General features: G+C 53.5%; 58 protein-coding genes and 1 pseudogene (1 of these 59 running past the window's edge). 40 read left to right on the top strand and 19 right to left on the bottom strand.

The annotated features are described in order from the left end of the window. From pckA to igaA, 5 genes are all read right to left on the bottom strand, one after another. On the bottom strand, positions 1 to 829 hold the 5' portion of the coding sequence (gene pckA, locus OGV77_RS07170; protein WP_043018578.1) for a phosphoenolpyruvate carboxykinase (ATP). The gene continues 794 nt to the left of window position 1, outside the view; 829 of the gene's 1623 nt are visible here — the first part of the coding sequence; its start codon is at positions 827 to 829; its stop codon lies off the left edge, out of view. A gap of 577 nt (positions 830 to 1406) precedes the next feature. Beyond that, positions 1407 to 2285 carry an Hsp33 family molecular chaperone HslO gene (gene hslO / locus OGV77_RS07165; RefSeq protein WP_016157640.1) on the bottom strand — a complete coding sequence of 293 codons (879 nt, stop codon included), beginning with the start codon at positions 2283 to 2285 and terminating at the stop codon, positions 1407 to 1409. Between the two features lie 24 nt (positions 2286 to 2309). Then, positions 2310 to 2711 carry a ribosome-associated heat shock protein Hsp15 gene (gene hslR, locus OGV77_RS07160; protein WP_019078146.1) on the bottom strand — a complete coding sequence of 134 codons (402 nt, stop codon included), beginning with the start codon at positions 2709 to 2711 and terminating at the stop codon, positions 2310 to 2312. Between the two features lie 10 nt (positions 2712 to 2721). Beyond that, a complete protein-coding gene (gene yrfG / locus OGV77_RS07155) occupies positions 2722 to 3390 on the bottom strand; it encodes a GMP/IMP nucleotidase (RefSeq protein ID WP_003023533.1) in 669 nt (222 codons plus the stop codon). A 62-nt stretch (positions 3391 to 3452) separates the two neighbouring features. After that, positions 3453 to 5588, bottom strand: a complete 2136-nt coding sequence (igaA, locus tag OGV77_RS07150; RefSeq protein WP_080626010.1) for an intracellular growth attenuator protein IgaA — start codon at positions 5586 to 5588, stop codon at positions 3453 to 3455. Positions 5589 to 5910: 322 nt separating this feature from the next. On the opposite strand from igaA, the gene nudE reads away from it, so the two are divergent. Next, positions 5911 to 6471, top strand: a complete 561-nt coding sequence (gene nudE / locus OGV77_RS07145; protein WP_003827667.1) for an ADP compounds hydrolase NudE — start codon at positions 5911 to 5913, stop codon at positions 6469 to 6471. Between the two features lie 112 nt (positions 6472 to 6583). Here nudE and mrcA read toward each other — a convergent pair whose 3' ends face one another. Further along, positions 6584 to 9136 carry a peptidoglycan glycosyltransferase/peptidoglycan DD-transpeptidase MrcA gene (gene mrcA / locus OGV77_RS07140; RefSeq protein WP_047408184.1) on the bottom strand — a complete coding sequence of 851 codons (2553 nt, stop codon included), beginning with the start codon at positions 9134 to 9136 and terminating at the stop codon, positions 6584 to 6586. Positions 9137 to 9256: 120 nt separating this feature from the next. Here mrcA and OGV77_RS07135 point away from each other — a divergent pair, with 120 nt between their 5' ends. The 20 genes from OGV77_RS07135 (at position 9257) to OGV77_RS07040 (ending at position 27015) form a co-directional block, all read left to right on the top strand. Next, a complete protein-coding gene (locus tag OGV77_RS07135; protein ID WP_087050811.1) occupies positions 9257 to 10036 on the top strand; it encodes a type IV pilus biogenesis protein PilM in 780 nt (259 codons plus the stop codon). Beyond that, positions 10036 to 10575, top strand: coding sequence for a PilN domain-containing protein (locus tag OGV77_RS07130; protein WP_087050812.1), 540 nt, complete (start codon positions 10036 to 10038; stop codon positions 10573 to 10575). Before OGV77_RS07135 ends, OGV77_RS07130 begins: the two co-directional genes overlap by 1 nt. After that, a complete protein-coding gene (locus OGV77_RS07125) occupies positions 10559 to 11014 on the top strand; it encodes a HofO family protein (RefSeq protein WP_080626013.1) in 456 nt (151 codons plus the stop codon). Before OGV77_RS07130 ends, OGV77_RS07125 begins: the two co-directional genes overlap by 17 nt. Next, on the top strand, positions 11004 to 11417 hold the full coding sequence (locus OGV77_RS07120; RefSeq protein WP_087050813.1) for a HofP DNA utilization family protein: 414 nt from the start codon (positions 11004 to 11006) through the stop codon (positions 11415 to 11417). The genes OGV77_RS07125 and OGV77_RS07120 overlap by 11 nt, the downstream gene beginning before the upstream one ends. Continuing rightward, positions 11320 to 12567, top strand: coding sequence for a DNA uptake porin HofQ (gene hofQ / locus OGV77_RS07115; RefSeq protein ID WP_213733446.1), 1248 nt, complete (start codon positions 11320 to 11322; stop codon positions 12565 to 12567). The genes OGV77_RS07120 and hofQ overlap by 98 nt, the downstream gene beginning before the upstream one ends. Positions 12568 to 12971: 404 nt before the next feature. Beyond that, positions 12972 to 13493 carry a shikimate kinase AroK gene (gene aroK / locus OGV77_RS07110; RefSeq protein ID WP_003023552.1) on the top strand — a complete coding sequence of 174 codons (522 nt, stop codon included), beginning with the start codon at positions 12972 to 12974 and terminating at the stop codon, positions 13491 to 13493. Positions 13494 to 13550: 57 nt separating this feature from the next. After that, complete coding sequence (gene aroB, locus OGV77_RS07105) at positions 13551 to 14639, top strand: 3-dehydroquinate synthase (RefSeq protein WP_087050815.1); 1089 nt, start codon at positions 13551 to 13553, stop codon at positions 14637 to 14639. Between the two features lie 96 nt (positions 14640 to 14735). Then, a complete protein-coding gene (gene damX / locus OGV77_RS07100; RefSeq protein ID WP_087050816.1) occupies positions 14736 to 16034 on the top strand; it encodes a cell division protein DamX in 1299 nt (432 codons plus the stop codon). Positions 16035 to 16151: 117 nt separating this feature from the next. Further along, positions 16152 to 16988 carry an adenine-specific DNA-methyltransferase gene (dam, locus tag OGV77_RS07095; protein ID WP_043018568.1) on the top strand — a complete coding sequence of 279 codons (837 nt, stop codon included), beginning with the start codon at positions 16152 to 16154 and terminating at the stop codon, positions 16986 to 16988. Between the two features lie 17 nt (positions 16989 to 17005). Then, positions 17006 to 17683: a ribulose-phosphate 3-epimerase gene (gene rpe, locus OGV77_RS07090; RefSeq protein ID WP_003023561.1), complete on the top strand. Its 678-nt coding sequence runs from the start codon at positions 17006 to 17008 to the stop codon at positions 17681 to 17683. After that, positions 17676 to 18434 carry a phosphoglycolate phosphatase gene (gph, locus tag OGV77_RS07085; protein WP_043018567.1) on the top strand — a complete coding sequence of 253 codons (759 nt, stop codon included), beginning with the start codon at positions 17676 to 17678 and terminating at the stop codon, positions 18432 to 18434. The genes rpe and gph overlap by 8 nt, the downstream gene beginning before the upstream one ends. After that, complete coding sequence (gene trpS / locus OGV77_RS07080; RefSeq protein ID WP_043018566.1) at positions 18427 to 19431, top strand: tryptophan--tRNA ligase; 1005 nt, start codon at positions 18427 to 18429, stop codon at positions 19429 to 19431. Before gph ends, trpS begins: the two co-directional genes overlap by 8 nt. A gap of 165 nt (positions 19432 to 19596) precedes the next feature. Continuing rightward, positions 19597 to 20502, top strand: coding sequence for a GntR family transcriptional regulator YhfZ (gene yhfZ / locus OGV77_RS07075; protein ID WP_043018565.1), 906 nt, complete (start codon positions 19597 to 19599; stop codon positions 20500 to 20502). A 15-nt stretch (positions 20503 to 20517) separates the two neighbouring features. Continuing rightward, complete coding sequence (locus OGV77_RS07070; protein ID WP_003847975.1) at positions 20518 to 20880, top strand: hypothetical protein; 363 nt, start codon at positions 20518 to 20520, stop codon at positions 20878 to 20880. Between the two features lie 82 nt (positions 20881 to 20962). Continuing rightward, the gene (locus OGV77_RS07065) at positions 20963 to 22126 is read left to right on the top strand and encodes a YhfX family PLP-dependent enzyme (protein ID WP_080626016.1); all 1164 of its coding nucleotides are present in this window, start codon (positions 20963 to 20965) and stop codon (positions 22124 to 22126) included. Next, on the top strand, positions 22126 to 23352 hold the full coding sequence (locus tag OGV77_RS07060) for a phosphopentomutase (RefSeq protein ID WP_075145551.1): 1227 nt from the start codon (positions 22126 to 22128) through the stop codon (positions 23350 to 23352). The genes OGV77_RS07065 and OGV77_RS07060 overlap by 1 nt, the downstream gene beginning before the upstream one ends. After that, positions 23349 to 24227, top strand: coding sequence for a phosphotriesterase-related protein (locus OGV77_RS07055; protein ID WP_087050817.1), 879 nt, complete (start codon positions 23349 to 23351; stop codon positions 24225 to 24227). Before OGV77_RS07060 ends, OGV77_RS07055 begins: the two co-directional genes overlap by 4 nt. 10 nt (positions 24228 to 24237) lie before the next feature. Continuing rightward, positions 24238 to 24591, top strand: a complete 354-nt coding sequence (locus OGV77_RS07050) for a DUF2620 domain-containing protein (RefSeq protein WP_003023576.1) — start codon at positions 24238 to 24240, stop codon at positions 24589 to 24591. Between the two features lie 11 nt (positions 24592 to 24602). Beyond that, positions 24603 to 25907 carry a YhfT family protein gene (locus tag OGV77_RS07045; RefSeq protein ID WP_087050818.1) on the top strand — a complete coding sequence of 435 codons (1305 nt, stop codon included), beginning with the start codon at positions 24603 to 24605 and terminating at the stop codon, positions 25905 to 25907. A 13-nt stretch (positions 25908 to 25920) separates the two neighbouring features. Further along, positions 25921 to 27015: an aminotransferase class I/II-fold pyridoxal phosphate-dependent enzyme gene (locus tag OGV77_RS07040; RefSeq protein WP_087050819.1), complete on the top strand. Its 1095-nt coding sequence runs from the start codon at positions 25921 to 25923 to the stop codon at positions 27013 to 27015. 68 nt (positions 27016 to 27083) lie between these two features. Here the strand turns inward: OGV77_RS07040 and OGV77_RS07035 are convergent, their stop codons facing one another. From OGV77_RS07035 to tsgA, 6 genes are all read right to left on the bottom strand, one after another. Continuing rightward, positions 27084 to 27254 carry a YhfL family protein gene (locus OGV77_RS07035; RefSeq protein ID WP_003827690.1) on the bottom strand — a complete coding sequence of 57 codons (171 nt, stop codon included), beginning with the start codon at positions 27252 to 27254 and terminating at the stop codon, positions 27084 to 27086. Positions 27255 to 27523: 269 nt separating this feature from the next. Continuing rightward, positions 27524 to 28897, bottom strand: coding sequence for a siroheme synthase CysG (gene cysG / locus OGV77_RS07030; protein WP_043018559.1), 1374 nt, complete (start codon positions 28895 to 28897; stop codon positions 27524 to 27526). An 11-nt stretch (positions 28898 to 28908) separates the two neighbouring features. Beyond that, positions 28909 to 29718: a nitrite transporter NirC gene (nirC, locus tag OGV77_RS07025; RefSeq protein ID WP_043018835.1), complete on the bottom strand. Its 810-nt coding sequence runs from the start codon at positions 29716 to 29718 to the stop codon at positions 28909 to 28911. 183 nt (positions 29719 to 29901) lie between these two features. Continuing rightward, the gene (gene nirD / locus OGV77_RS07020) at positions 29902 to 30228 is read right to left on the bottom strand and encodes a nitrite reductase small subunit NirD (RefSeq protein WP_043018558.1); all 327 of its coding nucleotides are present in this window, start codon (positions 30226 to 30228) and stop codon (positions 29902 to 29904) included. After that, positions 30225 to 32768, bottom strand: coding sequence for an NADPH-nitrite reductase large subunit (gene nirB / locus OGV77_RS07015; RefSeq protein ID WP_043018557.1), 2544 nt, complete (start codon positions 32766 to 32768; stop codon positions 30225 to 30227). Before nirB ends, nirD begins: the two co-directional genes overlap by 4 nt. Positions 32769 to 33039: 271 nt before the next feature. After that, a complete protein-coding gene (tsgA, locus tag OGV77_RS07010; protein WP_043018556.1) occupies positions 33040 to 34221 on the bottom strand; it encodes an MFS transporter TsgA in 1182 nt (393 codons plus the stop codon). Between the two features lie 264 nt (positions 34222 to 34485). Between tsgA and ppiA the strand changes: the two genes are divergently transcribed. From ppiA to argD, 5 genes are all read left to right on the top strand, one after another. Beyond that, complete coding sequence (ppiA, locus tag OGV77_RS07005; protein WP_003023595.1) at positions 34486 to 35058, top strand: peptidylprolyl isomerase A; 573 nt, start codon at positions 34486 to 34488, stop codon at positions 35056 to 35058. A gap of 106 nt (positions 35059 to 35164) precedes the next feature. After that, positions 35165 to 35332, top strand: a complete 168-nt coding sequence (ficA, locus tag OGV77_RS07000; RefSeq protein WP_003827708.1) for a FicA/YhfG family antitoxin — start codon at positions 35165 to 35167, stop codon at positions 35330 to 35332. Continuing rightward, complete coding sequence (locus OGV77_RS06995; RefSeq protein WP_047408224.1) at positions 35322 to 35924, top strand: putative adenosine monophosphate-protein transferase Fic; 603 nt, start codon at positions 35322 to 35324, stop codon at positions 35922 to 35924. The genes ficA and OGV77_RS06995 overlap by 11 nt, the downstream gene beginning before the upstream one ends. 31 nt (positions 35925 to 35955) lie before the next feature. Then, positions 35956 to 36519, top strand: coding sequence for an aminodeoxychorismate synthase component 2 (gene pabA, locus OGV77_RS06990; protein ID WP_043018554.1), 564 nt, complete (start codon positions 35956 to 35958; stop codon positions 36517 to 36519). An 85-nt stretch (positions 36520 to 36604) separates the two neighbouring features. Then, complete coding sequence (argD, locus tag OGV77_RS06985; RefSeq protein ID WP_043018553.1) at positions 36605 to 37822, top strand: bifunctional acetylornithine/succinyldiaminopimelate transaminase; 1218 nt, start codon at positions 36605 to 36607, stop codon at positions 37820 to 37822. Between the two features lie 98 nt (positions 37823 to 37920). Here argD and OGV77_RS06980 read toward each other — a convergent pair whose 3' ends face one another. Together OGV77_RS06980 and crp are read right to left on the bottom strand one after the other, a co-directional pair. Next, a complete protein-coding gene (locus OGV77_RS06980) occupies positions 37921 to 40008 on the bottom strand; it encodes a YccS/YhfK family putative transporter (protein ID WP_043018834.1) in 2088 nt (695 codons plus the stop codon). A gap of 51 nt (positions 40009 to 40059) precedes the next feature. Then, complete coding sequence (crp, locus tag OGV77_RS06975; protein ID WP_000242758.1) at positions 40060 to 40692, bottom strand: cAMP-activated global transcriptional regulator CRP; 633 nt, start codon at positions 40690 to 40692, stop codon at positions 40060 to 40062. 308 nt (positions 40693 to 41000) lie between these two features. Here crp and OGV77_RS06970 point away from each other — a divergent pair, with 308 nt between their 5' ends. After that, entirely contained in the window at positions 41001 to 41405 is a 405-nt protein-coding gene (locus OGV77_RS06970; RefSeq protein WP_043018552.1) for an OsmC family protein, read from the top strand. A 68-nt stretch (positions 41406 to 41473) separates the two neighbouring features. On the opposite strand, the gene OGV77_RS06965 is transcribed toward OGV77_RS06970, so the two are convergent. The 4 genes and pseudogenes from OGV77_RS06965 to OGV77_RS06950 form a co-directional block, all read right to left on the bottom strand. Continuing rightward, complete coding sequence (locus OGV77_RS06965; RefSeq protein ID WP_043018551.1) at positions 41474 to 42343, bottom strand: phosphoribulokinase; 870 nt, start codon at positions 42341 to 42343, stop codon at positions 41474 to 41476. 53 nt (positions 42344 to 42396) lie between these two features. Further along, positions 42397 to 42615 (bottom strand): YheU family protein, encoded by a 219-nt coding sequence (locus tag OGV77_RS06960; RefSeq protein ID WP_003023615.1) that lies wholly within the window; start codon positions 42613 to 42615, stop codon positions 42397 to 42399. After that, positions 42612 to 43680 (bottom strand): annotated as a pseudogene (locus OGV77_RS06955) (hydrolase). The gene OGV77_RS06960 and the pseudogene OGV77_RS06955 overlap by 4 nt, the downstream one beginning before the upstream one ends. Before the next feature lie 175 nt (positions 43681 to 43855). Further along, a complete protein-coding gene (locus tag OGV77_RS06950) occupies positions 43856 to 45757 on the bottom strand; it encodes an ABC transporter ATP-binding protein (RefSeq protein ID WP_003023627.1) in 1902 nt (633 codons plus the stop codon). A gap of 132 nt (positions 45758 to 45889) precedes the next feature. On the opposite strand from OGV77_RS06950, the gene kefG reads away from it, so the two are divergent. The 4 genes from kefG to slyD all read left to right on the top strand — a co-directional run bounded on the left by kefG (position 45890) and on the right by slyD (position 49161). After that, positions 45890 to 46441 carry a glutathione-regulated potassium-efflux system ancillary protein KefG gene (gene kefG, locus OGV77_RS06945; RefSeq protein WP_003023629.1) on the top strand — a complete coding sequence of 184 codons (552 nt, stop codon included), beginning with the start codon at positions 45890 to 45892 and terminating at the stop codon, positions 46439 to 46441. After that, positions 46441 to 48246, top strand: coding sequence for a glutathione-regulated potassium-efflux system protein KefB (kefB, locus tag OGV77_RS06940; RefSeq protein ID WP_043018546.1), 1806 nt, complete (start codon positions 46441 to 46443; stop codon positions 48244 to 48246). Before kefG ends, kefB begins: the two co-directional genes overlap by 1 nt. 8 nt (positions 48247 to 48254) lie before the next feature. Then, positions 48255 to 48455: a YheV family putative zinc ribbon protein gene (locus tag OGV77_RS06935; RefSeq protein WP_016154768.1), complete on the top strand. Its 201-nt coding sequence runs from the start codon at positions 48255 to 48257 to the stop codon at positions 48453 to 48455. Between the two features lie 94 nt (positions 48456 to 48549). Then, positions 48550 to 49161, top strand: coding sequence for a peptidylprolyl isomerase (gene slyD / locus OGV77_RS06930; RefSeq protein WP_008786294.1), 612 nt, complete (start codon positions 48550 to 48552; stop codon positions 49159 to 49161). Positions 49162 to 49272: 111 nt separating this feature from the next. Here slyD and OGV77_RS06925 read toward each other — a convergent pair whose 3' ends face one another. Beyond that, complete coding sequence (locus tag OGV77_RS06925; RefSeq protein WP_003023639.1) at positions 49273 to 49491, bottom strand: protein SlyX; 219 nt, start codon at positions 49489 to 49491, stop codon at positions 49273 to 49275. A 232-nt stretch (positions 49492 to 49723) separates the two neighbouring features. Here OGV77_RS06925 and fkpA point away from each other — a divergent pair, with 232 nt between their 5' ends. From fkpA to tuf, 9 genes are all read left to right on the top strand, one after another. After that, positions 49724 to 50542 carry an FKBP-type peptidyl-prolyl cis-trans isomerase gene (gene fkpA, locus OGV77_RS06920; RefSeq protein ID WP_003023641.1) on the top strand — a complete coding sequence of 273 codons (819 nt, stop codon included), beginning with the start codon at positions 49724 to 49726 and terminating at the stop codon, positions 50540 to 50542. A 167-nt stretch (positions 50543 to 50709) separates the two neighbouring features. Continuing rightward, complete coding sequence (locus OGV77_RS06915; protein ID WP_003023643.1) at positions 50710 to 51432, top strand: helix-turn-helix transcriptional regulator; 723 nt, start codon at positions 50710 to 50712, stop codon at positions 51430 to 51432. Then, positions 51432 to 51818: a sulfurtransferase complex subunit TusD gene (tusD, locus tag OGV77_RS06910; RefSeq protein ID WP_003023646.1), complete on the top strand. Its 387-nt coding sequence runs from the start codon at positions 51432 to 51434 to the stop codon at positions 51816 to 51818. The genes OGV77_RS06915 and tusD overlap by 1 nt, the downstream gene beginning before the upstream one ends. After that, a complete protein-coding gene (tusC, locus tag OGV77_RS06905) occupies positions 51818 to 52177 on the top strand; it encodes a sulfurtransferase complex subunit TusC (protein ID WP_047408233.1) in 360 nt (119 codons plus the stop codon). Before tusD ends, tusC begins: the two co-directional genes overlap by 1 nt. A gap of 7 nt (positions 52178 to 52184) precedes the next feature. Continuing rightward, positions 52185 to 52472, top strand: a complete 288-nt coding sequence (gene tusB / locus OGV77_RS06900; RefSeq protein ID WP_047408236.1) for a sulfurtransferase complex subunit TusB — start codon at positions 52185 to 52187, stop codon at positions 52470 to 52472. 125 nt (positions 52473 to 52597) lie between these two features. After that, positions 52598 to 52972 (top strand): 30S ribosomal protein S12, encoded by a 375-nt coding sequence (rpsL, locus tag OGV77_RS06895; RefSeq protein WP_003023654.1) that lies wholly within the window; start codon positions 52598 to 52600, stop codon positions 52970 to 52972. A gap of 95 nt (positions 52973 to 53067) precedes the next feature. Then, positions 53068 to 53538 carry a 30S ribosomal protein S7 gene (gene rpsG, locus OGV77_RS06890; RefSeq protein ID WP_016154763.1) on the top strand — a complete coding sequence of 157 codons (471 nt, stop codon included), beginning with the start codon at positions 53068 to 53070 and terminating at the stop codon, positions 53536 to 53538. A gap of 96 nt (positions 53539 to 53634) precedes the next feature. Then, positions 53635 to 55749, top strand: coding sequence for an elongation factor G (gene fusA, locus OGV77_RS06885; protein ID WP_003023659.1), 2115 nt, complete (start codon positions 53635 to 53637; stop codon positions 55747 to 55749). A gap of 69 nt (positions 55750 to 55818) precedes the next feature. Continuing rightward, positions 55819 to 56987 (top strand): elongation factor Tu (tuf, locus tag OGV77_RS06880; RefSeq protein WP_286502589.1); only part of this gene is annotated, 1169 nt, incomplete at its 3' end.

Genomic DNA, 56987 nt, shown 5'->3' with positions numbered 1-56987 from the left:
CATCGTCATCCCAGCCGTGTTCGTCATCGCCAATCAGGCGGCGTTTCGGGTCAGTGGACAGCGTGGTTTTACCGGTGCCGGACAGGCCAAAGAAGACCGCCACATCACCTTTTTCCCCGACGTTTGCCGAGCAGTGCATGGAGGCAATGCCCTTCAGCGGCAGCAGGTAGTTCATTACGGAGAACATACCTTTCTTCATTTCGCCGCCGTACCAGGTTCCGCCAATCAGTTGGATACGCTCAGTCAGGTTGAAAGCTACGAAGTTTTCGGAGTTCAGACCCTGCTCTTTCCACTGTGGGTTGGTACATTTAGCGCCGTTCATCACGATGAAATCAGGTTTGAAATCAACCAGCTCTTCCTCGCTTGGGCGGATGAACATGTTTTTGACAAAATGCGCCTGCCAGGCAACTTCGGTAATGAAGCGTACGGAAAGGCGGGTATCGGCGTTAGCGCCGCAGAAAGCATCAATGATAAACAGACGCTTGCCTGAAAGCTGCTGGGTGACTAATCCTTTCAGATGCTGCCAGGTTTCCTGGGAGAGCGGTTTGTTGTCGTTCTTACCTTTACCTTTGTCTGACCACCAGAGCGTGTCGCGCGTGGTGTCGTCACGGACAATGTACTTATCCTTTGGCGAACGTCCGGTAAAGATACCGGTATCAACTGCAACGGCGCCCAGGTTCGTTAACACGCCACGCTCATAACCTTGCAGGGAAGGATCAAGTTCCTCCTGGAAAAGTGTGTCGTAGTCTGGATTGTAAACGATATCCTGAACGTCATTGATACCATAAGCCTTGAGATCTTGCGGGGTTAAACTGGTGTTCACACGCATTTCACTGCTCCTTAGCCAATATGTATTACCTGGAATAGTAAGGTTTTTTAGGGATTGCTAACCGCGACAAGGCTCATAGATTTACGCATCCGGGAAAATCACGGGTAACCGAATGCGCTGCGACTCCTGTCACAAAGAGGCAGATATTATGGCAGGAAACCCTTTTTTGTTGTGGAAAATGTTCTTAAAACGTTAATAGAGAGTGTTTTTGGCGGGAATCTTGTGAGTGTAATCGCATTCACGTAAGAAAATAACGTAACTCATACATAAACAATATCGATTCACTTCCCGTGGCGGTGGTCTGAATTCGGTCCATCAATGCTCAAAATTGTGAAGTTGATGCGATTATGAGGCTTTCTCGTGATGCTGGATGACGACATGCATAGTGTTGAACGTTCACGAATCACTTACTGGAGCATGAGATCTATTGGTCTGCGGCAGACGGGGGCGAATGAGCAACTGGATTCAGCGTTCAGAGCGTGGCGTATATTGTCATTCACGGCGCACGGATAAAGATGCAGTATTACGCAGAGTAAGCGGAATTTAGCCCGGTAGAGCAAACTACCGGGCTAGTGATTTAATGTACCTGCGGGTCTGCCGGGGATGCATTGCTGCGGATCTCAGCAATGTCCATGGCGTTAAACAGATAGTGGCTACCGCAATAATCGCAGTGCATATCGATCTCGCCTTCTTCCGCCAGAATGCTGTCCACTTCTTCGTCCGGCAGCGTTTTCAGTGCACCAGCGCAGCGTTCGCGTGAACAGGTGCATTTGAACTCAACGTCCTGCGGATCGTAGAGGGTGACCTCTTCTTCGTGGTACAAGCGCCACAACACTTCGTTGGCCGGCAGCGTCAACAGCTCTTCGGTTTTAATGGTTTCGGTCAGGGCGGTCAGGTGATCGAAATCATCGGCCTGCGCGTTTTGCGCCGGCATTACCTGCAGCAGCATTCCGCCAGCAGCAGGTTTGCCATCGACGTCGCCAGTACGGATAAACAGGCGTGTCGGCAGCTGTTCAGAACGCATGAAGTAATCTTCCAGACAGGCGGCCAGCGTGTCACCTTCCAGACCGACCACGCCCTGATAGCGTTCGCCTTCTTCCGGGGTAATGGTGATCACCAGGTAACCGTTGCCTACCAGCGTTTTCAGATCCGCGCCTTCAGGAATATCACCCTGCATGCGGGCCACGCCGCGCATCTGCTGATTGTTGTTGCCGTTAATGACGGCCAGGCTCAGCGGACCATCACCCTGCAGCTGCACGGTGATATCACCGGCAAACTTCAGCGTGGCGGTGAGCAGGCTGGTGGCGACCAGCAGTTCAGCCAGCACGTTTTTGACCGGCTGCGGGTAAGTATGATTTTCGAGGATCTGTTGCAGAGTTTCCGAAACGGTCACCAGCTCGCCGCGCACGGCAAAGTTTTCAAACAGATAACGATGTAATTGGTCATGTTGCGGCATAATCATCTCTCTTGCAGGTGACAGTCACTCACTGTCGCCATGTTTAAATCGTAACAGGTCGCGGCGCTCTTTCTTGTCCGGTCGCCTGTCCGGGTGCGGCATGGTTAACGCGTTAAGTTTACGCGCCAGCGCCACTTTTTCGCGTTTTTCCACGCTTTCCGCGGTTTCTTCATACAGCGTAACGGCTTCCGTGGCCGGGCGACGCTGCTCGGTAATAGCCTTGATAATGACCGTTCGTTCGTCATTTCCCTGGCGCAGGGTGAGGGTGGCGTTCAGCTCAACAATTTTGCTCGGCTTGCTGCGCTGGCCGTTGTAATGCACCTTACCGCCTTCAACCATTTCGCGGGCTAGCGCACGCGTTTTGTAAAAGCGTGCCGCCCACAGCCATTTATCCAGCCTGACTTCAGTAGAGGGCTTTTCTTTCATGGCGTCTCCTTCACATCAGTGAGGGGATCAGTCGGCGGTAGTCATTCAATGACGGATGGCGTGCGTACTGTTTTTCCGCAATGCCAGAGTCGGGATTGGTTACGCCGAGGCAGTAACGAATACCATACAGGGCAGCGGCGTCGAGAATGGGTTCGCTGTCGTCAATAAATAGCGTCTTCTCTGCACTCATTCCCGTTTCTTCAGCCACAGCGTGCCATAACCGCTGATCCTCTTTGGGATAACCAAATGTGTGGGTGGAAAGTAATAAATCAAGGTGTGAGGCCAGACCGGTATGCTCAAGCTTCACCGCCAGATTATGCGGATGCGCGTTGGTGAGCAAAATACGGCGCTTGCCGCTGGCTTTTAAGGCATCAAGAAACGGTACGGTATCTTCACGCAAAACGGCGCGCGGTCCCTGTTCCGTAGTCATGGCGCAAATATCCAGATCCAGGCACTCGCTCCAGTAATCCAGGCAGTACCAGTTTAGCGTATGCTGCACGGCATGATACTGCTGACGAATATAGTCCTGGGCTTCCTGGGGAGAGATACCCTGCTTCGCGCCATAGGTTTCCGGCACCAGCTTTTGCCAGAAATAGTTATCGAATGCCAGGTCGAGCAGCGTGCCGTCCATATCTAACAACACGGTGTCGACATCCTGCCAGGCAATATTGATATGCATGGAAACTCCCCAGAAGAAAACATGATGCGCGACAGAGTAGCATATCCTGTCGCGCGAGCGTGTTATCGAATCAGGCTTTCCGGGTCGTCAATCAGCGTTGGATTCAGGCAGCTTTCGTAGTAGCTCTGAATTTCCGCGATGCGGGTGCGGTTACGCTGGTAGCGTCTGAATGCCTGTATGCTGTTGTAGACAGCGCATCCGAGCATGGAGAACATCAGCAGCGTCGTGCCAAGGTAGCGCCATAATCCTGAACGATCCGGAATACGGTGCAGACCAATGTGCTGGGTGCCATTGGCGTCAGTCGAAATATTGGTGACGATCCCCTCCGCGCGAAACGGCGTCTGCATCAGCATCTGCGCCAGGCGCTGAAAGGCGTTCCACTGTTCCTGGGGAGGATAGTCATATAACGAGGTCGTCGGCCACGGCTGATCGACCAGATCGCTGCCTTCGTCGCTGATAATCAGGAAACCGCCGGGAGCAGGGCTATTCAGCGCCTGGGCCGCTCGCGCAGTCTCGCGTGAAATAAACGGCGCCGTAGAGGTATTCACCAGATTATCCAGCGACTCCGCGCTTACCGGACGCAGCAGCACGTTCACGCCATCCAGTTTTCCTGCGTTTGCTCGTTTCACCAGCGCGGTCCAGTCTTTACTGTTACCAAGGTTTACCAGCGCATTTTTTAAACGTACACATTCATCTTTGGCTGCGCACAGATCGGCCGTTTTCAGGACAATCTCGCCAAAATCGTCAAGTAACACCATGCCGGACTTTTGGATGGCCGAGCGTAACGATGCGCTGACGCGAGAGTCATCATCAGCTTTGGGATGCAGCTGGCGGTTCACGGCTTGCGTGAGCGCGGTAGCTTTATTTACCAGATCGGACTCAGGCAGCGGCAATGCGCGCGCGTCATTCCAGATAATTTGCGTGCAATCGAAAGGCATAAACGGCGTGGCAGGCTGCGCATTCCAGCTCCCCTGGGTATGAATGTTACACATACCCGTACCGCTCAGGTGCAGCGTGTCACCCACGCGAACGCCCGCGTTTTCGAGCTGTTTAACGCTGGTGGCTTCGATAGTCTGCGCGCCCTTCATCCAGGAAAGCGTTAGCTTTATCGGCATATCCAGAGGGATCCAAAACAGCAGCATCAGCAGTACCAGCAATGAGCCGCCCGCGATGACGGCGTTGCGCAGCCAGTGCTGTAACGGGAAGTTTTTCACTTCATCATGCAGGGATAAAAAACGCCCCTGGCGGACAACATGGCGATCGAGATAAATATCGATATCCGTTTGCTGGCCAAGATCCTGTGCGATGTAAGGCTGCCAGTGAGGGGGATAAATAAGATCAATAATGCCTAGCGAGATATTATTGATTTGCTCCTGATCGTTTTCGCCAAACAGTCCCCAGCGACGCGGCGTACCGCGCAGACAATGAATTTCCCGCAGGGCGGTTTTAGACGGCGGGGCGAACAGTCCCCACAGACCTGCCGCCAGCAGCAGCACCGCGCTACCAACGGCCCACGGAGCAAACGTATCCGGAATGATTAAGCAGAAAAAGAACAGCAGGAATGATGCGGCAATCAGCAGCGCTTCGCGCAATCCCGACGGGCGGCTGAGTGCGTATTCTTCATGGGTTTCCTGGCGAATATTCAGCAGTTCGATCTGCTCGCTTTCTTCACCGCGAATGGACGCCTGGGTAGAGGTGGTATGCTGTAGCGCATAGCCACGCGCTTCCTGCATATATTCCTGCAGCGTGTGGCCGTTCAGAGAGATAACCAGCGGTATCGTATTGGTGTGGATTAACTCAACGCTGTTTTCGTCATTGATGTATTGTTCCCAGAAAGGGGGAAGATGCACCTCAACGGAATCGAGATAGTAACGCCATTTGTTAGGATCGTCGGTAGTAATGCCGTAACGTGTAATCGCGTGCGTCAGTACGATGACGCTATTACTTTGGGCATTCAGCGTTAACGATACCGGCGCGGAGCTGGCGCCCGTTGGACTCGGCACCTGCTGAATTTGACTAAGGCTTTCGAGATAGTTTTCAACTGCACTGCGCTCTTCAGGCGTGAGTTTACGCTTTGAGGCGTCTGAGAAGACGTTGCTCAAGGGTAAATTTTTCCGTCTGGATTTCGTTCTGAGTAGCCATCCTGCAAGCAATGAGCAGGCCAGCAAAGCAGCTAAAAAAATCAGAATGGTGCTCATGCTTTCCCCATCTTACTTAGTCTGTCAGGCGTGGCCAGTCGCACCCTGTTCAATATTCGTGATTCTGTGGTTGGCTATCGGCAAGTGTGGAGTCGAACTTGAGCATCTTTAAGTACAGCCCAGTAAATGCGAATCATAGCAAAATCACCAAAAATGGAATATCAGCAAATTCCTGGAGTTATTTCAACCTATTGACTTTTAATTTGAAATAGGGATTAACTTTTAGTACGTTACATAAATGTAAATAAACGGCAATTCACATTGCCGAAACCGTGCGGTATATCGCACAATAACCCCAGATTTCACAGCAAAGATCCTCACAATGAGCAAATCATTACAGAAACCCACGATTTTGAAAGTGGAAACCGTCGCCCAATCCCGGCTGTTTAAAGTCGAAAGCGTGGACCTTGAGTTCAGCAATGGCGTGCGCCGCGTTTATGAACGTATGCGTCCGTCCACGCGTGAAGCGGTAATGATTGTGCCGATTGTGGACGACCACCTGATCCTCATCCGCGAATACGCGGTTGGGACCGAATCTTACGAACTGGGTTTTTCCAAGGGATTAATCGATCCTGGCGAAAGCGTGTTTGAGGCGGCGAATCGGGAGTTAAAAGAAGAAGTGGGGTTTGGCGCAAAGGATCTGACTTTTTTAAAGAAACTCAGCATGGCGCCATCTTATTTCTCCAGCAAGATGAACATCGTGGTGGCAGAGGACTTATATCCTGAATCGCTGGAGGGTGATGAACCTGAGCCATTACCGCAGGTACGCTGGCCGCTGGCGCATCTGATGGACCTGCTGGAAGATCCTGATTTTCACGAAGCGCGTAATGTCAGTGCGCTGTTCCTCGTACGCGAATGGCTGAAAGGGCAGGGACGATTGTAGTTTATGTTGCCGGATGGCGGCTGACGCCTTATCCGGCCTACAACATCCAGCAATATCAAATGATTACGCCGAAAATGTAGGCCGGATAAGCGAAGCGCCATCCGGCAATCGATCAGAACAGTTCGTGCGTCTCACCATTATCGATAATGGTAGTCCCCACCTCATGCACCGCCTGTTGCGTCGGCTGTGTGCCTTCAATGAAGTACTCTGCGCGGCTGTTGCCGCCGTTTGCCAGTTGACCGGTGCTGCGATCGATGTTGACCGTCACGATACCCGGCGGCGGCGTCAGCGGCTGCTCAGGCACGCCTTCCAGCACGGACTTCATGTAGGCATCCCATGCAGGCTGCGCACTCTTCGCGCCGCCTTCGTAGCCGGAGATTTGGTCTTTGATCGCCCCGGAAGCAGTCGTGTGGCCAAGGTTGCGACGATGGTCATCAAAGCCGATCCATACTGACGTCACCACCCCTGGCCCGTAGCCGGAGAACCACGCATCTTTAGAGCTGTTGGTGGTCCCGGTTTTCCCACCGATATCGTGACGTTGTAAATCACGACCTGCGCGCCAACCGGTTCCCATCCAGCCTGGCTCACCAAAGATATTGGTGTTCAGTGCGCTTTTAATCAGGAAGGCCAGCGGCGTGTTGATCACGTGTGGGGCGTACTCCTGCGTTCCACTTTGTGCGACCAGCGCCTGGTTGGCCTGCTCAAGCTGCGGCATTGGCACGGCGGCATTTTGCTGTTCCTGCGAGACGGCGACATCTTCTACGTTACTGTTTTCCAGTACGTTAGATTTCTGGGTATCGCCGTAAATCACCGGAATATCGCATTCCGGACAGGCAATTTTCGGCTTCGCTTCGAAGATAACGCCGCCCATATCGCTTTCGATCTTACTGATGAAATACGGGTCGACCAGGAAACCGCCGTTAGACATCACCGCGTAACCGCGCGCCACCTGCAACGGCGTGAACGAGGCCGAACCCAGCGCCAGCGACTCGGTGTGCACAATGTTCTGTGCCGGGAAACCAAAACGTTGTAGATACTCTGCCGCGTAATCCACGCCCATGGCGCGCATGGCGCGTACCATCACCACGTTTTTCGACTGGCCCAGCCCCTGACGTAAGCGAATAGGACCAGCATACTGCGGCGGTGAGTTCTTCGGCTGCCAGTCGGAACCGGCACCGGCATCCCAGCGGGAGATCGGTACGTCGTTGAGCATACTCGCCAGCGTCAGACCTTTATCCATCGCAGCGGTATACAGGAAGGGTTTGATGTTGGAACCCACCTGGCGTAGCGCCTGGGTTGCACGGTTAAACTTGCTCTGGTTGAAGTCAAAACCACCGACCAGCGCCAGCACCGCGCCGTTTTGCGGATTGATGGACACCAGTGCGGAGTTGACGTCCGGCACTTGCGCCAGCCACCAGGCATCGCCAACCTGGCGTACCCAGATTTGCTGGCCGGTCTGTACTACGTCGGTCACTTTACGCGGCGTTGGGCCTTGCTGGGTATCCGAGCGGTAAGGACGCGCCCAGCGCATACCATCCATTCGTAATGACACGGAGGTACCATCCGCCAGCGTGGCAATGGCTTCCTGCGGATTAGCGCTGGTAACAACCGCCGGAAGCAATGGGCCATAAGTCGGCAGTGCTTTCAGCGTATCGGTGATTTTCTTGCTGTCCCAACTGCTTTCGCCCACTTTCCACAGCACATTCGACGGGCCGCGGTAGCCGTGGCGCATGTCGTAATCCATCACGTTGTTACGTACCGCCTGCTGGGCTGCCTGCTGTACTTTGCGCGTAATGGTGGTGGTGATGCGATACCCGTCTTCATAGGCTTTCTCGCCATAACGGTTATACATCTCCTGGCGCACCATTTCAGACAGATACGGCGCGGAGAAGGCGATTTCCGGCGCATGGTAGTTGGCGTCAATGGCCTCGCCGCGTGCCTGATCGTACTGGGCCTGCGTGATGTAGTTTTCGCTCAGCATACGCGACAGCACGACGTTACGTCGCGCGGTTGCCCGGTCCATCGAATAGAGGGGGTTGAAGGTTGACGGCGCTTTTGGCAGACCGGCAATCACCGCAATTTCACTTAAGCTCAGCTGATCTACGGTCTTACCGAAATAGACCTGAGCGGCAGCACCCACGCCATAGGCGCGATACCCCAGATAGATCTTGTTCAGATACAGTTCGAGGATCTCATCTTTACTTAGCAGTTGTTCAATGCGGATCGCCAGGAACACTTCCTTGATCTTACGCATCAGCGTACGTTCCGGGCTGAGGAAGAAGTTTCTCGCCAACTGTTGGGTAATGGTACTCGCCCCTTGCGATGCGTGGCCGGAAAACAACGCGACGCTGGCTGCACGGAAGATCCCCACCGGGTCTACCCCATGGTGCTCATAAAAGCGACTGTCTTCTGTGGCGATAAAGGCTTTAACCATCACCGGCGGCATTTGATCCAGCGTAACCGGAATTCGACGTTTCTCGCCATATTGCGCGATCAGCTCGCCGTCAGCGCTGTAAACCTGCATCGGGATCTGTAAACGCACATCTTTGAGCGTCGCGACGTCAGGTAATTGCGGCTCAATATAGCGATAGAGGCCATAAATCGAGCCTGCTCCCAGCAGGATGCAACATACTGCAAGGATTAATAAATACTTTACGAACTTCACTGGAGATTTCCCATTTAGTGGCATTTGGGCAGTTTATAAACAAACGCGCGGTAGTATAAAGGCAAGCCAGACGCATTGATATACCCGTTAAAGCAACGGGTGATAAGGAGATCATCAGCAATGGCTTTCAATATCTGGAAAATTGGTTTGCATATTCAGCAACATGAAGCGCTGGCTGTCGCCGCTGTTTACGACGCATCCGGTTGGTTTCTCCAGCGCTGGTGGCGTATACCGCTGACGTCCCAGGTTATCGTCGATGGCCACATTCGCGAGCCTGAACAGCTTGTCGCAGCGCTACTGCCGTGGAGCCGGGAGCTTCCTCGCCGACACCATATTCATCTCTCCTTTCCCGCCAACAGGACGTTACAAAAAAAGTACCCTCGTCCGGAAATGACGTTGCGTGAGCCGGAGCAAACCGCCTGGTTGTCCGGCTCGATGGCGCGAGAGCTGGATATGGCGCCGGATGCGCTGCATTTTGATTATAGCGAAGACACGTTGAGCCCGGCGTTTAACGTCACGGCTGCGCAAAGCAAAGAGATTTCAGCGCTTCTGACGCTTATCCAAACGTTGAAGGTACACGTTACGGCGATTACGCCGGATGCCAGCGCATTACAGCGATTTATGCCCTACCTGCCCGAACATCATCAGTGTCTGGCATGGCGTGATGACGCCCAGTGGCTATGGGCGACCCGTTCGGCATGGGGACGTAAATCAACAGGCGATATTGACAGTATCGACGAGCTTGCCGCGACATTGTCGCTTCCCACGACAGCCATTGCGCTATGCGGTCCCGGCGGCTTCGATCCGTTAAGCGTGGTGTCTGTACGCCAGCCGCCAATTCCAACGCCAGGCCATCGCTTCGCCATTGCTCTGGGACTCGCTATGGGAGGCGCGTGCTAATGATAGCGACTATCAACCTTCTGCCCTGGCGCCAAACGCGACGCCGCGCCTGCCTGCGCTTCTGGTGTGTTTTATTTAGCGCTTCAATCCTGCTCAGTATCGGCGTGTTATTGCGCGGTTACAGCGTGATAAACGTCGAAAACCGGGCTGAATTACTGCTGGCAGATGCCGAAAAGACGCGGGCCGAGGCCTTAATGGCGCTAAAGCCGCGTATGCAGCAGCGCCAGCAACGATGGCTACAGGTTCAGGCGCGGAACAAACAGCGTGAGCAGACCCGAAACTGGCAGCAGGTTTTGCAAGGGCTGGCGGAATTACTGCCGGAGCAGGCGTGGCTAACAAAAATCACCTGGCAGCAGGAGACGCTGGAACTGACGGGAAACACGCTGAACTTTGCCGCGCTGAGAGCGCTGGAAGCGCAATTACGCCAGCAACCGCTGTTTACATTGGGCAGTCCTGGTGAAACGCTGCAGGATGCGCAGGGACGCTGGCAATTCCACTATCGACTGACGCGGAGCGGTGCGCATGATAACGCTCTGTGAAAGCTGGTTAGCGCAGTCGCCACGTTTTCGAGTTTTCTGCTGGTGCGCCTGGATGTTGGGACTGCTCATCGCCGTCTTGCTATGCCTCAACTCCCCCTGGCAGAAACGGATTATGCAGCAAGAGGCGCTAAGCCAGCAACGCGCGGCCATTCAGGCGCAATGGCGAAATTTATATCTGTTGGCGGCATCGCCAGGAGAGCCTGAAGAGACGTTGATTCCGTTTTCCCCGCTGCGGTTTCAGACTCCTCTGGCACGTCTTCTCCACTGGCAGCCCTCTGCACAGGGCGGAGAGATGACGCTGAAGCCCGCCTGGGATGCCATCCCGCCGATGTTTGCCCAACTGGCGGATCAGGGGATGAACGTCAGCCGGTTTTCGCTTAGCGCTGAAGGTTCGGAGCTGCTGCTAACGCTACAACTGGAGCGCCTGAATGACGGTTGAACGTTGGCTGTTGGTATGCGTAAGCGTACTGATGCTCACTGGTATGCGTAATCCCTTTCTGCCGCCGGAGGACCGTTGCCAAATTGCTGAGCTGCCGACATGGCGTTTTCAGGGCATGGTGAGCCAGGGCGCACGACCTATCGGCATTGTTCAGGATAGCCAGAAAAAATGGCGACGGATTGAGCGAAATGACCTCCTGAAAAACGGTTGGACGATTACACAGATAACGGCCCAGAGCGTAACGCTCGACACAGGGAAAAACTGCGAGCCGCCGCGGTGGCAGTGGCAACGACAAGGAGCGGTAAATGAAGCGATGGATAGCGTGGATACTCTTCGCGCTGGCGGTTGGAATAACGAGCGCGCTGGCGGGAAAACCACAAAACGTGACGCTGGTGGTCGATGATGTACCGGTTGTACAGGTATTGCAGGCGCTGGCTGAACAGGAGCAGAAAAACCTGGTCGTTTCGCCAGATGTCAGCGGCGTGCTGTCGCTGCATTTGACGGATGTCCCCTGGAAACAGGCATTGCAAACGGTGGTGAAAAGCGCCGGGCTGGTATTACGACAGGAGGGCAATATTCTGCATGTACATTCTGTCCAATGGCAGAGTGAAAATGCGGCCCGCCAGGACAATGAACAGGCACGGGTTCAGGCCAGTTTGCCACTGGAGCAGCGCAGCATTATTTTGCAATATGCCGATGCCGCCGAGCTGGCCAAAGCCGGAGAAAAGCTGCTTAGCGCCAAAGGAAGCATGACGGTGGATAAACGAACCAACCGCTTACTGCTGCGTGATCATAGTGTTGCGCTTAATGCACTGGAAAAATGGGTGGCGCAAATGGATTTGCCGGTTGCCCAGGTCGAACTGGCGGCGCATATCGTCACGATTAATGAAAAAAGTTTGCGTGAGCTGGGGGTTAAGTGGTCGCTGGCTGACGCACAGCAACCGGGGGCGGTAGGGAACGTCACAACGCTTGCCAGCGATCTCTCTGTATCCGCCGCCACATCACGTGTGGGATTTAACATTGGCCGTATTAACGGCCGTTTACTTGAGCTGGAGCTGTCTGCGCTGGAGCAAAAACAGCAACTGGATATCATTGCCAGTCCTCGCTTACTGGCTTCTCACCTGCAACCTGCCAGTATTAAGCAGGGTAGCGAGATCCCTTATCAGGTCTCCAGCGGTGAAAGCGGCGCGACATCCGTCGAGTTTAAGGAAGCGGTACTGGGGATGGAGGTAACGCCCACCGTATTGCAGAAAGGGCGCATCAGACTGAAACTGCATATCAGCCAGAATGTTCCCGGGCAGGTGCTGCAGCAGGCGGATGGCGAGGTTCTGGCTATTGATAAGCAGGAGATTGAAACCCAGGTCGAGGTAAAAAGCGGCGAGACGATTGCGCTGGGCGGGATTTTTTCACATAAGAATAAATCCGCAGCCGACAGCGTGCCGTTGTTAGGCGACATTCCCTGGCTTGGCACTTTCTTTCGCCATGATGGTAAAGAAGACGAACGGCGCGAATTAGTGGTTTTTATTACGCCCAGACTGGTTTCAGCGCAATAACTTATGCATGAAAAGCCGTTGTTTTTGCACTGAACACGTTTCAGGGATTTGACGTGCGGGTGTATTTAGCATACAAGGAGTACCGATTTGAGCGTCGGTGCTTTTCTTTACTTATGCGGCAGTAAATACGCTTTGCCTTTCTGGTGGTGTGTCATAGGCTTATTTGGTGTCATTTGGCTGCGCGATACGTCGCCAGGTCTGATGTTTGCAGGGTAGCATGCCTGCCACGACCAGAAATGCGTAAGGTTTGGTGATTTATTCAGTTGCCAAACCCGCTTGAGTATTGAGATAATTTTCAGTCTGACTCTCGCAATATCTTATGAGGTTTCAGTTCATGTCCTGCTGCGCTGGGTGTCTGCGAAGCGGGTTTATCATTAACGAATAGTCTTAGTAGTACCGAAAAAATGGCAGAGAAACGCAATATCTTTCTGGTTGGGCCTATGGGTGCCGGAAAAAGCACTATTGGGCGCCAGTTAGCTCAACAACTCAATATGGAATTTTACGATTCTGATCAAGAGATTGAGAAACGAACCGGAGCTGATGTGGGCTGGGTCTTCGATGTAGAAGGTGAAGACGGCTTCCGTGATCGCGAAGAAAAAGTCATCAACGAGTTGACGGAAAAACAGGGTATTGTGCTGGCAACTGGCGGTGGCTCTGTAAAATCACGTGAAACACGTAACCGTCTCTCCGCGCGTGGCGTCGTGGTCTATCTTGAAACGACAATTGAAAAACAACTTGCGCGTACTCAACGCGACAAGAAACGCCCGCTGCTGCAGGTAGAATCACCGCCTCGTGAAGTTCTGGAAGCGTTGGCTGACGAACGCAATCCTCTGTACGAAGAGATTGCTGACGTGACCATTCGCACCGACGATCAGAGCGCAAAAGTCGTAGCAAACCAGATTATTCATATGTTGGAAAGCAACTAATTCTGGCTGAATACACACTCGTCTGCGGGTACAAGTAACTAAGGTGGATGTCGCGTAATGGAGAGGATCACAGTCACTCTCGGGGAACGTAGTTACCCTATCACCATCGCGGCTGGTTTGTTCAATGAGCCAGCTTCATTCTTACCGCTGAAATCGGGCGATCAGGTTATGTTGGTGACCAACGAAACCCTGGCTCCCCTTTATCTCGATAAGGTTCGCGGCATACTTGAACAGGCGGGTGTTAACGTTGATAGCGTTATCCTTCCCGATGGCGAGCAGTATAAAAGCCTGACGGTTCTGGATACGGTTTTCACCGCGTTACTGCAAAAACCGCACGGTCGTGATACCACGTTAGTCGCACTTGGCGGCGGCGTGATTGGCGATCTGACCGGTTTTGCGGCAGCCAGTTATCAGCGTGGTGTGCGTTTTATTCAAGTCCCGACAACCCTGTTGTCACAGGTCGACTCCTCCGTTGGCGGCAAAACCGCCGTAAACCATCCCCTCGGTAAAAACATGATTGGCGCGTTTTACCAACCGGCCTCCGTGGTGGTGGATCTCGATTGTCTGAAAACGCTTCCTGCGCGTGAGCTGGCATCGGGGCTGGCGGAAGTGATCAAATATGGCATCATTCTTGACGGTGAATTTTTCAGCTGGCTGGAAGACAATCTGGATGCGTTACTGCGTCTGGACGGTCCGGCGATGGCGTACTGTATTCGCCGTTGTTGTGAGCTGAAAGCAGAAGTTGTCGCAGCAGACGAGCGCGAAATGGGCTTACGTGCTTTACTGAATCTGGGACACACGTTTGGCCATGCGATCGAAGCTGAAATGGGTTATGGCAATTGGTTACATGGTGAAGCAGTCGCAGCAGGTATGGTAATGGCTGCTCGTACGTCAGAACGCCTTGGGCAGTTTACCTCCGCAGATACGCAGCGCATCATTACGCTACTGCAGCGAGCGGGCTTACCGGTTAATGGGCCGCGTGAGATGTCTGTTGAAGCTTATCTGCCGCATATGCTGCGAGATAAAAAAGTGTTAGCGGGAGAGATTCGTTTAGTGCTTCCGCGGGCCATAGGGAAGAGTGAAGTGCGCGGCGGAGTGTCGCACGAGGTGGTTCTTAACGCTATTGCTGATTGCCAGCAGGCGTAACAACAAGAAAGGTCTGGCTTACGTTGCAAAACGTAGGTCTTTTAGCTTCAGGTTATGTGCAAAGTCGTAAGCATTAACCTTTGAGTGGGGTGTTAAATGGATGAATTCAAACCAGAAGACGAGCTGAAACCCGATCCCAGCGATCGTCGTACTGGTCGTTCTCGTCAATCGTCTGAACGCGATAATGAGCCGCAAATCAATTTTGATGATGTTGATCTGGATGCTGACGATCGCCGTCCTGCGCGCGCGCGTAAAGAGCGTGAAGAAGAGCGGGACATTGAAGAAGACTATGAATCTGATGACGATGGCGTGGATGAAGAGCGTGTAGAACGTCGTCCGCGCAAGCGTAAGAAAGCCGCCAGTAAGCCTGCCTCTCGTCAGTATATGATGATGGGTGTCGGTGTTCTGGTGCTGTTGCTGCTGATCATCGGTATCGGTTCTGCGCTGAAAGCCCCCTCATCCTCTTCCAGTGAGCCTACTGCATCTGGCGAGAAGAGCATCGATCTTTCTGGCAGCAACGCGACGGATCAGGCGGGTACGACTACGCCTGCAACGGGCGCTGAGCAGACCGCTGGCAATACCCAGCAGGATGTTTCCCTGCCGCCGATTTCCTCAACCCCAACTCAAGGTCAGACGCCTGTGGCAACTGAAGGCCAGCAGCGTGTTGAAGTGCAGGGCGATCTGAACAACGCTCTGACGCAGCCGCAAGGTCAGGAGCAGGTTAACAACGTCGTGGTTAACTCTACGCTGCCGACCGAGCCTGCGACCGTTGCGCCGATGCGTAATGGTAATGCTGCGCGCCAGACTGCGAAAACGGAAACGACTGAACGTCCTGTGGCTACGCATCAGGAACGTAAACAGGCCGTCATTGAACCGAAGAGCAAACCGCAAACTACGGTGAAAGCGACGCCGACAGAGCCGAAACCTGTTGCTCAGGCAAAACCAACCGCAACTGCGCCGACGACCACAACCAAAGCACCTGTGGTTACCGCTACGCCGAAGGCGACGGCTGAGCCGAAAGCAACCGCGACTACCACGCCTGCTCAGACCGCAACGCCTGCGCCAACCGCAACAGCGTCAACGCCTGTTGCTGGCGGAGCGAAAAGTACAGGAAATGTTGGAGCGTTAAAATCTGCGCCGTCCAGTCATTACACGCTGCAGCTCAGCAGTTCTTCTAACTACGACAACTTGAACGGTTGGGCGAAGAAAGAAAACCTGAAGAACTACGTGGTGTATCAGACGACGCGTAACGGTCAACCGTGGTATGTTCTGGTGACGGGCGTGTATGCGTCTAAAGAAGATGCTAAACGTGCAGTGTCTACGTTACCCGCCGATATTCAGGCGAAAAACCCGTGGGCAAAACCGCTGCACCAGGTTCAGGCCGATTTGAAGTAAGATAGGATATGTTCTGCAATGGTTTGCTGTTTCGCCCAATTGCGGGACAAAGACTAAAGCGCAGGATGCTGTCGGAGCTTTCTCCACAGCCGGAGAAGGTGTAATTAGTTAGTCAGCATGAAAAAAAATCGCGCTTTTTTGAAATGGGCAGGGGGAAAATACCCCCTGCTTGATGATATCAAACGGCATTTACCTAAGGGTGAATGCCTGATTGAACCTTTCGTGGGTGCCGGGTCGGTGTTTCTTAACACCGACTTTTCTCGTTATATTCTTGCCGATATCAACAGCGACCTCATCAGTCTCTATAACATCGTGAAGACGCGTACCGATGAGTATGTGCAGGCTTCACGTGAGCTGTTTATGCCTGAAACCAATCAGGCTGAGGTGTACTATCGGTTCAGAGAAGAATTTAATGCCAGCCAGGACCCCTTCCGCCGTGCAGTGCTGTTCTTGTATCTGAACCGCTTCGGTTACAACGGATTGTGTCGCTATAACCTGCGCGGCGAGTTTAACGTGCCGTTTGGTCGTTATAAAAAACCGTATTTCCCGGAAGCCGAGTTGTACCATTTTGCTGAAAAAGCGCAGAATGCGGAGTTTCATTGCCTCTCCTATGAAGAGTGCATGGATCGTGCGGATAGCAACTCTGTGGTCTATTGTGACCCGCCTTATGCACCGCTTTCGGCGACGGCAAATTTCACCGCGTATCATACCAACAGCTTCAGCCCAAAAGAGCAGGCGCATCTGGCCGAAATGGCAGAAAAGCTGGTCAGTAAGCAGATCCCGGTGTTAATTTCGAATCATGACACGCCCGATACCCGTGAGTGGTACCGATCGGCGAAACATTTTCAGGTCAAAGTGCGGCGCAGCATTAGCAGCAATGGCGGCACGCGTAAAAAGGTGAACGAACTGCTGGCACTGTATAAACCAGGAGTTGTAACGCCTGCGAAGAAATAATTCTCAAGGAGAAGCGGATGAAACAGTATTTGATCGCCCCCTCAATTCTGTCGGCTGATTTTGCCCGCCTGGGTGAGGACACCGCGAGAGCGCTGACTGCCGGTGCCGACGTTGTGCACTTCGACGTCATGGACAATCACTACGTACCGAATCTGACCATCGGACCGATGGTCCTGAAATCGCTGCGTAAATATGGCATCACCGCCCCGATTGATGTTCACCTGATGGTGAAACCGGTCGATCGTATTGTCCCGGACTTCGCCGCCGCTGGCGCCAGCATCATTACTTTTCATCCGGAAGCCTCCGAGCATGTCGATCGCACTTTACAGCTGATCAAAGAGCATGGTTGTAAAGCGGGCCTGGTGTTCAACCCGGCAACGCCGCTGAGCTATCTGGACTACGTCATGGACAAGCTCGACGTGATCCTGCTGATGTCCGTTAACCCAGGCTTTGGCGGGCAGTCCTTCATTCCGCAAACATTGGATAAGCTGCGCGAAGTGCGTCGCCGCATTGATGAATCTGGCTATGACATTCGTCTGGAAGTGGACGGCGGCGTCAAAGTGAACAACATTGGTGAAATCGCCGCGGCAGGCGCAGATATGTTTGTCGCAGGCTCTGCTATTTTCGACCAACCAGATTACAAAAAAGTCATTGATGAAATGCGCAATGAACTGGCGAAGGTAAGTCATGGATAAGTTTCAGGATATTCGGGGCGCTGCATTTGACCTCGACGGCACGCTGGTCGACAGCGCGCCGGGATTAGCCGCTGCGGTTGATATGGCGCTGTATGCGCTGGAACTGCCGGTTGCCGGTGAAGAACGTGTTATCACCTGGATTGGTAACGGTGCAGATGTACTGATGGAGCGCGCGCTGGCGTGGTCTCGTCAGGAGCGCGCAACTTTACGCAAAACGATGGGTAAACCCCCCGTTGATGATGATATTCCCGCCGAGGAACAGGTACGTATTTTGCGTAAGCTGTTCGACAGATACTACGGCGATGTCGCAGAAGAGGGAACATTCCTGTTCCCTGATGTTGCCGATACGCTGGGCGCGCTGCATGCGAAAGGATTGCCGCTGGGTCTGGTGACCAATAAACCGACCCCGTTTGTCGCGCCATTGCTCGAGGCGTTGGATATCGCCAAATACTTTAGCGTGGTCATCGGTGGTGACGACGTGCAGAATAAAAAACCGCATCCGGATCCGCTGCTGTTGGTGGCAAGCAAGCTTGGCATCAAGCCTGAGCACATGCTCTTCGTAGGGGATTCACGCAATGATATTCAGGCGGCAAAAGCTGCTGGCTGTCCGTCCGTTGGCCTGACCTATGGCTACAACTACGGCGAGTCGATTGCGCTGAGCCAGCCCGACGTTATTTACGACCGTATTAATGAACTACTGCCCGCTCTCGGGCTTCCGCATAGCGAAAATCAGGAATTAAAAAATGACTAAGCCCATCGTTTTTAGTGGCGCACAGCCCTCAGGTGAATTGACCATTGGCAACTATATGGGTGCGCTGCGTCAGTGGGTGAGCATGCAGGATGACTACCATTGCATCTACTGCATCGTTGACCAACATGCCATCACCGTTCGTCAGGATGCTCAGCAACTGCGTAAAGCAACGCTGGATACGCTGGCGTTGTATCTGGCATGCGGAATCGATCCTGAAAAAAGCACCATTTTCGTGCAGTCTCACGTACCGGAACATGCCCAGCTAGGTTGGGCGCTGAACTGCTACACCTACTTCGGCGAACTGAGCCGTATGACCCAGTTCAAAGACAAATCCGCGCGCTATGCGGAGAACATCAACGCCGGTCTGTTTGATTATCCGGTGCTGATGGCGGCAGACATCCTGCTGTATCAGACCAACCAGGTACCGGTTGGCGAAGATCAGAAACAGCATCTGGAACTGAGCCGCGATATTGCCCAGCGCTTCAACGCCCTGTATGGCGACATCTTCAAAGTGCCTGAGCCGTTCATTCCTAAATCCGGCGCGCGCGTGATGTCGCTGCTGGAGCCGACGAAGAAAATGTCCAAGTCGGATGACAACCGCAACAACGTGATCGGCCTGCTGGAAGATCCGAAATCCGTGGTTAAGAAAATCAAACGAGCGATGACCGACTCCGAAGAGCCGCCGGTTGTTCGCTACGACGTGCAGAACAAAGCAGGTGTTTCCAACCTGCTGGATATCCTCTCTGCCGTCACTGGCCAGAGCATTCCGGAGCTGGAACAGCACTTCGAAGGCAAAATGTATGGTCATCTGAAAGGTGAAGTCGCAGAAGCCGTTTCCGGCATGCTGACCGAGCTTCAGGCGCGGTATCACCGTTTCCGTAACGATGAAGCTTTCCTGCAGAAAGTGATGAAAGACGGTGCGGAGAAAGCCAGCGCCCGCGCGTCTGTTACGCTGAAAGCCGTTTACGAAGCGATTGGTTTTGTGGCCAAGCCGTAATGCGCTCTGCGTTGTTGAAGAAACCGGGTTACGCCCGGTTTTTTTTCGCCTGTTCGTTGGTAAATCTCAAAAAATGTGAGGCGCCTCGCCGTTTGCACATTTCCTCATTGCGTTATATCTTCACTTTAATGAAGATATAAATATTCACTTTACTGAAAATATAAAATGCGTCGGACATTTATCAAGAAAGAGGGGGTTGTGCTGACAACCCTGGCCCGTTACCTGCTCGGTGAGAAGTGTGGTAACAGACTGAAAACTATCGATGAACTGGCTGCCGAGTGTCACTCATCGGTAGGGTTAACCCAGGCCGCGTTGAAAACGCTGGAATCCTCCGGGGCGATCCGTATTGAGCGCCGCGGGCGTAACGGTAGCTATCTGGTGGAGATGGATAACCGTACGCTGCTAAAGCATGTGGATATTAATAACGTGGTCTGTGCGATGCCGCTGCCCTACACCCGTTTATATGAAGGACTGGCGAGTGGGCTTAAGGCTCAATTCGATGGGATCCCGTTTTATTACGCACACATGCGTGGGGCTGATATTCGCGTGGAATGCCTGCTGAACGGCGTCTATGACATGGCGGTAGTTTCCCGCCTGGCGGCGGAAAGTTACCTTGCCCAGGATGGATTGCGCATTACGTTAGCGCTGGGACCGCATACCTACGTCGGCGAGCATCAGCTGATTTGTCGCAAGGGCGAATCCGCAGATGTAAAACGTGTCGGGCTCGATAACCGTTCGGCGGATCAGAAAATCATGACCGAGGCCTGTTTTGGCGACCGTGACGTTGAATTGATCGATATGCCTTATCACGAAAGCTTGCAGCGTATCGCGAGAGGGGATGTGGATGCGGTTATCTGGAACGTGGTTGCAGAGGCCGAGTTGGCGGTACTGGGATTAGAAGCCACGCCGCTCACCAACGATCCGCGATTTCTGCAGGCCACGGAGGCGGTAGTGCTGACCCGGGCTGAGGATTATCCGATGCAACAGCTACTACGAGCGGTCGTCAATAAAGAGGCGCTGCTTGCCCACCAACAGCGTGTGGCGAACGGTGAACAGGAACCCAGTTATTAAGTGAAGGCGAACGATATGGAAAACAGGCTTAACCTGCTGTGTGAAGCGGGCGTTATCGACAAGGATATTTGTAGCGGCATGCTGCAGGTGGTCAGGCGGCTGGATGAAGAGTGGTGTTTGCCGGTTTATAGCGAGCAAGGGACCATGGCGATGACCCATATGGCGAGCGCGTTAATGCGCAGTCGCCAGGGGGAAGTGATTGAAGCACTGGATGGTGAGCTGTTGGAGGAGTTGGCGCAATCTCATCTGTGGCCAACTATTTTATTGGTACATCAGGCGCTGCTGAAAGAGTTCACGGTGACGCCGCACGCGAATGAAGAAGGCTATATGTTGGCTAACCTGTACGGATTGTGGATGGCGGCGAACGAAGGCGTCTGAAATCAATGGGCAATGAGCTTATTGCACCCTAAATATTCAAAAAAATGAATATTTAACTGAAGGATTTGAACGAGGCAGAGAAATGTTTATAGATGCATTGAAACGCCAGAACCCCGCACTTATCTCGGCCGCTATCGCGTTGTGGCAGCAAGGGAAGATCGCGCCTGACAGTTGGGTCATTGATGTTGATCAGGTCATTGAGAATGGCAAACGCCTGCTGGATGTCGCCAGGCAACATGGCATCTCGCTATATCTGATGACCAAACAGGTAGGACGTAACCCGTGGCTGGCAGAGAAACTGTTGCAGCTTGGCTATGAAGGCATCGTGGTTGTCGATTACAAGGAGAGCCGCGTCATGCGCCGCGCCGGGTTACCGGTTGCGCATCAGGGACATCTGGTGCAGATCCCGTCGCGGCTGGTCAATGAGGCAGTGGCGCAAGGCACTGAGGTCATCACATTGTTCTCGCTGGAGAAAGCGCGCGAAGTTTCGGCTGCGGCGGTGAAGGCCGGCTGTGAACAGAACGTGATGCTGAAGGTGTATGACAAGGATGATTTTCTCTATCCGGGGCAGGAAAGCGGATTTCCGCTGAAGTATCTGACGGATGTGGTCAATGAAATCCGCAGGCTGCCGGGCCTGCGTCTGTGCGGGTTAACCCATTTCCCCTGCCTGTTATGGGATGAAAAATCAGCGCAGACGATGCCGACGCCTAATCTGCACACGCTGGTGAGCGCCCGACGTCAGTTGGCGGAAGCCGGGATTGCCATTGAGCAGCTGAATGCGCCGTCAGCCAGTAGCTGCGCGTCACTCCCCCTGTTGGCGGAATATGGCGTCACCCATGCTGAGCCGGGTCATGCGCTGACCGGCACCATTCCTTGTAACCAAAAAGGCGACCAGCCGGAACGCATTGCGATGCTGTGGTTAAGCGAGGTTTCACACACGTTTCGTGGGGACAGTTATTGCTATGGCGGGGGCTATTACCGTCGTGGTCACGCGCAAAACGCGCTGGTCTTTACGCCGGAAAATGACGCCCCAATAACCGCAAAGCTTAAACCCGTCGACGACAGCAGCATTGACTACTACCTGCCTGTAGCCGGCGAATTTCCGGTGAGTAGCGCGGTGATCTTCTGTTTTCGCACCCAGATCTTCGTGACGCGTAGCGACGTGGTGCTGGTGTCGGGCATTCAGCGCGGCGCGGCTGAAATCGTCGCGCGTTACGACAGTCTCGGCAATATTCTGGAGGACTAATGGCTCGATTCGTCGTGTTGGTGATCGACAGTTTTGGTGTTGGCGCAATGAAAGACGTCACGCTGGTCAGGCCGCAGGATGCGGGAGCGAATACCTGCGGCCATATCCTGGGCGAACTCCCGCAGTTACGGTTGCCAACCCTGGAAAAGTTGGGGCTGATTAACGCTCTGGGCTTTACGCCTGGCGTGATGAAACCTTCAGCATCGGCGGTTTGGGGCGTTGCAGAGCTGCAGCATGAAGGGGGAGATACCTTTATGGGCCATCAGGAGATTTTAGGCACACGACCTCAGGCTCCGCTGCGGATGCCATTTAGCGACGTCATCAATGGCGTTGAGCAAGCGCTGAAAGCCGCGGGCTGGCAGGTGGAACGCCGCGGCGGCGATCTGGCGTTTCTTTGGGTCAACAATGCGGTCGCAGTGGGCGATAACCTCGAAGCGGATTTAGGTCAGGTCTACAACATTACCGCCAATCTTGCCGTTATCCCATTTGATGAGGTGCTAAAAATAGGCCGTGTGGTGCGTGAGCAGGTTCAGGTCGGGCGCGTGATCGCGTTTGGCGGTCAGCTTAAAGACAGCCAGCGCATTCTGGATGCAGCCGAGACCAAAGAAGGACGCTTTATCGGCATTAACGCTCCACGTTCCGGCGCCTATGAAAATGGCTTCCAGGTCAGGCATATGGGTTTTGGCGTAGATGAGCAAGTACAGGTGCCGCAAAAACTGCATGACGCCGGAATCCCTACCGTGCTGGTCGGTAAAGTGGCGGACATCGTTGCCAATCCGCATGGGCGCAGCTGGCAAAACCTGGTGGATAGCCAGCAGATCATGGATATCACGCTTAACGAATTTAACGCTGAGCCGACGGTATTTATCTGTACCAACATTCAGGAAACCGATCTTGCCGGGCACGCTGAAGACGTAGCGCGGTATGCCGAACGGTTGCAGCTTGTCGATCTTAATCTTTCGCGCCTTTTGGCCGCTATGGATCCAAGTGACTGTCTGGTGGTCATGGCCGATCACGGCAACGATCCGACCATCGGTCACAGCCATCATACCCGGGAAGTTGTGCCGGTACTGGTGTATCAACAGGGGCTGGAGCCTGCGCAATTAGGCATCCGGGCGACGTTATCCGATGTTGGCGCGACGGTGTGTGAATTTTTCGGCGCGGCGGCGCCACAAAATGGCTGCTCTTTTCTCTCGGCATTGCGCCTTACAGGAGACACCTTATGAACTTTGATCCGACGGGCTATACCTGGGTCCACGAACATCTGCATATCGATCTCTCTGGGTTCAAAAATAACCTCGACTGCCGGTTAGATCAGTACGATCTGATTTGTCAGGAGATGAAGGATCTCCGGGCGTCAGGCGTCAGCAATATTATTGAGATGACCAACCGCTATATGGGGCGTAATCCACAATTCATGCTCGACCTGATGCGCGATACCGGTATCAACGTCATGGCCTGCACTGGCTATTACCAGGATGCGTTTTTCCCTGAACATGTCGCGGCTCGCAGCGTGGAACAGCTCGCGCAGGAGATGGTCGATGAGATAGTCATCGGTATTGATGGTACTGAATTGAAGGCCGGAATTATTGCGGAAATTGGCTCCAGCGAAGGGGTGATTACGCCGCTTGAAGAGAAGGTGTTTATCGCCGCGGCGCGGGCGCACATCGAAACCGGACGTCCCATCTCCACCCACACCTCGTTTAGCACCATGGGCCTGGAACAGCTGGTGTTGCTGCAGGCGCACGGCGTTGACCTTTCTCGCGTAACCGTTGGTCACTGCGACCTGAAAGATAATCTCGACAATATCTTACGCATGATCGATCTCGGCGCGTATGTGCAGTTCGATACCATCGGTAAAAACAACTATTACCCGGACGAGAAACGCATTGGCATGCTGCATGCGCTGCGCAATCGCGGGCTGCTTAATCGCGTGATGCTTTCCATGGACATTACCCGCCGCTCGCATTTAAAGGCCAATGGCGGCAATGGCTACGACTATCTGTTAACCACTTTTATCCCACAGTTGCGCCAGTCAGGATTCAGCCAGGCCGATGTGGACACGATGTTACGTGATAACCCCTCAAAATTTTTCCAATAAGGACAGAATCATGAAAAAGATTGGCGTTGCTGGCTTACAGCGTGAGCAGATTAAAAAGACCATCGAAACCGCAGCTCCGGGTTGCTTTGAAGTATCCATTCATAACGACATGGAAGCGGCGATGAAAGTGAAATCCGGACAGCTGGATTACTACATCGGCGCTTGTAACACCGGCGCGGGCGCGGCGCTGTCGATTGCCATCGCGGTGATTGGCTACAACAAAAGCTGCACTATCGCCAAACCGGGTATTAAGGCGAAAGACGAACATATCGCAAAAATGGTTGCGGAAGGGAAAGTGGCTTTTGGTCTCTCCGTCGAACATGTTGAACATGCGATTCCGATGCTGGTTAACCATTTGAAATAAAAGGCATGACTATGGATCTGTATATTCAGATTGTGGTGGTGGCCTGCCTGACCGGCATGACGTCACTTCTGGCACATCGCTCGGCGGCCGTCTTTCATGACGGTATCCGCCCGATTCTGCCGCAGCTGATCGAGGGGTACATGAATCGCCGTGAGGCGGGGAGTATCGCGTTTGGTCTGAGTATCGGCTTTGTGGCGTCGGTGGGGATCTCATTTACCCTGAAAACCGGCTTGCTCAACGCCTGGCTGCTGTTCCTGCCGACGGATATTCTCGGCGTGCTGGCGATGAACAGCCTGCTGGCGTTCGGTCTGGGCGCTATCTGGGGCGTATTGATTCTGACCTGCCTGCTGCCGGTGAACCATCTGCTCACGGCGCTGCCGGTTGATGTACTGGGTAGCCTCGGTGAACTGAGTTCTCCGGTGGTTTCCGCATTCGCACTCTTCCCACTGGTGGCGATTTTCTATCAGTTTGGCTGGAAGCACAGCATTATCGCGGCGGTGGTGGTACTGATGACCCGCGTGGTGGTGGTGCGTTACTTCCCACACCTGAACCCGGAATCAATTGAGATTTTTGTGGGGATGATGATGCTGCTGGCGATCGCCATTACGCATGATATTCGCCACCGCGGCGATGACGAGATGGATGCCAGCGGGCTATCGGTCTTTGAAGAACGAACCTCGCGGATTATTAAAAACCTGCCGTATATCGCCATTGTCGGCGCGTTGATTGCCGCCGTCGCCAGTATGAAGATTTTCGCTGGCAGCGAGGTTTCAATTTTTACGCTGGAAAAAGCGTACTCGGCTGGGATTTCGCCGGATCAGTCGCAGACGCTGGTGAATCAGGCGGCCCTGGCGGAGTTTATGCGCGGGCTGGGTTTTGTACCGATGATTGCGACAACCGCGCTGGCGACGGGCGTGTATGCGGTAGCGGGTTTTACCTTCGTGTTCTCCGTAGGTTACCTGGCGCCGAACCCGTGGATAGCGGCAATCCTTGGCGCTATCGTGATTTCAGCGGAAGTGTTGCTGCTGCGCTCTATTGGCAAATGGCTGGGGCGTTATCCGTCAGTGCGTAACGCATCGGACAATATTCGTAATGCGATGAATATGCTGATGGAAATGGCGCTGCTGGTAGGCTCGATTTTTGCCGCCATCAAGATGGCAGGCTACACCGGTTTCTCAATTGCGGTAGCGATTTACTTCCTCAACGAATCGATAGGGCGTCCAGTTCAGAAGATGGCGGCTCCGGTCGTAGCGGTAATGATCACCGGTATTGTGCTGAATATTCTCTACTGGTTTGGTCTGTTTGTTCCGGCTTGAGGAGGCGTAAAACATGAAGACGTTCCCTCTGCAAAGCCTGACGCTTGCGCAGGCACAGCAAAAGCAGTTTGCGCTGGTGGATACGCTTTGCCGTCACTTTCCTGGCGCTGATTTTCTGGCCGGTGGTGATATAGGGCTGGCCCCGGGGCTGAATCAGCCTCGGGTGACGCAACGCGTGGAAAAGGTGCTGGCCGAGGCGTTTCACGCTGAGGCCGCAGCGTTGGTTCAGGGCGCAGGCACCGGGGCTATTCGCGCCGGGCTGGCTGCGCTGCTCAAACCCGGCCAGCGGCTGTTAGTTCACGATGCGCCTGTGTATCCTACAACCCAGGTGCTCGTCGAGCAGATGGGCATTACCCTGGTGAGGGCGGATTTTAACTGCCTCCCGGCAATCACCCAGGCGATTACGCAGCATCGTCCTGACGCCGCGCTGGTGCAGCATACGCGTCAGCAACCGCAGGATTGTTACGTGTTAGCCGAGGTGCTGGCGGAAATCGCGCGGTGCGGCGTACCGACGTTAACCGATGACAACTACGCGGTGATGAAAGTTGACGGTATTGGCTGTGAATTTGGGGCGACGCTGTCTACTTTTTCGTGCTTTAAACTCTTCGGCCCGGAGGGCGTCGGGGCGGTGGTCGGCAAGGCGGAGGCTATCGCGAAAATCCGCGCGACGCTTTATTCCGGCGGCAGCCAGATTCAGGGGGCGCAGGCGCTGGAGGTGCTTCGTGGTCTGGTTTTCGCGCCGGTGATGCATGCGGTACAGGCTGGCGTTGCTGAACGGTTGCTGACGATGCTTAATAGCGGAGCGCTACCCGAGGTGAAAAAGGCCGTCATCGCCAATGCCCAGTCGAAGGTGCTGATCGTGGAGTTTCATCAGCCGATTGCCGCCCGCGTGCTGAAAGCGGCGCAAGAGAGAGGCGCGCTGCCATACCCGGTGGGAGCTGAGTCGAAGTATGAGATCCCTCCGCTGTTCTATCGCCTTTCGGGGACGTTTCGCGAAGCGAATCCGTTGCTGGGTGATTATGCGATTCGTATTAATCCAAACCGAAGTGGAGAACAGACCGTGCTACGTATTCTGCGCGAGAGCGTGAGTGCGATAACATGTGAATGAGCATCTAATCTATAAATGCAAAAAACCGGGAAATTCCCGGTTTTTTTGTATCTGCGCAATCGCTTTTATTACTGGTTTGCAGCCGGACCACAGCCACCAATAATTTTAGAAATTGAAATCGCTGGATGCAGGAAGTAATCGTAGCTGCAGTTATTTTTTGTATTTTCGATATGGCCAGTACACGCAGTCAGCGTAGCCAGAACACCAGCGACGAGGGTGATTTTTGCAAATTTCAGCATGTTAAAATCCTTGTAAGATATCTATTTTTAAATGGATGAAATCCATTTCTCGGCGGTTAAGATATCAACTAAAATAAACTTTAAGTAGTCCGGATAAGGACATGATAAGCTTTATATAATTAATGAATTAGATTGCTGGATGCTTATATTTTAATTAATGATTAATAGTCGGATTATTGAGGGGAGTATATAGCGCGGTTCGTTTTTTATTTATTTCTGCTGGGGGATAAATAGATGCCCTGAATATCAGGGCATCTTCAGAAACTATATTAATGGTTCGAGAACCAGTTCAGCTTATCGCGAAGGCCTACCACACGACCGACGATAATCAGCGCCGGGCTTTCAACCTGCTGCGCCAGTTCGCCGAGCTGCGTCAGTACCCCGTTGACGACGCGTTGCTTCACAGAAGTACCGTTTTCTACCAACGCGACAGTCATATCGGGCTGCATACCAAATTCGATCAGTTTTTCCTGAATGGTGGCCGCCTGGTTCAGACCCATGTAGAACACCAGCGTCTGTTTCTCTGCCGCCAGGTTTTCCCAGTCCAGCTCTCCGCCGGTTTTCAGGTGTCCGGTAACCAGACGTACGCTCTGGGCGTAATCACGATGGGTCAGCGGAATGCCGGAATAGGCGGAACACCCGGAAGCAGCTGTAATACCCGGCACAACGGAGAATGGAATACCGGCGTGGCACAGGGTTTCCAGCTCTTCGCCGCCGCGGCCAAAGATGAACGGATCGCCACCTTTCAGTCTCACGACGCGTTTACCCTGTTGCGCTTCACGCAGCAGGATCTGGTTAATCTCTTCCTGCGGTACGCAGTGGTAGCCCGCGCGTTTACCGACGAATACCCGGTCCGCATCGCGGCGTACAAGGTTCATGATGTCGTCGGACACCAGACGGTCATAGACCACGACATCTGCTTGCTGGATCTGCTGTAGTCCTTTCAACGTCAGCAGTCCGGCATCGCCAGGACCGGCGCCAACCAGCACCACTTCCCCGCGATGATCCAACGGTTCGCTGAGCAACTGCTCGGTGGTTTCCTCGACGGCTTTCTGGTCACTGTTCGCCAGCGACTGCGCCAGGCGGTCATTCACGAACAATTTTTCCCAGAAGCGACGACGCTCTCCCATGCTGGCAAACTGTTGCTTCACTCGGGAACGCAACTTGCCGGCATACTGCGCGACCTGGCCCAGATGCTGAGGCAATACGGATTCAAGTCTTTCACGCAGCAGACGGGCAAGCACCGGCGATGTCCCGCCGGAGGAGACCGCCACCATCAGCGGCGAGCGGTCGATAATGGAGGGCATGATAAAACTGGCTGCTTTTGGCGCATCGACCACGTTGCAGAAAATACGGCGTGATTCTGCGGCGGTACTGACGCTTTGGTTGACGGTATCGTCATCGGTGGCGGCGATAGCCAGCCAGCAGGCGTCGAGCAGAGACTCATCGAATGGCCCTTCAACCAGCGTCAGCATGCCTTCATCTGCCCATACTTTGAACTGCGGAATAAACGCCAGCGCATTAACCGTTAAACGTGCGCCCGCTTCCAGCAGTAACCGCGCTTTGCGTTCTGCGACATCACCACCGCCGACGATCAAGCAGTCGCGGTCACGTAGTTGACAAAATATAGGCAAATGATCCACGACATTACCCCTTAATTATTGGCAGCAGCCTCTGGCTGGTTGATTTTTGCCGGAACAGGACGCTCCGATTTTGGCGTAGCATACCAATAACCCAATCCCATGAATACGACACCGGACAAAGTATTACCGAGTGTCACCCACAGCAGGTTATGACCAATTCCTGACAGGGTATACGCTTCGCTGTGGTGACCGAACCAGGAGAGGGCAAACAGCGTCATGTTGGCAACCGAGTGCTCGTAGCCGGAAGCAATAAACGCCAGCAGACACCACCAGATAGCGAGGAATTTTGCCGCGCCTTCGGTACGGATTGCCATCCAGATTGCCAGACAAACCAACCAGTTACACAGCGCGCCTTTAAAGAACAGCACCGTTGCAGGCGCGGTCGTTTTCGCCAGCGCAACCGAATGGACGATGCTGGTATCAACCGGCAGCAGGCTGCCGCCGCCCCAGCTGTAAAGCAGGGCGACAAACACGGAGCCGACCAGGTTACCCAGCCAGGTTTGCGGCAGGATAGCCCACATCTGGCCGTGGCTGATGGTACCCGCTTTGACGCCGAGCGTCAGGAACATGGTGTGACCGGTAAACAGTTCCGAACCGGCAATAATGACCAGCGTTAAAGCGATGCCAAAGGTTGCCCCCATCACCAGAGGACGTACGGACGGGTCGAGCAGATTGCCGAGGGTGAAAATAAGGATGATGCCGAGACCGACATAAGCCCCTGCCATTGCCGAACTGACCCAGAATCCGAGCGGATTATTAGCCGACAGGCGTGCGATGCGCGCAGCATTAGCCGCACACTTATTAATAGTGTCAGTAAACATTTGATTATCCTTGAAGTAAAAAAAATAAAAAAAATCGTAACCGTAGGCCGGATAAGGCATTTATGCCGCCATCCGGCAATGTGCTTTTGCAATTGCCTGATGGCGCTACGCTTATCAGGCCTACCAATAAAAGACCTGCAAATACGTCAAAAAAGGGGAGGCGTTGCGCCTCCCAAAAATTTATTAACCGCGCAGTTGTACCGTGCCGTCTTTCACTCGCGCTTCGTAATGTTTCACGGAGAACTGTTCGTCTTCCATGCACAGGCCGTCGCTTAAACGAAAGCGCTGTTTTTTCAGCGGGCTGGCGACCCACAGTTCGCCCTGATGTTCAGCAATCAGCCCACGAGAAAGTACGCTGGACTCAAAGAACGGGTCGATGTTGCTGATCGCAAACACCTGGTCGCTGTGATACGGGCGGAAAATCGCAACTTGCTCACTACCTAACAGGGCGCAGACGCCTGTTGCAGGCAGAATGTCATCGATTTTGCAGATGTTTTGCCACTGGCTCATGCGTTTTCCTCCACCAGAGTCACCGGAATACGCTCATAAGGCGTGGCCGGACGATGTTGTTCACGTTCAGGCACAACCTGGACATTTGGATCGCGTTTTTCGCTGTTGATAAAGTGTTTGAAGCGAACCTGCGCGGATGGGGTGTTAACCGTTTCTGTCCATTCGCAGACCACCGCTTCACGCAGACGGGTCATCTCTTCTTCCAGGTGCTGGTTCAGACCCAGCTTGTCGTCGATGATGACAGATTTCAGATACTCGATACCGCCTTCCAGATTGTCTAACCACGGTGCGGTACGGGTCAGTTTGTCGGCGGTACGGATGTAGAACATCATGAAACGGTCAAGGTACTTGAGCAGCGTGTCGCGATCGATATCCGCCGCCAGCAGATCCGCATGACGAGGTTTCATCCCGCCGTTACCGCAAACGTACAGGTTCCAGCCTTTCTCTGTGGCGATGATACCCACGTCTTTACCCTGTGCTTCGGCACATTCACGGGTACAGCCGGAGACGCCGAATTTCATTTTGTGCGGGGTACGAATGCCTTTGTAGCGATTTTCCAGTTCTACGCCGAAGCCGACGCTATCGCCGACGCCGTAACGGCACCAGGTGCTGCCCACGCAGGTTTTTGCCATACGCAACGCTTTGGCGTACGCGTGGCCGGTTTCGAAGCCCGCTTCAATCAGCTGACGCCAGATTTCCGGCAGGTCGTCTTTTTGCGCGCCAAACAGGCCGATACGCTGAGAACCGGTGATTTTGGTGTACAGGTTAAATTCACGCGCGATACGGCCCACGGCCACCAGCCCTTCAGGGGTAATCTCACCACCCGCAGAGCGCGGGATCACGGAGTAGGTACCGTCTTTCTGGATGTTCGCCAGGAAGTTGTCGTTGGTGTCCTGCAGAGGCGTGTGCTGCGGTTTGAGGATGTACTCATTCCAGCAGGAAGCCAGCAGAGAACCGACGGTCGGCTTACACACTTCACAGCCGTAGCCTTTCCCGTGTTTTGCCAGCAACTCTTCGAAGGTTTTGATGCCTTCTACGCGGATGAGATGGAACAGTTCCTGACGTGAGTACGGGAAGTGTTCGCACAGGTTGTTGTTAACTTCGATACCCTGTTTCGCCAGTTCGGCGTTCAGGACCTGCGTTACCAGCGGGATACACCCGCCACAGCCGGTACCGGCTTTGGTTTCAGCTTTCAGCGCTGCAACGGTGTGGCAGCCTTTGTTGATAGCGGCAATCAGCATGCCTTTGGTGACATCGAAGCAGGAGCAAATCTGCGCGCTGTCCGGCAGTTTATCGACACCGATAGACGGCTTACCGCTACCCGCGTGTGCTGGCAGAATCAGTGAATCCGGGTTTTCCGGCAGTTCGATGGCGTTCAGCACCAGCTGCAGCAGGTTGCCGTAATCGCTGGTGTCGCCGACTAAAACTGCGCCGAGCAGGGTTTTGTTATCTTCGCTAACGATCAGGCGTTTGTAGACTTCTTTGCTTTCGTCGAGATAGACGTAGCTACGGGCACCCGGCGTGCGCGCATGTGCGTCGCCAATCCCGCCGACGTCAACGCCGAGCAGCTTCAGCTTGGCGCTCAGATCCGCGCCTTCAAAGGCGTTTTCGGTTTCGAGAATATGGTCAACGGCAACCTGCGCCATTTTGTAGCCTGGAGCGACCAGACCATACACGCGGTTGTTCCAGCTGGCGCATTCGCCGATGGCATAGATATCCGGGTCAGAAGTCTGGCAGGTGTCGTTAATCACGATACCACCGCGCGGAGCGACGTCCAGGCCGCATTGGGTGGCCAGTTTGTCGCGTGGACGAATACCGGTAGAGAAGACGATGAAATCGACTTCCAGTTCGCTACCGTCGGCAAAACGCATGGTTTTGCGCGCTTCGGTGCCTTCCTGGACGATCTCTTTGGTGTTTTTGCTGGTGTGCACGCGCACGCCCATGCTTTCAATTTTGCGACGTAACTGCTCGCCACCCATATGATCCAGCTGTTCAGCCATCAGCATTGGGGCGAATTCAATCACGTGGGTTTCAACGCCGAGGCTTTTCAGCGCACCGGCGGCTTCCAGGCCCAGCAGGCCACCCCCGACGACGGCGCCGCGTTTGCTCCGGCGTGCGCAAGATTCAATGGCGTTGAGGTCTTCGATGGTACGGTAAACGAAGCAGTCCTGGGTTTCCGAACCTTTAATCGGTGGGATCCACGGGTAAGAGCCCGTCGCCATGATCAACTTATCGTAATAGACCGTGCGACCCGCGCTGGAGTGGATCACCTTCTCCTGGCGGTTGATGGTAATTGCGCGCTCGCCCACTAACACCTTAACGCCGTGCTTCTCGTAGAATCCTTCACGTACCAGAGAAAGCTCTTCGGCGGTGTGGTGGGAGAAGTAGGAGGACAGGTGTACACGGTCGTACGCTTTGCGGGGTTCTTCACAGAAGACGGTAATATCAAAATTGGCAGCGTCGGATTTATCAAGAAGATCCTCAATAAAGCGATGGCCGACCATACCATTACCGATAATAGCGAGTCTGACTTTGCTCATTTTTGCCTCGATTTCTTTTCTATTACTGCCTACCTTAACGATTCAGCAACCCCGCTTATTGATGCAAATCAAATTCGCCTTTATATACTCCTTAAGAGGTATATAACTGATTTGTCAGCATTTTTATAAGTAACGGAATTAACTGACTTTTCGTGTTTGTATAAAAAGCATACAATTTAAGGGGCTTTTGTAAGAATTGGCCTACATGACCAGTGAAAGGCAGATGGAGTGAGAATGTGCCGGATAGCGCAGATACCATCCGGCAGTGAGATTAATGCGTTGCTGGCACGTTATGCTGGCGATGGCGCGTGACGAACCCAAGGATGAAGCACATCACGAATACCACGGCATACAAGCCGTTGGCCGTCTGTAATGCTGCCAGCGGTCCGCTGTGCGCCACGATAGGGCCGGTTACCACGAAAGTGAGCATAGTACCAATGGTGCCGCAGGTCAGAACGAAGTTAACCAGTTTAGGTGATGCGACCTTCGTCTGCTGGGAGCCGAGAGTAATAATGGTGGTATAAATCGCGCTGGAGAAGAAGCCCAGTGTCAGAATAAACCACGGCATATGCTCCGGCGTACCGGTGATGAACAGATACATCAGGACGGTGGCCAGACCCGCCAGTACGGTCAGGATGCGCTGCAAATCGAAGAAACGCAGGATAAAGCTAAACGCCCACATGCCAACCATGTAAGACATCCAGAAGTCGCTGACCAGTTTACCTGCGTCGTTCAGGCTCATGCCAAGGCTTTTGGCGTATTCCGGCACCCAGGAGATAAAGCCCAACTGACCGAGGATGTAGCACAGTGCGGCGATCGCCAGGAACAGCACGCCAATACCCCATTTTTCTTTCACTACCGGCGCGTCCGGTTGCTGCGCGTGTTTGCCCAGCGCCGGGAATTCGCAGCCGAAGGTCAGCAGGAAAATGGCGACGTATACCAGGCCGATACAGGCATAGACCCAATACCATTCGATGCTGCGCGCTAACAGGAACGCGGCCACCATCGGGAAAATCATGCCAGCCATGCTGAAGAAGGAGTCAGTAAACAGCAGACGAGAACCGCGCTGGCGGCCTTCGTACATCTGAGTCACCAGAAACGTACCAATCGACATGGTGATACCGCTCACCAGACCCAGTACAAACATGGCGGCTGAGAACAAGGCCAGGCTATGGCTGAGCATCAGTCCGGCGACCGCCAGAACCATCAGGATAAAGCCAAAGCGCAATTGGGTTTTCAGGGGCACAATTTCCATCAGCCAGGCATTCAGGAAGATAGAGATCAGAATGCCGGCATTCAGAAAGGTGAAGGTGTTACTCATACTGGAAACGGGCAAATGGAAGTACTCTGCGATGTTTCCCATCACCATCCCGGTGACAATTACCAACGCGCCTGTCAGGGCGTAGGAGAGAAAGCTAATCCATGTGAGCTTGATGCGATTGCTGTTAGTCATGACTGGCCTGTATAGAAGTGGGAGGCGCATTGACTGCGCCGTGAGCGGGCAGATTTTAGGCGTTTTAGTGATGCATTTAAATGTTTATTGGCAATTACCAGCTCCGTTACATTTTTTTATGTGATCTAGATCGCATTGAGGCTTGGGGCTATAAGGTTACATTTGTTTCAAGTACGTAAAATTAAGTAAAGGGATGGCCTTGTTCTTGAAGGCTCTTTAGAATCAATTCACTTGCTTCATTTCTGCTCTTGTTAAGGAATTCTCATGCTCAAATCGACTCTGGCGGCTGTTGCAGCTGTTCTCGCTCTTTCTGCTCTTTCTCCCGCAGCACTGGCAGCAAAAGGTGACCCGCATGTCCTGCTGACAACCTCTGCCGGTAACATTGAGCTGGAGCTGAACAGTCAGAAAGCCCCGGTTTCAGTGCAAAACTTTGTCGATTATGTCAACAGCGGTTTCTATAACAACACTACGTTCCACCGCGTGATCCCTGGCTTCATGGTGCAGGGCGGCGGTTTTACCGAGCAGATGCAGCAGAAGAAACCTAACCCGCCAATCAAGAATGAAGCCGATAACGGACTGCGTAACACCCGCGGCACGATTGCTATGGCGCGTACAGCGGATAAAGACAGCGCGACCAGCCAGTTCTTTATCAACATTGCGGACAATGCGTTCCTCGATCACGGCCAGCGCGACTTTGGCTATGCTGTCTTCGGTAAAGTTGTGAAAGGTATGGATGTCGCGGATAAGATCTCTCAGGTACAGACCCATGATGTCGGTCCTTACCAGAATGTTCCGTCAAAACCGATTGTTATCCTGTCTGCTAAAGTCCTGCCATAACCGTATTTTGCGCGGGCAGTTCTCGCCCGCGTTCTCTCCCTTCTCTGCGTAACCCGAAATTGCTGCTTATACTTGTGGCAAGTGTCGGCTCATTCAGGGAGGTCATGTGAAAAAACTCACCGATAAACAAAAGTCCCGGCTCTGGGAACAACGACGAAATGCCAATTTCCAGGCCAGTCGGCGGCTGGAAGGTGTGGATATTCCACGGGTTACTCTGAGTGCTGAAGACGCCCTGGCGCGTCTTGAAGAGTTGAGGAGGCACTATGAGCGATAAATTCGGTGATGGACGCGACCCCTATTTGTATCCGGGCCTGAATGTCATGCGTAACCGTCTGGGGATCCATCAGGCGCAACGACTGACGCAGGCGGCCTATGAACTGACGGCGCTGCGTGCGGCCACTATCGAGCTGGGCCCGCTTAAACGGGGATTGCCGCATCTGTGCGCCATTCATCGCCAGCTGTATCGGGATATTTTTGACTGGGCGGGACATCTGCGGGAAGTCGATATCTACCAGGGCGATACCCGTTTTTGCCATTTCGCTTATATCGAGAAAGAGGGCAATGCGCTGATGCAGGACCTGGAAGATGAGTCCTGGCTGGTGGGGTTGCCGGAAGACAAGTTTGTCGATCGTCTTGCACACTATTATTGCGAAATTAACGTGCTGCATCCGTTTCGTATTGGCAGCGGCCTGGCGCAGCGTATTTTCTTCGAACAATTAGCGATTCATGCCGGGTATATGCTGAGCTGGGATGACATCCCGGTTGATGAGTGGAATCTGGCTAATCAGAGCGGGGCGATGGGTGACTTGTCTGCCCTGCAGGCGATATTTCGTAAAGTGGTAAGCGAAGCCCCGGAAACTGAGTAGAATAGCGCGGTTCTTATGTACCGGAGCCGCCATGATCCTGCTTATTGATAACTATGATTCTTTTACCTGGAACCTGTACCAATACTTCTGCGAACTGGGCGCTGATGTCCTTGTCAGGCGTAACGACGAGCTGACGCTGGCGCAAATCGATGCGTTGAGCCCGCAAAAAATCGTGATTTCCCCAGGACCCTGCACGCCGGATGACGCCGGTATCTCGCTGGATGTAATTCGCCATTTCGCGGGCAACATCCCTCTACTGGGCGTGTGTCTCGGTCACCAGGCGATGGCGCAGGCCTTTGGCGCGAGCGTGGTTCGGGCGGCAAAAGTGATGCACGGTAAAACCTCGCCGATTACGCATAACGGGCAGGGCGTTTTTCAGGGACTCGCCAACCCATTAACGGTGACGCGCTACCATTCTCTGGTGGTTGCCCCCGAAACGCTTCCTGACTGCTTTGAAGTGACGGCCTGGAGTGAAACGCAGGAGATTATGGGCATTCGTCACCGTGAGTGGGATATGGAAGGGGTGCAGTTTCACCCGGAGAGTATTCTCAGCGAACAGGGGCATCAGCTGCTGGCTAATTTCCTCAATCGCTGATTTGTGGTTGCTATTCAGTGATTTTTTATTCATATTTTGTGATTATAATTTCACTAGCATTTCTGCTTAACAGGGTGGTAATGACATGGCAACTGAACAAACTGCTATTACGCGCGCGACATTCGATGAAGTGATTCTGCCGATTTATGCACCGGCTGAGTTTATCCCGGTAAAAGGAAAAGGGAGTCGAGTCTGGGATCAACAGGGCAAAGAGTATGTTGATTTCGCGGGCGGCATTGCAGTTACCGCGCTAGGGCATTGCCATCCGGCACTGGTTGAGGCGTTAAAAACCCAGGGGGAAACCCTGTGGCATACCAGCAACGTTTTCACCAATGAACCCGCGCTGCGTTTAGGCCGTAAAATCATTGATGCGTCCTTCGCCGAGCGCGTGCTGTTCATGAATTCTGGTACGGAAGCCAACGAAACCGCCTTTAAGCTGGCGCGCCACTATGCCTGTGTGCGTCATAGCCCGTTCAAAACCAAAATCATTGCCTTCCATAATGCGTTTCACGGCCGTTCGCTGTTTACCGTTTCTGTTGGCGGGCAGCCGAAATACTCCGACGGCTTTGGACCAAAGCCGGCAGATATCATCCATGTCCCGTTTAACGATCTGCATGCGGTAAAAGCGGTGATGGACGATCACACCTGCGCGGTGGTGGTTGAGCCAATTCAGGGAGAAGGCGGCGTCACTGCGGCTACGCCGGAATTCCTGCAAGGTTTGCGCGAACTCTGTGACCAGCACCAGGCGCTGTTGGTATTTGATGAAGTGCAGAGCGGGATGGGGCGTACCGGCGATTTGTTTGCCTATATGCACTACGGCGTGACGCCGGATATCCTCACCAGCGCGAAGGCGCTCGGCGGCGGTTTCCCGGTGAGCGCGGTGCTGACCACTCAGGAGATTGCCTCTGCGTTCCACGTGGGTTCGCACGGTTCCACTTACGGCGGTAACCCGCTGGCCTGCGCGGTAGCGGGTGCAGCGTTTGATATCATTAACACGCCGGAAGTGCTGGGAGGCATTCAGGCTAAACGTCAGACGTTTGTCCAGCATTTGCACAAGATTGATCAACAGTTCGACATTTTCAGCGATATTCGCGGGATGGGGCTGCTGATTGGCGCCGAGTTGAAGCCGCAGTTTAAAGGTCGGGCGCGCGATTTCCTCTATGCCGCCGCGCACGAAGGGGTGATGGTGCTGAACGCCGGGCCGGACGTAATGCGTTTCGCGCCGTCGCTGGTGGTAGAGCAGGCGGATATCGATGAAGGGATGCAGCGTTTCGCGCAGGCTGTCGCGAAGGTGGTGGGCTGATTGCCTGATTGCCGGATGGCGGCGCGAGCGCCTTATCCGGCCTACAGGGTAAGGTGTGATTCGTAGGCCGGATAAGCGTAGCGCATCCGGCAAATCTTTTAACCCTTCATGTCCCGTAGTCGGCGGCTCAGCCAGATCCCGTGGTGCGGTCGCTGACGCCATGCTACCGACGAAATGGTGTGCATGGTGTTCAGATGCCCCAGAACCCGTTGCAGATGCTGCTCAAGAGTGCTTAATGGACCGTGGGACAGCATCTCCGGCGCTTCGAGAATATTCACATCGCCCGAGCTTCCCGGTCCGTCATACTCCAGCCGCTGCTGACAGCGCTGAAGCGCAATTTCACAGGATTCCAGATACCGCTGCGCCAAATCCGGCGTCAGCATCGTATGTTCCCTTGCCAGCGTGGTCATCGCGTTAATGTGTTCGACGATGAACTGGCTGTGCGTGACCCACAGTTTCATGTCCGCAAGGTAGTGCGAGTTGAATCCTGGCTCCTGCATCGCCTGGTTCAGTGAGTTGAACAGCGTGTTCTGCGCCTGGTTAACCCGCATGCGTTGATACGCCAGCGGCGTGGCCTGCGGATCGTTGCTGAGGATCAGGCGAATGGCCTCCTGGTCGGCTTCTAACGCGTCGTGGGCGTTCTTACGCAACAGACCGCTCTGCCACTGTGGCCACAGCCAGAGCGTGCCGCCAAAGGCGATTAGGCAGCCAATGATCGTATCGACAAACCGCGGCACGATAAACTGTTCCCCGTTCAGCGTCAGCAGTTGCAGGGTGTAAACTGCCGTGACCGTAAAGCCGACGGTAGCCCAGCCGTAATTTTTACGGATGATCAGATAGCTCACCAGGGTTATCAGCAGCATGGCTGCCAGCGTGAAACCTTCCGGAATATGAAAGTGCAGCGTGACGCCGGCAATCACCAGCCCAACGAGCGTACCGACCGACCGATGTAAGATGCGTACCCGGGTCGCCCCGTAGCCATTTTGCGTGACGAACAGAATAGTCATTAAAATCCAGTAGGGCTTTGGCAGGTGTAAGGCGCTGCCCATCAGGCTGGCGATACTCAACATAACGCAGATGCGTCCGGCATTGCGCAGCGCTGGAGATTTCAACGACAGATAGTTTTTCAGGGCTGGGATCAACGGCAACCGACGCTGCTTGTCAGCCATCAAGTCACGGGCATACAACGGGCGCTGGGTGCGTAGCACGCGGGCAATACGGCTAAAGTGCCAGTAGCAAAATTGTCCCACCGGGTTGTCCGGATGCTGCCTGGCGATTTTCTCCAGTGTGCCAATCTGTTTTTCCATCGAGAAACGGGTCGGCAAACGGTGATACAAAATATCATCGGCCAGTACCCGAAGGCGTTCGGCTACGGTACGCGCATTCCAGCGAATCACCTGCTCCGCATGGCTACGCTCGACCAGCTTTTGCACCTCTTCCGGCTGGTGGAGGCTAACGGAAATATGCTCTTGTAAATCGAGCGCCTCCTGAAAGGCACGTAGCAGGCGCTTATAATCGTTGTTGCGATGCGCCGACAGCATATGCATTTGCTGATAACACTGGGTAATCAGATCCACTGCCTTTTGTTGGCGAACCAGCAGGGGAGGCAGCGCTTTTTCTGGGTCGGCATGCTGGGTCAGCATGCTGTACTTAGCTTCACAGTAATCGGCTAATTCACGATACAACAGGCTGAGCGATTCACGGAGCGGCTGCTCGCGCCACATCCAAAACCAGAACCAGTTGAACAGGCCATACCATAACGTGCCCAGCGCGTAGATCAGCAGCGGCTCCCAGACGGGCATGTTGCCGGCCAGGCTTAGCGTGAAAATCGCGGCGATAAGTGAGGCTGGCAATAGTCGCGCATGCAAAGGGCTCAACTCGGCGGTTACACCAAGAATTAGCGTCAGGCCGGTGAGGATAAGCGGCAGTGGTATATCTTTTGCCAGCAGTAATTGCATGATCAAACTGCATCCGGCAAACAAAGACGCGCCAATAGCTAAACGTTTGAAAAAGCGCTTATGCGGGGTATCAAGACCGGCAATGTTGCAGCAGGCAGGGACCAGGGAGAAGAGGAGGCCCAGATGAAGCTGACCGATGATCAGACCAACAGCCACAGGTAAACATAGCACCAGCGTCTGCCGTAGTGCGTAGTTGATCTCTGGGTGGTATATCAGTCTTCGCCACATCGGTGCAAACAAAAGTGGCGCATTACTGGGTAACGCGCCACTTCGATGGGGTTAACGGGTGCCGTAGACGACGATAGTCTTACCGTGTGCGGAGATCAGGTTCTGATCTTCCAGCATCTTCAGAATACGGCCGACGGTCTCACGGGAGCAGCCAACGATCTGGCCGATTTCCTGACGGGTGATTTTAATCTGCATGCCGTCCGGGTGGGTCATCGCATCAGGCTGTTTCGCCAGATTCAGCAGAGTCTGCGCGATACGACCAGTTACGTCGAGGAAGGCGAGGTTGCCGACTTTTTCAGACGTGACCTGCAGACGACGAGCCATCTGAGAAGACAGGCGCATCAGAATATCCGGGTTGACCTGGATTAATTGGCGAAATTTTTTGTAGGAAATTTCAGCGACTTCACATGCGGTTTTGGCACGTACCCAGGCGCTACGTTCCTGACCTTCTTCGAAGAGGCCTAATTCACCAATAAAATCGCCCTGATTCAGATAAGAAAGGATCATTTCTTTCCCTTCTTCATCTTTGATCAGCACTGCCACTGAGCCTTTAACGATGTAATACAACGTTTCCGCTTTTTCACCCTGGTGAATCAGCGTGCTCTTCGATGGGTACTTATGAATATGGCAATGAGACAAGAACCATTCGAGAGTCGGGTCTGTTTGCGGTTTGCCAAGCACCATGCGCGGTTATCCTCTGTTATAAGCTGTCTCCAGAGCCAGAAAACGACGCTGCCTCTGGGTTTGCAAAAATGTGCTTCCCGCTACCTGGGAAGGGGGCTACTAAAAATATACTGCAGCCTGTAATGTGATGTCCTCTGCATACATGCAGTACGTCAATGTATTACTGTAGCATCCCGACTGTTTTAGCATAGCTTTCGCCGTGTGTCTCCTGGTGTCTCGCTTCAGCATGACGCAGGTCGCCTTCCATTGCGAGAATTGTTATGTGCGCGTAATCTGTCAGGAAAATTGAAACATTGGAGTTACGAAATATGCAAGCGCGTGTAAAGTGGGTTGAAGGGTTAACCTTCCTCGGTGAGTCCGCCTCTGGCCACCAAATTCTGATGGACGGTAACTCCGGTGATAAAGCGCCGAGCCCGATGGAAATGGTATTAATGGCGGCGGGCGGTTGTAGCGCAATTGATGTGGTATCGATCCTGCAAAAGGGTCGTCAGGATGTGACCAACTGCGAAGTGAAACTGACCTCAGAGCGTCGTGATGAAGCGCCGCGCCTGTTTACCCACATCAACCTGCATTTCATCGTAACGGGTAACGATCTGAAAGATGCATCAGTCTCACGCGCAGTCGACCTCTCAGCGGAAAAATATTGCTCCGTGGCACTGATGCTGGAAAAGGCGGTGAACATTACCCACTCCTATGAAGTGGTTGCCGCGTAATCCCTGACGCCGGATAATGTTGATTCGTAGGCCCGATAAGCGAAGCGCCATCGGGCACTTTCCACGCCTCACCCTATCTTTTTGCCTTCCATCAGTCGCTGGACCAGCGGCAGCATAATCAATTCCATCGCCAGGCCCATCTTGCCGCCCGGCACGACCAATGTATTGATATGGGAAATGAATGAGCCCTGCAGCATGGCCAGTAGCCACGGGAAGTCGATCCCTTCCAGGTTACGAAAATGAATCACGACAAAGCTTTCATCCAGAGACGGGATACTCTTGGCGGCAAAGGGGTTAGAGGTATCGACGGTCGGTACGCGCTGGAAGTTAATATGCGTCCGGGAAAACTGCGGCGTGATGTAATTGATGTAATCGTCCATTGATCGCACCACCGAGTCCATCACCGCTTCACGCGAGTGTCCACGCTCGCTGGTATCGCGAGTCAGTTTCTGGATCCATTCCAGGTTTACGATCGGCACCACGCCAACCAGCAGATCGACATGCCGGGCCACGTTTTGCTGTGGGGTGACGACGCCGCCGTGCAGCCCTTCATAAAACAGGACATCCGTCGGTTCAGGCAGCGGCTGCCAGGGCGTGAAAGTCCCTGGCACCTGGTTCCACGGTACGGCCTCATCGTAAGTGTGCAGATATTTTCGCGACTGGCCTTTGCCCGTCTGACCGTATTCGATGAAAGTTTGTTCCAGCAGACCGAAGTCATTCGCTTCGGGGCCGAAATAGCTGATATGCCGCCCGGCATCGCGCGCTTTGCGAATCGCCATGTCCATTTCCGGACGGGTATAGCGATGAAAACTGTCACCTTCCACCTCGGCGGCACGCAGATTTAACTGCGCGAAAATTTTACGAAACGCGAGGCTGGTGGTGGTGGTCCCCGCGCCGCTGGATCCTGTTACCGCAATCACCGGATGTTTGGCAGACATAACAACTCCATGAAATGGTTATAATTATAGTAAAGTCGGCCGGCGGCTACGGATTACTCGTGAATCTGCTTCCTCGGCATAATATTGACCGTTTCATGCAGTTCAGACCACACCAGCACGGCTTCACCTGATTGTAGTTGGCGTTTGACGTCGGCGACTTTTTGTTCGAGCGAACGTTCATGTTCACCATAATCGGTGCCTTCACGCAAGACAAAGCTTTCAATCAGATTGTCCAGCGCGTCCGGGGAGATATCTTGCCAGGGGATGATCATGATGAGACCTCCAGATACGTTGTGAGCCAGTCGGGGATTCTGGATTCCAGCCACATCTCAGGATGGCGTACCGTGCCGCCAATGAATCCGACGTGGCCACCGTGTTCAGTCAACTGATACTCCACCTGCGAAGGCAGGTTTTCCGGTTTCGGGATCACGTGATGATCCATAAACGGATCGTCCTTGGCATGGATAATCAGCGTGGGTTTGGCGATCTGGTTGAGCAACGGCATGGCGCTACACTGACGATAATAGTCTATAGCATCGGCGAAACCGTGGATTTTGGCGGTGATCAGATCGTCAAAATCGCGAATGCGACGCAGAGATTTCAATTGGGACAGACTCACCGGCAGCGAGCCTGGATAGGCCTCAAGCTTACGCGAGGCATTGGCTTTCAACAGATTGAGCAGGTAGCGCTGATAGACCCGGGAGAATCCCTTGTCCATATGGTAACTACAGGCTTCCAGCACGAAAGGCGCGGAGACGATAACAGCGGCATCAATTGGAATCCCGGTGCCTTCTTTGGCCAGCAGGCAGGCCAGCATGTTCCCACCGAGCGAATAGCCCACCGCTGCGGTCGGCACGCGACCGAACTCACGCTCCAGCCAGTGTAAAAACCAGGTGCCATCTTCTGTTTCGCCCGAATGATAAATGCGGTTCAGACGATTGGGTTCACCGCTGCAGCCGCGAAAATGCATTACCACGCCCAGCCAGCCGCGCTTTTGCGCCGCTTCAATCAGGCCATGTGCGTACGGGCTGTTCAGACTACCTTCCAGACCGTGAAAAACCACCAGGCGCGGTTTGTGTTTCGCCTGTTGCGGATCTTCACTCCACGCCAGATCGACAAAATCACCATCGGGCAATTCCAGACGCTGCCAGTGGGCGTCAAACTTCACCTTGCGGCGAATTAAGCGCGGCAGCATCGTCTGCAGATGGCGGTTACTGATACCGCGCATCGGGCGGAATTCTCGCGAATCGTCGGTAGGTGGGGTCATTTCTGTGGACGTGATTTCAACCATAACACCAGAGCAATTAATAATCGGAAAGAATAACTATACCGCGCACAGCGCGTGCGGGTTAGCCAATATGTGATTTTGTCGCTAGTCAGCCAGCAGGTTACGCGAGCCTGGGCCACAACTACATAAACGAAACGTAGGCCTGATAAGACGCGCGAGCGTCGTCATCAGGCATTTTCGGCTCAGGAGCCGGATGGCGGCTTCGCCTTATCAGGCACTCATGACTATTCGGCCAGCATCTGCTCAAGCTGTTCCTGCGCTTCCAGCCAGGCCATCTCGCACTCTTCCAGTCCGGATTTTGCACTGGCCTGCTGCTGCAGGCATGCGGTGAGCTCGGCTTTGCGGCTTTGGTCGTACAGTTCGCTGTCGCCGAGTTTTTCTTCCGCCTGCGCCAGCTGTGCGTGCAGTTTCTCCATCTCTTTTTCCAGACGGGTAATCTCTTTACGCAGCGGCTGCGTCAGGGTGCGCAATTCAGCTTCGCGACGCTTCTGGTCTTTACGCGCCTGGGCGCTGTTAACGCTCTCTTTTGCCGGTTCGTCGCTCTGGTTTTCTTGTTTTTGCACATCGCTCAGCCACTGCTGATAATCCTCCAGATCGCCGTCAAACGGCTCGACTTTTTTGTCGTGCACCAGATAGAGATCATCGGTGGTGGAGCGAATCAGGTGACGGTCGTGCGAGACCACGACCAGCGCGCCTTCGAAATCGATCAACGCTTCGGTCAGCGCCTGGCGCATATCAAGGTCCAGGTGGTTGGTCGGTTCATCAAGCAGGAGCAGGTTCGGGCGCTGCCAGACGATCAACGCCAGCACCAGACGCGCTTTTTCACCACCGGAGAAGCGGCGAGTCTCTTCGCTGACTTTATCGCCCTGGAAGCCGAATCCGCCGAGGTAGTCCCGCAGTTTCTGCTCCAGCTCCTGCGGCGCCATGCGCGCCAGGTGCTGAATAGGCGATTCATCGGCGCGTAAAAACTCCAACTGGTGCTGCGCGAAGTAGCCCAGCTTGATACCTTTCGCCAGGCCAATCTCGCCGCTAATGGGGGCCAGTTCGCCGGCCAGCAGCTTGATCAGCGTCGATTTACCCGCGCCGTTGCGACCGAGCAGGCCGATGCGGGAACCCGGCACCAGATTCAGTTTGATCGAATCGAGAATGACGCGATCGCCGTAGCCAGCGCTGACCTTTTCCATCTTCAGCAGTGGATTCGGCAGGCTTTCTGGTTCGCGAAAGCTGAAGTGGAACGGGTTGTCCACGTGTGCCGGGGCAATCAGCTCCATGCGTTCCAGCATTTTGATACGGCTTTGCGCCTGCTTTGCTTTGGTTGCTTTAGCGCGGAAACGATCGATATAGCTTTGCAGATGCGCCACGCGCTCCTGCTGGCTTTCGTACATTGCCTGTTGCTGCGCAAGGCGGGTCGCACGCTGGATTTCAAACGCGCTGTAGTTGCCGGTGTACTCGAACATGGTTTGCTGTTCGATATGAATAATTTTGTCCACCACCGGGTCGAGGAAGTCGCGGTCGTGGGAGATCAATATCAGCGTGCCCTGGTAGCTTTTCAGCCATCTTTCCAGCCAGATTACCGCGTCGAGATCGAGGTGGTTGGTGGGTTCATCGAGCAGCAGCAGGTCTGAACGGCAAATCAGCGCCTGGGCCAGGTTGAGACGCATACGCCAGCCACCGGAAAAGTCGCTGACCGGGCGCTCAAGCTGTTCGTTGGAGAAACCGAGACCATGCAGCAGGCTGGCGGCGCGTGAGCGCACGGTCCAGGCGTCGATGGCATCCAGTTTGCCATGGACGGTGGCAATAGCGTGTCCATCGTTACGTTCGTTGGCATCGTTCAACTGCGCTTCCAGTTGACGATACTCGCGGTCGCCGTCAATCACGTACTCCAGCGCGGGCTGCGGCAATGCTGGCGTTTCCTGATTCACCCACGCAAGCTGCCAGTTTCCCGGATAGGTAAATCCTCCGGCGTCGGCGCTGAGTTCATTTTTCAGCAATGCCAGCAGGGTAGATTTACCACAGCCATTTTTACCTACCAGACCAACTTTCTGCCCTGGATTAATGGTGGCCGTGGCATTGTCCAGCAAGACGCGCACGCCGCGACGAATTTGTAACGATGAGAAAACAATCATAAGGCGCCGTATGTTCAGACCATGTTAATTTATCATTATGATAATGTAATGTGTGGGCCATTTGCCGCACCGAGGCGCAATGGTAGCCCAAAACGTCGAAAATAGACAAAAGACAAAACCGGGAGGGGGATGATGTTCCAGCCAGCGAAAGTCTTGCTGCTGTATGCCCATCCGGAATCTCAGGACTCGGTCGCGAACCGGGTTCTGCTTAAACCGGCCATGCAGCTCAGCAATGTTACCGTGCACGACCTGTACGCGCACTATCCTGATTTTTTTATCGACATTCCGCATGAGCAGGCGCTGCTGCGTGAGCATGATGTGATTGTTTTTCAGCATCCGCTTTACACCTATAGCTGTCCGGCGCTGTTAAAGGAGTGGCTTGACCGTGTACTGAGCCGCGGATTTGCCAGCGGCCCCGGAGGGAATCAACTGGCGGGAAAGTACTGGCGGAGCGTTATCACGACCGGAGAACCGGAAAGCGCCTATCGCTATGACGCGCTAAACCGTTATCCAATGAGCGATGTACTGCGTCCTTTTGAGCTAACGGCCGGTATGTGCCGCATGCACTGGATGAGCCCTATTATCGTCTACTGGGCCAGGCGGCAAACGAAGCAGGAGCTGGACAGCCATGCGAAAGCGTATGGTGACTGGCTGGCGAATCCGATCCCTGTGGGAGGCCGCTGATGGAAGGTTCTGATTTATTGACGGCGGGAGTGTTGTTCCTCTTCGCGGCGGTGGCGGCAGTTCCCCTGGCCTCAAAGCTGGGTATCGGTCCGGTGCTGGGTTACTTGCTGGCGGGTATTGCTATCGGCCCGTGGGGATTAGGATTCATCAGCGATGTGGATGAAATTCTGCACTTTTCCGAGCTGGGTGTGGTTTTTCTTATGTTCATCATTGGGCTGGAGCTTAATCCAGCCAAGCTGTGGCAGTTGCGGCGTTCAATTTTTGGCGTCGGCGCCGCGCAGGTAATGCTGAGTGCAGTAGTGCTGGCAGGATTATTGATGCTCACTGCGTTCTCCTGGCAGGCGGCAGTGGTTGGCGGCATTGGTCTGGCGATGTCATCGACCGCCATGGCGCTACAGTTGATGCGCGAAAAAGGCATGAACCGCAGTGAATCCGGACAACTGGGTTTTTCGGTGCTGCTGTTTCAGGATTTGGCGGTGATCCCTGCGTTGGCGCTGGTTCCGCTGCTGGCGGGTTCTGCTGACGAACATTTTGACTGGATCAAGGTGGGAATGAAGGTGCTGGCCTTTGCCGGCATGCTGATTGGCGGGCGCTATTTGCTGCGTCCGGTTTTCCGCTTTATTGCGGACTCTGGCGTACGGGAAGTATTTACCGCCGCGACGCTGTTGCTGGTGCTGGGTTCGGCTTTATTTATGGATGCGCTGGGGCTGTCGATGGCGCTGGGAACGTTTATCGCGGGCGTGCTGCTGGCGGAAAGCGAATACCGACATGAGCTGGAAACGGCAATCGATCCGTTTAAAGGCCTGCTGCTCGGCCTGTTTTTTATCTCCGTAGGCATGTCACTCAATCTTGGCGTGCTCTATACCCATATTCTGTGGGTGGCGGCGAGCGTGATAGTACTGGTGGTTGTAAAAATGCTGGTGCTGTATGTGCTGGCGCGTCTTAACGGCATGAGAAGCTCAGAACGGATGCAGTTTGCCGGGGTTTTGAGTCAGGGCGGTGAATTCGCTTTCGTGCTGTTTTCAACGGCATCCTCGCAACGGCTGTTTCAGGGCGACCAAATGGCGTTGCTGCTGGTGACCGTCACGCTGTCGATGATGACCACGCCGTTGGTGATGAAGCTGATTGACAAATGGCTCTCCCGTCAGTTTAACGGCACGGATGAAGAAGATGAAAAACCCTGGGTAGAAGATGATAAACCGCAGGTGATTGTGGTGGGGTTTGGGCGCTTTGGTCAGGTTATTGGTCGCCTGTTGATGGCCAATAAAATGCGGATTACCGTTCTGGAGCGGGATATCAGCGCGGTGAATTTGATGCGTAAATATGGCTATAAGGTTTACTACGGTGATGCCACGCAGGTGGATCTGTTGCGTTCTGCGGGTGCGGAGGCGGCACAGTCTATCGTTATTACCTGTAATGAGCCTGAAGACACCATGAAACTGGTGGAACTGTGCCAACAGTATTTTCCGCATTTGCATATTCTTGCGCGTGCGCGCGGACGTGTAGAGGCGCATGAGTTATTACAAGCTGGTGTGACGCAGTTTTCCCGCGAAACGTTCTCCAGTGCGCTGGAGTTGGGGCGTAAAACGCTGGTTACACTGGGGATGCATCCGCACCAGGCTCAGCGCGCTCAGCTGCATTTTCGTCGGCTGGATATGCGCATGCTGCGGGAGCTGATCCCCATGCATACGGATACCGTACAAATCTCTCGAGCCAGGGAAGCCCGGCGCGAGCTGGAGGAAATTTTCCAACGAGAGATGCAGCAAGAGCGGCGTCAGTTGGATGGCTGGGATGAATTTGAGTAGAGGTAATCATGGCAATTCGTAAACGTTTTATTGCAGGCGCAAAATGTCCGTCCTGCCAGGCGCAGGATACGCTGGCAATGTGGCGCGAAAATAATATCGATATTGTTGAGTGTGTTAAGTGCGGCCATCAGATGCGGGAAGCGGATAAAGAGGCGCGCGAGCACGTTCGCAAAGAAGAGCAAGTGATCGGGATTTTTCATCCGGACTAGCGATATGGCGCAGCTTTTTTTAAGCTAGAGGGTACACGGGTGCAGAATTCCGCTACAATCTGCGCCACTATTCTTTCCATGCTCAGGAGATATCATGAAAGTAGCAAAGGACCTGGTGGTCAGCCTGGCCTATCAGGTACGTACAGAAGACGGTGTGTTGGTTGATGAGTCTCCGGTGAGTGCACCGCTGGACTACCTGCATGGTCACGGTTCCCTGATTTCTGGCCTGGAAACAGCGCTGGACGGTCATGAAGTTGGCGACAAATTCGATGTTGCTGTTGGCGCAAACGACGCATACGGTCAGTACGACGAAAACCTGGTGCAGCGCGTTCCTAAAGACGTCTTCATGGGCGTTGACGAACTGCAGGTTGGCATGCGTTTCCTGGCTGAAACTGACCAGGGTCCAGTACCGGTAGAAATTACCGAAGTGGAAGACGATCACGTTGTAGTTGATGGTAACCACATGCTGGCTGGCCAGAACCTGAAATTCAACGTAGAAGTTGTTGCTATCCGCGAAGCGACCGAAGAAGAACTGGCTCACGGCCACGTTCACGGCGCGCACGGTCACGACCACGATCATGACCACGGTCATGACGGTTGCTGCGGTGGTCATGGCCACGGTCACGACCATGGTCACGAGCACGGCGGCGAAGGCTGCTGCGGCGGTGGCGGTAAAGGTAACGGCGGCGGCTGCGGTTGCCACTGATCGGTATGATTGCCTGATGGCGCTACGCTTATCAGGCCTACCGTAGGCCGGATAAGACGTTTACGTCGTCATCCGGCACAAAAAGCGGGATATTCCCGCTTTTTTTACGTCTCAATAATGTGGCGGCGGGGTCTCTTCAGACTGCGACGCAATGTGGGACGGCTGCGTTGCTTTGAGCTTTTCTGTCAGTAAACGCAGATGGTCGCGGAGTTTGGCCATTTCCAGTTCATGCGCGGTCACCGTCACGTTGAGCTCTTCAATGGTTATCTCCTGAAATGCCAGGCGACTTTCCAGTTCAGCCAGGCGAGTTTCCATTGTTGTATCCTGCATGATTCACCTCTTTCTTTTTTCTCCGGCAGATCGCGGACTGCGGCGAATTCTACTTAACTTTGCCTGTTTGCACAGCACTCAATCTTCGGTCACGAAACTAATTTAAACAAAAAGAGTCTGAAATGTGGTGATAATAGGGCGTGCCCGTATGTTGATTTGTTCTACAACGCTTTATAGTACATTTTTGTTTTAGCTAACCCTGGGGTGAGATGCCCCGGCCCTGGAGATATGGATGAAATCACTGTTTAAAGTAACGCTGCTGGCGACCACAATGGCTGTTGCTCTGCATGCCCCGATCACCTTCGCTGCTGATGCTGCGAAACCAGCCGCTACTGCTGACAGCAAAGCAGCATTCAAGAATGACGACCAAAAAGCCGCTTACGCGCTGGGCGCGTCCCTGGGTCGTTATATGGAAAACTCTCTGAAAGAGCAGGAAAAACTGGGCATCAAACTGGATAAAGATCAGCTGATCGCTGGCGTTCAGGATGCGTTTGCAGACAAGAGCAAGCTGTCTGACCAGGAAATCGAACAAACTCTGCAGGCGTTTGAAGCGCGCGTGAAGAGCTCCGCTCAGGCGAAAATGGAAAAAGACGCGGCTGATAACGAAGCCAAAGGTAAAGTTTACCGCGAGAAATTTGCTAAAGAGAAAGGCGTTAAAACCTCTGCTACTGGCCTGGTCTACAAAGTAGAGAAAGAAGGTACTGGCGCTGCGCCGAAAGACAGCGATACCGTGGTAGTCAACTACAAAGGTACGCTGATTGATGGTAAAGAGTTTGATAACTCTTATACCCGCGGTGAGCCGCTCTCTTTCCGTCTTGACGGGGTAATCCCGGGCTGGACTGAAGGCCTGAAAAACATCAAGAAAGGCGGCAAAATCCAGCTGGTTATCCCACCGGATCTGGCTTACGGCAAAACTGGCGTACCGGGCATTCCGGCCAACTCTACGCTGGTCTTTGATGTTGAACTGTTAGACATCAAACCGGCACCGAAGGCCGATGCGCAGCCAGATGCTGCACCGGCAGATAAAGCTGCAGACAGCAGCAAAAAATAAGTGACCAGAAACCGCCGCCCACAGGGCGGCGGTTTTTTATTATCGACAGGATATAATTAATACTGGAAAGCGCCTTGTGCGCTGTATTACTTTAGATGCCCCTATAATAGTGATGAGCCTGCCCTGACAACATAACGACAGGCTCCTGAAAAGGAGTGCTTTTTTTCATGTCCAGGTCGCTTTTAACCAACGAAACCAGTGAGCTAGATTTACTGGATCAACGTCCTTTCGATCAAACTGACTTCGATATCCTCAAATCCTACGAAGCGGTTGTGGACGGGTTGGCGATGCTCATTGGTTCCCATTGTGAAATCGTATTGCACTCTTTGCAGGATTTGAAATGCTCGGCTATCCGCATTGCTAACGGTGAACACACGGGCCGCAAAATTGGCTCGCCGATTACCGACCTTGCATTGCGTATGCTGCATGATATGACGGGTGCGGATAGCAGCGTGTCGAAGTGTTACTTCACACGTGCGAAAAGCGGTGTCTTGATGAAGTCGGTGACGATTGCTATTCGCAACCGTGAGCATCGCGTGATTGGTCTGCTGTGCATCAATATGAACCTTGATGTCCCATTCTCGCAGATAATGAATACCTTTATCCCACCGGAAACCCCGGAAGTGGGTTCTGCCGTCAACTTCGCTTCTTCGGTGGAAGACCTGGTTACCCAAACGCTGGAATTCACGATCGAAGAAGTGAACGCCGATCGCAATGTTTCCAACAACGCCAAGAATCGTCAGATTGTCCTGAATCTGTATGAGAAAGGTATCTTCGATATTAAAGATGCCATCAACCAGGTTGCCGATCGGCTGAACATCTCCAAGCACACGGTCTACCTCTATATTCGTCAGTTCAAAAGCGGCGATTTCCAGGGGCAAGACAAGTAATGCGTTTTGCCATCATGGTGACGGGGCCGGCTTATGGTACGCAGCAGGCGAGCAGCGCGTTGCAATTTGCTCATGCGCTACTCAAAGAAGGGCATGAGCTAAGTAGCGTCTTTTTCTATCGTGAAGGTGTGTATAACGCCAACTTACTGACTTCGCCTGCCAGTGATGAATACGATCTGGTACGGGCCTGGCAACAGCTGAACCAGCAGCATGGCGTGACGCTGAATATTTGCGTGGCGGCGGCGTTGCGTCGCGGCGTAGTTGATGAAACTGAAGCGAAACGTCTGGGCCTGGCAGGCGCTAATTTACAATCAGGTTTTAACCTCAGCGGGCTGGGTTCGCTGGCTGAGGCGTCCCTGACCTGCGATCGCGTGGTGCAGTTTTAATGAAACGTGTTGCTTTTGTCTTTTCTACCGTGCCGCACGGCAGCGCGTCTGGCCGTGAAGGATTAGATGCCTTGCTGGCGACATCGGCATTAACGGAAGACCTCGGCGTATTTTTTATCGGCGATGGCGTTTTTCAAATCCTTCAGGGACAACAGCCGGATGTTGTGTTGGCGCGAGACTACATCGCAACCTTCAAACTGTTGGAATTGTACGATATTGAGCAATGTTGGCTTTGTGCCGCCTCTTTACGCGAGCGGGGTCTTCAGCAGGGTGTTAATTTTGTGGTCGATGCGACAGCGTTAGAACCGGAAGATTTACGCCGTGAGCTAGGCAACTATGACGTCATTTTAAGGTTTTGAGATACTCATGCTGCACACATTACATCGCTCTGCGTGGCTTACCGATTTCTCCTCTCTTCTCCGCCTGATTGATAAAGACGATGAACTTTTATTGCTCCAGGATGGTGTGACCGCGGCAGTAGAAGGAAGCCGTTTCCTTGAAAGTCTGCAAAATGCCTCCATTAAGGTCTATGTACTGGAAGAAGACATTCAAGCTCGCGGCTTATGTGGTCAAATTTCAGACAGTGTCGTCAGGGTTAGCTATACTGACTTCGTCAGACTTACGGTGAAGCATCCCAGCCAGATGTCCTGGTAATTGTGGGATCGTTGTATATTTCTTGACACCTTTTCGACACCGACCTAAAATTCTGCGTCCTCATATTGTATGAGGTCGTTTTATTACGTGTTTACGAAGCGAAAGCTACAACCAGGAGCTATTTAATGGCAACAGTTAACCAGCTGGTACGCAAACCACGCGCACGCAAAGTTGCAAAGAGCAACGTGCCTGCACTGGAAGCATGCCCGCAGAAACGTGGTGTATGTACTCGTGTATATACTACCACTCCTAAAAAACCAAACTCCGCACTGCGTAAAGTATGCCGTGTGCGTTTGACTAACGGTTTTGAAGTGACTTCCTACATCGGTGGTGAAGGTCACAACCTGCAGGAGCACTCCGTGATCCTGATCCGTGGCGGTCGTGTAAAAGACCTCCCGGGTGTTCGTTACCACACCGTTCGCGGTGCGCTTGACTGCTCCGGCGTTAAAGACCGTAAGCAATCACGCTCCAAGTATGGCGTGAAACGTCCTAAGGCTTAATGGTTCTCCGTTAAGTAAGGCCAAACGTTTTATATTAATGTCAAACTAAACTCGTAGAGTTTTGGACAATCCTGAATTAACAACGGAGTATTCCCATGCCACGTCGTCGCGTCATTGGTCAGCGTAAAATTCTGCCGGATCCTAAGTTCGGATCAGAGCTGCTGGCTAAATTTGTAAATATCCTGATGGTAGATGGTAAAAAATCTACTGCAGAAACCATCGTATACAGCGCGCTGGAGACCCTGGCTCAGCGTTCTGGTAAAGATGGCCTGGAAGCTTTTGAAGTAGCCCTTGAAAACGTGCGTCCGACTGTCGAAGTTAAGTCTCGCCGCGTTGGTGGTTCTACTTATCAGGTTCCAGTTGAAGTCCGTCCGGTTCGTCGTAATGCCCTGGCAATGCGTTGGATCGTTGAAGCTGCTCGTAAACGCGGTGATAAATCCATGGCTCTGCGCCTGGCGAACGAACTTTCTGATGCTGCAGAAAACAAAGGTACTGCAGTTAAGAAACGTGAAGACGTTCACCGTATGGCAGAAGCCAACAAGGCGTTCGCACACTACCGTTGGTAATCCCTTCGGAGTTTTAGTCACCAGGCGGGCGCTTCTAGTAAGCAGCCCGCTTTGGGCTACTTAAATTGAACGCCTAAAAGATAAACGAGGAATCAAATGGCTCGTACAACACCCATCGCGCGCTACCGTAACATCGGTATCAGTGCGCACATCGACGCCGGTAAAACCACTACTACCGAACGTATTCTGTTCTACACCGGTGTAAACCACAAAATCGGTGAAGTTCATGACGGCGCAGCCACCATGGACTGGATGGAACAGGAGCAGGAGCGTGGTATTACTATCACCTCCGCAGCGACTACTGCATTCTGGTCTGGTATGGCTAAGCAGTATGAACCGCATCGCGTAAACATCATCGACACCCCGGGGCACGTTGACTTCACTATCGAAGTAGAACGTTCCATGCGTGTGCTTGATGGTGCAGTAATGGTTTACTGCGCAGTTGGTGGTGTTCAGCCTCAGTCTGAAACCGTATGGCGTCAGGCAAACAAATATAAAGTTCCACGCATTGCGTTCGTTAACAAAATGGACCGTATGGGTGCGAACTTCCTGAAAGTTGTTGGTCAGATCAAAACCCGTCTGGGCGCGAACCCTGTTCCGCTGCAGCTGGCAATTGGCGCTGAAGAAGCGTTCACCGGTGTTGTTGACCTGGTGAAAATGAAAGCCATCAACTGGAACGAAGAAGATGCAGGCGTAACCTTCACTTATGAAGATATCCCGGCTGACATGCAGGAACTGGCTGAAGAATGGCACCAGAACCTGATCGAGTCCGCTGCAGAAGCTTCAGAAGAGCTGATGGAGAAATACCTGGGTGGTGAAGAACTGACTGAAGAAGAGATCAAAAAAGCTCTGCGTCAGCGCGTTCTGAACAACGAAATCATCCTGGTAACCTGTGGTTCTGCGTTCAAGAACAAAGGTGTTCAGGCGATGCTGGATGCGGTAATTGATTACCTGCCATCCCCAGTCGACGTACCTGCGATCAACGGTATTCTGGACGACGGTAAAGATACTCCGGCTGAGCGTCACGCTAGCGATGATGAGCCGTTTGCTGCTCTGGCATTCAAAATCGCAACCGACCCGTTCGTGGGTAACCTGACCTTCTTCCGCGTGTACTCTGGTGTGGTTAACTCCGGTGACACCATCCTGAACTCAGTGAAAACTGCACGCGAGCGTTTTGGCCGTATCGTACAGATGCACGCTAACAAACGTGAAGAGATCAAAGAAGTTCGCGCGGGCGATATCGCTGCTGCTATCGGTCTGAAAGACGTGACCACTGGTGACACTCTGTGTGACCCGGATCACCCGATCATTCTGGAACGTATGGAATTCCCTGAGCCGGTAATTTCCATCGCGGTAGAACCGAAAACCAAAGCTGACCAGGAAAAAATGGGTCTGGCTCTGGGCCGTCTGGCTAAAGAAGACCCGTCATTCCGCGTTTGGACTGACGAAGAATCTAACCAGACCATTATCGCCGGTATGGGTGAGCTGCACCTCGACATCATCGTTGACCGTATGAAGCGTGAATTCAACGTTGAAGCGAACGTCGGTAAACCTCAGGTTGCTTACCGTGAAGCGATTCGCGCGAAAGTTACCGATATCGAAGGTAAACACGCTAAGCAGTCTGGTGGTCGCGGTCAGTACGGTCATGTTGTTATCGACATGTACCCGCTGGAGCCGGGTTCAAACCCGAAAGGCTACGAGTTCATCAACGACATCAAAGGTGGTGTAATTCCTGGCGAATACATCCCGGCCGTTGATAAAGGCATCCAGGAACAGCTGAAATCCGGCCCACTGGCTGGTTACCCGGTTGTTGATCTGGGCGTGCGTCTGCACTTCGGTTCTTACCATGACGTTGACTCCTCTGAGCTGGCGTTTAAACTGGCCGCTTCTATCGCCTTCAAAGATGGCTTTAAGAAAGCGAAACCAGTTCTGCTTGAGCCTATCATGAAGGTTGAAGTAGAGACTCCGGAAGAGAACACCGGTGACGTAATCGGTGACTTGAGCCGTCGTCGTGGTATGCTTCGTGGTCAGGAATCCAACGTCACTGGCGTTGTTATCCATGCTGAAGTTCCGCTGTCTGAAATGTTCGGATATGCAACCCAGCTGCGTTCTTTGACCAAAGGCCGTGCTTCTTACTCCATGGAGTTCCTGAAGTACGACGATGCGCCGAACAACGTTGCTCAGGCCGTTATTGAAGCCCGTGGTAAATAATCCACAGGATTAAAACCTAAGTCCCGTGCTCTCTCCAAAGGGGAGAGCACTATAGTAAGGAATATAGCCGTGTCTAAAGAAAAATTTGAACGTACAAAACCGCACGTTAACGTCGGCACCATCGGCCACGTTGACCACGGTAAAACTACCCTGACCGCTGCAATCACTACCGTACTGGCTAAAACCTACGGCGGTGCTGCTCGTGCATTCGACCAGATCGATAACGCGCCGGAAGAAAAAGCTCGTGGTATCACCATCAACACTTCTCACGTTGAATATGACACCCCGACTCGCCACTACGCACACGTAGACTGCCCGGGCCACGCCGACTATGTTAAAAACATGATCACCGGTGCTGCGCAGATGGACGGCGCGATCCTGGTTGTTGCTGCGACTGACGGCCCGATGCCGCAGACTCGTGAGCACATCCTGCTGGGTCGTCAGGTAGGCGTTCCGTACATCATCGTGTTCCTGAACAAATGCGACATGGTTGATGACGAAGAGCTGCTGGAACTGGTAGAAATGGAAGTTCGTGAACTTCTGTCTCAGTACGATTTCCCGGGCGACGACACGCCGATCGTTCGTGGTTCTGCTCTGAAAGCGCTGGAAGGCGACGCAGAGTGGGAAGCGAAAATCATCGAACTGGCTGGCTTCCTGGATTCTTACATCCCAGAACCAGAGCGTGCGATTGACAAGCCGTTCCTGCTGCCTATCGAAGACGTATTCTCCATCTCCGGTCGTGGTACCGTTGTTACCGGTCGTGTAGAGCGCGGTATCATCAAAGTTGGTGAGGAAGTTGAAATCGTTGGTATCAAGGACACTGCTAAGTCTACTTGTACCGGCGTTGAAATGTTCCGCAAACTGCTGGACGAAGGCCGTGCTGGTGAGAACGTTGGTGTTCTGCTGCGTGGTATCAAACGTGAAGAAATCGAACGTGGTCAGGTACTGGCTAAGCCGGGCTCTATCAAGCCGCACACCAAGTTCGAATCTGAAGTGTACATTCTGTCCAAAGACGAAGGCGGCCGTCATACTCCGTTCTTCAAAGGCTACCGTCCGCAGTTCTACTTCCGTACTACTGACGTGACTGGTACCATCGAACTGCCGGAAGGCGTTGAGATGGTAATGCCGGGCGACAACATCAAAATGGTTGTTACCCTGATCCACCCAATCGCGATGGACGACGGTCTGCGTTTCGCAATCCGTGAAGGCGGCCGTACTGTTGGTGCGGGCGTTGTTGC

It is taken from the genome of Citrobacter sp. Ce129, from assembly GCF_030334545.1.
Classification (GTDB): Bacteria; Pseudomonadota; Gammaproteobacteria; order Enterobacterales; family Enterobacteriaceae; genus Citrobacter; species Citrobacter europaeus.
The sequence above is the reverse complement of the archived record's forward strand: the minus strand, read 5'-3'. Positions and strand labels throughout refer to the sequence as shown.

Bases quoted from the DNA above. Each gene is read 5' to 3' on its own strand.
- tusD (WP_003023646.1), top strand. From the start codon at position 51,432: ATGCGTTTTGCCATCATGGTGACGGGGCCGGCTTATGGTACGCAGCAG.
- OGV77_RS06965 (WP_043018551.1), bottom strand. From the start codon at position 42,343: ATGTCTGCCAAACATCCGGTGATTGCGGTAACAGGATCCAGCGGCGCG.
- rpsG (WP_016154763.1), top strand. From the start codon at position 53,068: ATGCCACGTCGTCGCGTCATTGGTCAGCGTAAAATTCTGCCGGATCCT.
- yrfG (WP_003023533.1), bottom strand. From the start codon at position 3,390: ATGCATATCAATATTGCCTGGCAGGATGTCGACACCGTGTTGTTAGAT.
- hslR (WP_019078146.1), bottom strand. From the start codon at position 2,711: ATGAAAGAAAAGCCCTCTACTGAAGTCAGGCTGGATAAATGGCTGTGG.
- OGV77_RS06960 (WP_003023615.1), bottom strand. From the start codon at position 42,615: ATGATCATCCCCTGGCAAGATATCTCCCCGGACGCGCTGGACAATCTG.
- kefG (WP_003023629.1), top strand. From the start codon at position 45,890: ATGTTCCAGCCAGCGAAAGTCTTGCTGCTGTATGCCCATCCGGAATCT.
- kefB (WP_043018546.1), top strand. From the start codon at position 46,441: ATGGAAGGTTCTGATTTATTGACGGCGGGAGTGTTGTTCCTCTTCGCG.
- ppiA (WP_003023595.1), top strand. From the start codon at position 34,486: ATGCTCAAATCGACTCTGGCGGCTGTTGCAGCTGTTCTCGCTCTTTCT.
- rpe (WP_003023561.1), top strand. From the start codon at position 17,006: ATGAAACAGTATTTGATCGCCCCCTCAATTCTGTCGGCTGATTTTGCC.
- OGV77_RS06970 (WP_043018552.1), top strand. From the start codon at position 41,001: ATGCAAGCGCGTGTAAAGTGGGTTGAAGGGTTAACCTTCCTCGGTGAG.
- OGV77_RS06950 (WP_003023627.1), bottom strand. From the start codon at position 45,757: ATGATTGTTTTCTCATCGTTACAAATTCGTCGCGGCGTGCGCGTCTTG.
- OGV77_RS06915 (WP_003023643.1), top strand. From the start codon at position 50,710: ATGTCCAGGTCGCTTTTAACCAACGAAACCAGTGAGCTAGATTTACTG.
- damX (WP_087050816.1), top strand. From the start codon at position 14,736: ATGGATGAATTCAAACCAGAAGACGAGCTGAAACCCGATCCCAGCGAT.
- OGV77_RS07125 (WP_080626013.1), top strand. From the start codon at position 10,559: ATGATAACGCTCTGTGAAAGCTGGTTAGCGCAGTCGCCACGTTTTCGA.
- fusA (WP_003023659.1), top strand. From the start codon at position 53,635: ATGGCTCGTACAACACCCATCGCGCGCTACCGTAACATCGGTATCAGT.
- argD (WP_043018553.1), top strand. From the start codon at position 36,605: ATGGCAACTGAACAAACTGCTATTACGCGCGCGACATTCGATGAAGTG.
- tusC (WP_047408233.1), top strand. From the start codon at position 51,818: ATGAAACGTGTTGCTTTTGTCTTTTCTACCGTGCCGCACGGCAGCGCG.
- nirD (WP_043018558.1), bottom strand. From the start codon at position 30,228: ATGAGCCAGTGGCAAAACATCTGCAAAATCGATGACATTCTGCCTGCA.
- crp (WP_000242758.1), bottom strand. From the start codon at position 40,692: ATGGTGCTTGGCAAACCGCAAACAGACCCGACTCTCGAATGGTTCTTG.
- OGV77_RS06925 (WP_003023639.1), bottom strand. From the start codon at position 49,491: ATGCAGGATACAACAATGGAAACTCGCCTGGCTGAACTGGAAAGTCGC.
- fkpA (WP_003023641.1), top strand. From the start codon at position 49,724: ATGAAATCACTGTTTAAAGTAACGCTGCTGGCGACCACAATGGCTGTT.
- OGV77_RS07040 (WP_087050819.1), top strand. From the start codon at position 25,921: ATGAAGACGTTCCCTCTGCAAAGCCTGACGCTTGCGCAGGCACAGCAA.
- yhfZ (WP_043018565.1), top strand. From the start codon at position 19,597: ATGCGTCGGACATTTATCAAGAAAGAGGGGGTTGTGCTGACAACCCTG.
- slyD (WP_008786294.1), top strand. From the start codon at position 48,550: ATGAAAGTAGCAAAGGACCTGGTGGTCAGCCTGGCCTATCAGGTACGT.
- dam (WP_043018568.1), top strand. From the start codon at position 16,152: ATGAAAAAAAATCGCGCTTTTTTGAAATGGGCAGGGGGAAAATACCCC.
- OGV77_RS07055 (WP_087050817.1), top strand. From the start codon at position 23,349: ATGAACTTTGATCCGACGGGCTATACCTGGGTCCACGAACATCTGCAT.
- hofQ (WP_213733446.1), top strand. From the start codon at position 11,320: ATGAAGCGATGGATAGCGTGGATACTCTTCGCGCTGGCGGTTGGAATA.
- OGV77_RS07035 (WP_003827690.1), bottom strand. From the start codon at position 27,254: ATGCTGAAATTTGCAAAAATCACCCTCGTCGCTGGTGTTCTGGCTACG.
- aroK (WP_003023552.1), top strand. From the start codon at position 12,972: ATGGCAGAGAAACGCAATATCTTTCTGGTTGGGCCTATGGGTGCCGGA.
- OGV77_RS06935 (WP_016154768.1), top strand. From the start codon at position 48,255: ATGGCAATTCGTAAACGTTTTATTGCAGGCGCAAAATGTCCGTCCTGC.
- pabA (WP_043018554.1), top strand. From the start codon at position 35,956: ATGATCCTGCTTATTGATAACTATGATTCTTTTACCTGGAACCTGTAC.
- OGV77_RS07130 (WP_087050812.1), top strand. From the start codon at position 10,036: ATGATAGCGACTATCAACCTTCTGCCCTGGCGCCAAACGCGACGCCGC.
- nirB (WP_043018557.1), bottom strand. From the start codon at position 32,768: ATGAGCAAAGTCAGACTCGCTATTATCGGTAATGGTATGGTCGGCCAT.
- tsgA (WP_043018556.1), bottom strand. From the start codon at position 34,221: ATGACTAACAGCAATCGCATCAAGCTCACATGGATTAGCTTTCTCTCC.
- nirC (WP_043018835.1), bottom strand. From the start codon at position 29,718: ATGTTTACTGACACTATTAATAAGTGTGCGGCTAATGCTGCGCGCATC.
- OGV77_RS07065 (WP_080626016.1), top strand. From the start codon at position 20,963: ATGTTTATAGATGCATTGAAACGCCAGAACCCCGCACTTATCTCGGCC.
- hslO (WP_016157640.1), bottom strand. From the start codon at position 2,285: ATGCCGCAACATGACCAATTACATCGTTATCTGTTTGAAAACTTTGCC.
- OGV77_RS07045 (WP_087050818.1), top strand. From the start codon at position 24,603: ATGGATCTGTATATTCAGATTGTGGTGGTGGCCTGCCTGACCGGCATG.
- igaA (WP_080626010.1), bottom strand. From the start codon at position 5,588: ATGAGCACCATTCTGATTTTTTTAGCTGCTTTGCTGGCCTGCTCATTG.
- OGV77_RS07135 (WP_087050811.1), top strand. From the start codon at position 9,257: ATGGCTTTCAATATCTGGAAAATTGGTTTGCATATTCAGCAACATGAA.
- gph (WP_043018567.1), top strand. From the start codon at position 17,676: ATGGATAAGTTTCAGGATATTCGGGGCGCTGCATTTGACCTCGACGGC.
- OGV77_RS07120 (WP_087050813.1), top strand. From the start codon at position 11,004: ATGACGGTTGAACGTTGGCTGTTGGTATGCGTAAGCGTACTGATGCTC.
- OGV77_RS06995 (WP_047408224.1), top strand. From the start codon at position 35,322: ATGAGCGATAAATTCGGTGATGGACGCGACCCCTATTTGTATCCGGGC.
- OGV77_RS07050 (WP_003023576.1), top strand. From the start codon at position 24,238: ATGAAAAAGATTGGCGTTGCTGGCTTACAGCGTGAGCAGATTAAAAAG.
- rpsL (WP_003023654.1), top strand. From the start codon at position 52,598: ATGGCAACAGTTAACCAGCTGGTACGCAAACCACGCGCACGCAAAGTT.
- OGV77_RS07060 (WP_075145551.1), top strand. From the start codon at position 22,126: ATGGCTCGATTCGTCGTGTTGGTGATCGACAGTTTTGGTGTTGGCGCA.
- aroB (WP_087050815.1), top strand. From the start codon at position 13,551: ATGGAGAGGATCACAGTCACTCTCGGGGAACGTAGTTACCCTATCACC.
- OGV77_RS06980 (WP_043018834.1), bottom strand. From the start codon at position 40,008: ATGTGGCGAAGACTGATATACCACCCAGAGATCAACTACGCACTACGG.
- OGV77_RS07070 (WP_003847975.1), top strand. From the start codon at position 20,518: ATGGAAAACAGGCTTAACCTGCTGTGTGAAGCGGGCGTTATCGACAAG.
- trpS (WP_043018566.1), top strand. From the start codon at position 18,427: ATGACTAAGCCCATCGTTTTTAGTGGCGCACAGCCCTCAGGTGAATTG.
- tusB (WP_047408236.1), top strand. From the start codon at position 52,185: ATGCTGCACACATTACATCGCTCTGCGTGGCTTACCGATTTCTCCTCT.
- nudE (WP_003827667.1), top strand. From the start codon at position 5,911: ATGAGCAAATCATTACAGAAACCCACGATTTTGAAAGTGGAAACCGTC.